Genomic DNA, 57,671 nt, shown 5'->3' with positions numbered 1-57,671 from the left:
GAACATTCAGACTGAGAATACTAAAACGGTCGGAGCGGATTTTGACGCAGTCGTCATTGGCGCGGGCTTCGGCGGGCTTTACGCTGTCCACAAACTTCGCAACGAGCAGGGACTGAACGTCCGGGGCTATGACAGCGCCAGTGACGTTGGCGGCACCTGGTGGTGGAACCGATATCCCGGTGCGCTGTCAGACACGGAAAGCTATGTCTATCGCTATTCTTTTGACAAAGAGTTGCTTCGAAAAGGCCGCTGGAAAACCCGGTATCTGACCCAGCCCGAGATCCTCGAATACATGAACGAGGTAGCGGATCATCTCGATCTTCGACGCAGCTACAAGTTCGACACCAAAGTGGATGGCGCGCACTATAATGAAAAAACCGGTCTCTGGAACGTGATCACTGATAGTGGTGAGACAGTTACCGCAAAATACCTTGTCACTGGCCTCGGTCTCTTGTCCGCAACGAATGTTCCAAAATTCAAGGGCATCGATGATTTCAAAGGCCGTATCTTACACACAGGTGCCTGGCCCGAGGGAGTGGACTTGAGCAACAAACGCGTGGGCATTATCGGCACCGGCTCGACGGGTGTTCAGGTTATCACTGCAACGGCACCAATTGCAAAACACCTGACTGTTTTTCAGCGCTCTGCACAATATGTCGTGCCGATTGGGAACACCCCGCAAGACGATGCTACCATCGCCGAGCAAAAGGCGAACTACGATAATATCTGGAATCAAGTGAAGAATTCTGTTGTGGCCTTCGGCTTCGAAGAAAGCGCCGAACCCGCCGAAACCGCCTCGCCCGAGGAACGGGAGCGGGTCTTCGAAGCCGCCTGGCAGCGCGGCGGTGGTTTCTATTTCATGTTTGGCACCTTTTGCGATATTGCGACCAGCCAAGTGGCCAATGATGCGGCCGCTGACTTCATCAAGGGCAAGATCAAGCAAATCGTGAAGGACCCCAAGGTCGCAGAGAAACTGACGCCGAAGGACCTTTACGCCAAGCGCCCGCTTTGCGGAAACAACTATTACGAGGTCTACAACCGAGACAACGTGACCCTCGCCGACGTGAAGGCCGATCCGATCGCAGAGTTCACTCCGAACGGCATTCGTCTCGAAAGCGGCGAGGAGCATGAGCTTGACATCGTAATCTTTGCCACTGGTTTCGATGCGGTCGACGGCAATTACGTCAAAATGGACCTCCGCGGACGCGGAGGCGTGACCATGCGCGACACTTGGAAGGAAGGCCCACTCGGTTACCTCGGCATGATGGAGGTAGACTTCCCTAACTTCTTCATGATCCTTGGCCCTAATGGCCCCTTCACTAACCTGCCCCCCAGCATTGAGACGCAAGTTGAATGGATCGCTGACACGATTTGCGCAATGGAAGAAGAGGGGGTTCAAAGTGTGGAGCCAACCGTGGAGGCGCGCGACGCTTGGGTTGGCACCTGCCGTGAAATCGCCGACATGACACTCTTCCCCAAAGCTGAAAGCTGGATCTTCGGCGCAAATATCCCCGGAAAGAAGAATGCGGTGATGTTCTACATGGCCGGGATTGGCAATTATCGCAATGCCATTAGTGCGGTTAAGGAGGAAGGTTATACATCCCTGATCCGCGACCGCACTGCCGAGAAGGTGTAAAGAATTCCGTCGGGCATTAAGAAAACCCGGCGGAAACAATTAAATTTGTTCATGAACACTCAGGAGAGAACTATGGGACGGGTATCCGGAAAAGTCGCACTGGTAACAGGTGGCGCCATGGGCATGGGAAAAGCCCATTGTGAAACGCTGGCACGTGAAGGCGCGCATGTATTTGTAACCGACCGTGATACGGAAGCGGGTGAAAGCGTAGTAAAAGGTATCATTGGAGCCGGAGGGAAGGCGGAATTCATTCAGCATGACGTGACGCTTGAAGAAGATTGGAAGAATGTCATCTCCACGGTGCAATCAAGTGCTGGTCGACTTGATGTGCTAGTGAACAACGCTGGCATTCTCATTCTGAAGCCGCTCCACGAAACCTCGCCTGACGAATTTGACATGACGATCAACGTCAATGTACGCGGTGTTTATCTCGGTATCCGAGCCGCGGTTCCATTGATGAAAGAGACCGAAAAAGCATCAATTATCAATATTTCTTCAATCTATGGGATTGTTGGTGCCGCTTCGGCGGGAGCCTACATTGGATCCAAAGGCGCCGTACGGATGTTGACCAAATCCTGCGCAGTCGACCTGGCCGAAAGTGGCATACGTGTCAATTCGATCCATCCCGGTGTCATCGATACTCCCATGACAAAAGATCTGCTACACGCCGACGAAGAGACCCGGCAGGCAATTCTGGGGGCCACGCTGCTCAAGCGGCCAAGCAAACCTGAAGAGGTTTCGAATGCGGTCCTGTTCCTCGCATCGGATGAGTCATCGTTCGTTCACGGAGCAGAGATTGTAGTAGATGGCGGTTATACTGCGAATTGACAGAGACACATCCCAAGTAACGGCCTGGAACCCGGGCCGTTACTGCCATTGCAAATTTCCAAGACGATAAACGCCAATGAAAATAATTGCACCTATAAAACACCTAATTGATTACAACGTGAAGGTTCGCGTTAAGGCGGACGGTAGCGGAGTTGGTCTCGCGAATGTGAAGATGTCGATGAACCCGTTCGACGAGATTGCGGTTGAAGAGGCGATCCGTCTGAAGGAAGCGGGCAAGGCGGACGAGCTTGTCGTCGTGTCGATCGGCGTGAAACAGGCGCAGGAAACGCTGCGCACGGCGCTGGCGATGGGCGCGGACCGGGCGATCCTCGTCGTGGCCGCCGACGACGTGCACCAAGATATCGAGCCGCTGGCGGTGGCCAAGATCCTAAAGGCCGTGATCGACGCCGAGGCGCCGGGCCTGGTGATCGCGGGCAAACAGGCGATCGACAACGACATGAACGCGACCGGCCAGATGCTGGCGGCGCTGCTGGGCTGGGGTCAGGCGACCTATGCCTCTGAGGTTGCGATCGAGGGCGAGCATGCCGTCGTGACCCGCGAAGTGGACGGCGGTCTGCAGACCATCAAGGTGAAGCTGCCGGCGATCGTCACCGCCGACCTGCGCCTGAACGAGCCGCGCTACGCCTCGCTGCCCAACATCATGAAAGCCAAGAAGAAACCGCTGGACGAAAAGACCGCCGCCGATTTCGGCGTCGATGTCACGCCGCGCCTGACCGTCGTCAAGACGGCAGAGCCCGCCGCGCGTTCGGCCGGGGAAATGGTTGGCTCGGTCGACGAGCTGGTGTCGAAGCTGAAAGAAAAGGGGATCGTGTAATGGCTGTTCTTCTCCTTGCAGAAATCGCCGGTGGTGCACTGGCGCTGGACGCCACCGCCAAGGCGGTGACCGCTGCCAAATCGCTGGGCGATGTGACCGTTCTGGTTGCGGGCCCCGCTGCCGCAGGCGAGGCCGCGTCGAAGATCGACGGCGTGGCAAAGGTTCTGGTGGCGGATGACGCCGCCTATGCCAACGGCCTGGCCGAGCCGGTCGCCGATCTGGTGGTCAGCCTGGCAGGCAATTATGAACATATCGTTGCTCCGTCCACGGCGAGCGCGAAAAACATCCTGCCGCGCGTCGCGGCGCTGCTGGACGTGATGGTTTTGTCGGACGTCACCGCCATCGTGGACGGGTCCACGTTCGAACGCCCGATCTACGCGGGCAACGCGATTCAGACGGTAAAGTCCAACGATTCCAAGAAGGTACTGACCGTCCGCACCACCGCCTTCGACGCGGCTGGCCAGGGTGGTTCGGCCGCCGTCGAGGCCATCGCAGCGGCCGGCAACGCGGGCCTGAGCGCCTGGGTCGAGGACAAGGTCGCGGCGTCGGATCGTCCGGAACTGACCTCGGCCAAGATCGTGGTCTCGGGCGGTCGCGGCGTCGGTTCCGAGGAGAACTTCGCGATCATCGAGGGCCTGGCCGACAAGCTGGGCGCGGCGGTCGGCGCCTCGCGCGCGGCGGTGGATAGCGGGTTCGCACCGAACGACTGGCAGGTCGGCCAGACCGGCAAGGTCGTGGCGCCCGAGCTGTACATCGCGGTCGGGATTTCCGGGGCAATTCAACACCTTGCAGGCATGAAGGACAGCAAGGTCATCGTCGCCATCAACAAGGATGAAGAGGCCCAGATCTTCCAGGTCGCCGACTACGGCCTGGTCGCAGACCTGCTCGACGCCGTCCCGGATATGACAAAGGCACTCTAAGAATGACAAACGTCTACATCTGCGATTACATCCGCACACCAATTGGTCGCTATGGCGGCGCGCTTTCTTCTGTGCGAGCCGACGATCTTGGTGCAATCCCACTCAGGGCCCTGGCCAGCCGAAACCCGAAGCTAGATCTAGCGGCCATTGACGAAGTGATTTTCGGCTGCGCCAACCAGGCGGGCGAGGACAACCGCAACGTCGCACGCATGTCGCTGCTACTCGCGGGATTTCCGGATTGTGTCCCTGGCACGACGATGAACCGGTTGTGCGGATCGGGTATGGACGCCGTAATCACAGCCGCCCGCGCGATCAAAGCTGGAGAAGCCGATCTCATTGTTGCTGGCGGTGTGGAAAGCATGTCTCGTGCTCCGTTTGTGATGCCAAAAGCTACAACTGCATTCTCGCGCGAAAATTCTGCTGAAGACACCACCATCGGCTGGCGCTTCGTCAATAAACAGATGAAGAGTCAATACGGCGTCGACAGCATGCCTGAAACGGCCGAAAACGTAGCGGAAGACTTCAGCATCAACCGCGCCGACCAAGATGCCTTCGCCATGCGTTCGCAGCGAAAGGCGAGAGATGCCATGGCGAACGGTCGTTTGGCCCGTGAAATTGTCCCGGTAGAGATTCCTCAGCGAAAGGGGGAGCCAAAGATCGTCGTACAGGATGAACACCCTCGCGCGGGTACGACTTTGGAAGCGCTCGCCCAACTGAAAACTTTCGTAAAAGCGGACGGCACTGTAACCGCTGGGAATTCTTCGGGCGTGAACGATGGTGCCGCAGCATTGATCCTTGCCACCAGCGACGTCGCAAAAAAATTTGGCCTCACACCGATCGCAAGGGTCTTGGGCGGCGCAACCGCGGGCGTCGCACCGCGCATCATGGGTTTCGGGCCGGCACCGGCGTCGGAAAAGCTGATGGCGCGACTTGGACTGAAACAAGAAGACTTCTCGGTAATCGAACTTAACGAAGCCTTTGCTTCGCAGGGTCTGGCCACACTACGGCACCTGGGGATCGCGGATGATGACGCCCGCGTGAACCCGAACGGCGGCGCTATTGCTCTCGGCCATCCGCTTGGCATGTCAGGTGCCCGCATCACTGGTTCAGCGATGCTGGACCTCAAACCTGGAGAAAAGTCGTTATCGACCATGTGTATTGGCGTGGGACAGGGGATTGCAATCGCGCTCGAAGCTGTCTGAGGTGCCGCGACAACCACAAAACTAACATAAGTTCTCTTATGCGACTTTTGGCTGTACGCGCAAAGCGATAATGTCACCCATGAGCAATTCAGAAGTGTCACTCTCCTCGCATACGATAGCGAGGATGAGTGGACATGGGATGGGTTATGATGAGCGAGCGCGATTTGAACCGCGTTGAGGTTTTGGCGCAGGTCGATGATAGTCGGCTGACGGTAGACAATGCGGCAAACCTGCTGGATCTGACAAGGCGGCAAGTGTTCCGGCTTCTCAAGCGATACCGGCAGGATGGCGCCTCAGCGATCCGACATAAGGCGCGCGGCAAACCTCCAAACAATCGTATCCATCATGCAAAGCGCGATTATGCTCTGAGCCTGATCAAAGAGAATTACCCGGATTTCGGCCCAACACTGGCAGCTGAGAAGCTGGCTGAGCATCACGGGTTCACAGTGTCTCGCGAGACCGTGCGCAAATGGATGATCGAAGACGGCATCTGGCTCTCGCGGAAACAGCGCCGGACCTTCCATCAACCTCGCTTACGGCGCGAATGCTATGGTGAGCTGATCCAGATTGATGGTTCCGATCACCGTTGGTTTGAGGATCGGGGTGATCCCTGCACCCTGCTCGTTTTCATCGATGATGCCACCAGCACCTTGATGGAGCTGCGGTTTGTGAAGTCCGAGAGCACGTTCAGCTATTTCGAGGCGTTGGACAGTTATTTGGTTCAGCATGGCCGCCCAGTGGCCTTTTACAGCGACAAGCATTCGGTATTCCGAGTTGCCAAAGAAGACGCAAGGAATGGTGCAGGCATGACCCAGTTCGGGCGTGCGTTGAATGAGTTGAACATCGAGATCCTGTGCGCCAACAGCTCTCAAGCCAAGGGCCGCGTAGAACGGGCCAACCGCACGCTTCAGGACCGGCTTGTCAAAGAGCTGAGGCTGGCAGGCGTTTCGGACATGAAAGCCGGAAACGCTTTTCTTGAAGGCTTTAAGAGCCGCTTTAACGCCAAATTTGCCAAGGCCCCTGCCAAACCGGACAACCTGCACCGGGCGTTGAATGTGGAGCCGGATCGGTTGGCGGAAGTGTTGTGCTGGCGTGAGAACCGTTATGTCGGCAAGCAGCTCACGTTTTCCTATGACCGCAAGCGGATCATGCTCGAAGAGAACGAGCTGTCACGCGCTCTGGTCGGCAAATATGTGGACACCTATGTCTTTGTGGATGGGCGGTTCGAGGTACGCTGGAAAGGCCAAGCCCTGCCCTACAGGATCTTTGATATGGACCAGCGCGTCACCCATGCAGCCGTCACCGAGAACAAGCGGCTCGGTGCGGTTCTGGCCTATGTCAAAGAGATGCAGGATGCCGCACCGCCTAAGCCGAAGGTGCGGACAAACTCAGAGAAGATGGGCTACAAGCCGAACGGGCGTCGGCCAGGCAGACCGCCAGGATCACGGGCCAAGAAGAAGATTGCGCGCGCGGCAGAATAACTCAAGACTGCTGACATGGACGCCTATTACGAGCGCAAACACGCCGAGCAGGATGCGGCAGCTGTGGCATCAGACAAGGCGTAAAGCGGCCTGACCATCGGTTTCGAGTTTAAGGGCTGCGTGCCAGAGTGGCGTCTTGTAAAATGTGCCGTCGTCCCAAATCCTCAGCCCCTCCCGATCTTCCCAAAGCAGGCCGAGCCAACACAGTGGCTGCAAGACGCAGAATTTCAGCGCAAACCGCATGTCGCTGTGCTCCGGATCGTAGCGGTCCTTTTCTTCCCACCCGTAAAGCGTTTTGAGAAGATGTGCTAAGGTACACCCTACCCGCGCCTCGACGTTGATCACGTTCAGAAAGATGTCCCAGTTGCCCAAGGGGCCACCCCGGGCTTCGATCCGTTCATCATGGATGAACCGATAAAGATAAACCGGAGCGGTCAGATCAAAAAAGACGTCAGATGCTTCCGCCATCTCCCGTCCTTTCTTAGTCGCAACCAGCTTACCCTTGTAACGACGAAGAAGCTTCAGATGACGCAGCAACCCATGCACCGGGAACAAAGGTGGCATTTTGTATTCATCCAGCACCTTGTTCATTTCGAATAACTCGGTGGCGGTGAAATCGGGCCATTCAAAGTGTTCCGCCGCCCAATGCACAAACTTGCGGTTGAAGGCGCCTGATTGCGTCAGCCCGATCCCGCCGGTTTCGTTGGCATAACGCAACGCAAGCGTCATCCCACGAACCAGCGGCGAGTGTTTCAGGACATCAGCATCTGAGTGAAGTTTGACCGTCGGAAGCATGTCACCACGCTATCCTCGACACCAAAGACCCGCAATCCGCAAGGCTTTTCAGCCCTTCGATATTGGGGTCTGCGGGCTCAAAAGCCTTGCTCCCGTAGCGCCCTGTGGTGACCTTTCTGCTTTGCACAGCCGGTGACATTTCTGAATGGGATTTACATTGGCCGACCCCAAGGCACATTCTAAACTGCGTTGCGACACTTCCTCTATCTTGCTGAAAAAGCAAGGAGAACAGACATGGCGCATACAGAGCTGGATTTGCGTGAGAGACGCATCATTGAGGACATGCTCAAGGCAAAAATTTCGGTCAGCAAAATTGCCGCTGAGCTTGGGAGACACCGTTCCACGATCTACCGCGATATAAAACGGAACTTCTACACGGATGGCGAACTGCCGTATCTGAATGGCTATTACTGTGTGATGGCGCAGCGTCAGGCGGAAGCTCGCCGTGCGCGACGGCGCAAATTGATCCGTCTCCCCAAGCTTCGGATGGCCGTGATCACCCAGTTGAAAGAAGGCTGGTCACCCGAGCAGATTGCCGGTCGGCTTGCATTTGAAGGACATGCCATTCGTGTCAGTCATGAAACGATCTACGCCCATGTTTACAGCGCCGAGGGACAATCCGAAGAACTCGCCAGATACCTTCCAAGTCGCCGCAAAAAACGCCGGCCCCGATATGCCAGACGCCCCAGAGGACAGGTGTTTCCGCCGGATCGCTCCATTCATCAGCGCCCGGAGCATGTGAACACGCGCGAGACATTTGGCGACTGGGAAGGCGACCTGATGATTTTCGAGCGCGCCCAAGGCAACATGAATGTTGCCTCACTTGTCGAGCGCAAAACGAGGTTTGCCGTCTTGTTCCGCAACAACGATCGTAGCTCCAACCACTTCATGCGCAAGCTGATGGATGTGATGGAACCCCTGCCCCAACAGGCCCGCAAATCGATCACCTTCGACCGCGGTTTCGAGTTCAGGGAATGGAGAAAGCTCAAGACGGGCATCGGCACTGACAGCTGGTTTTGTGACCCCCAGGCACCTTGGCAAAAGGGTTCGGTCGAGAACCTGAACAAACGCGCACGGCGATACCTGCCCCGTGACACCCAGCTCGCGGCGCTCTCAAATCGCAATATGAGGGCGATTTGCGACCGCCTCAACGGAACCCCAAGAAAGTGCCTTGGTTGGCGAACACCAACGGAAGCATTCAGGGAAGAATTGATGAAACTGAGATAGCGGAAACTGTCGCAACGGCCCTTGAGTCATCACAAATTTCCCTGTAGAATTCGTCCTCTCGAACCTCCCTGTGGACGACCGACTGGCGGCACCGGAATTGCCGGTGCCGCCCTTTTCCGAAAGAACGATTGAACGGCCCAGAATGTTATCGAGACGGATCATCCCGTGACCTGCGTATCGGCAGGCATCCCATTCCGGCGATCTCGCGCCGTTCCAAGATTTCTTCTCCGCGCCTCCGAATGTAATATATATCGCGTGGCGATATTTCGCGCAGCGTGTCCGTTTCGCGGGCATGAACTTGCGGGACCGTGTAGCATTGAACATCCAAGACTTGAGACGCGCCCGCGGCCTCAGCCAGGGGGAGCTTGCTCATCGGGCCGACGTGAGCCGCGGCCATATGGGCAAGGTCGAGAACGCCAAGTTCGCGGCCTCCCTCGACCTTCTCGAACGCATCGCCAAGGCGCTCAATGTCGACCCCGAAGAACTCTTCGCGAAGCGCAAGTCCGTTTCCTGAGGCTTTGATCCCGCCACCCAACACGAAAGACAGAACGGCAAGAACAGTACGAGTGGCGCGGATACATGGCGAAGAGAAAGACAGGCTGGCCTTTCCAGGAAGGGTTTCTGAACGACGGGACGCAGAAGATTCACCTGTTCACCGATTACCGTTGGAATGATGGCTCGGTGAGCCGTCGTTGGCATGTCGATCCGGAACGCTTTGATGCCAGTCTTGCCATCGTGCGCCCGTTTTCCCTGACGCCCAGTGACAGCTCAGATCAGTAGGAAAACCACTCTGAGTGACCCATGTTGCCCTCGTAGTCACCGTATTCGACCATGATGCTGCGGGAATAGAAGTGCCATAGGCCACCGCTGGTCGGGTAAGCGATCTCCTGCCCGCTTTCCGAGATGAATGTCGCGGGCCAGGGCGCGTGGGATCCGTAGACCCGCTGGATGTAGCGGCAGGTCCGGTTCTCGCGATCACAGGAGCGGATCGACCAGTCCCATTGACGCGGCTCGTCACGCGGCTCATAGGAGCGCCCGGTGAACCAGATCACATGGGTCCGGTTCAGCCATTCGTATTCCGGCAGGTTGGTGTCGAGTTCACCCTCGCCGCCCGGACCACCGAGCTCGACCGGCACATGGGCGAAGGTGCAGACCCCGAAGGGCGGTAGACTCGGCCAGGGCGTGATGCGGCGGATCATGGTGCGATAGGCGCGGGCACAAACGGCACTCGGGGGGAACCCACCCGCCATGCAGAGCATGATGGCGCAGTCGATGTCATAGGCCTGCGCCTTCTCCGGGGCTCCGAACACTGCCATCACCCCCATCGCCGCCGCCATCACTTGTCGTCTCATGTCACTCTCCCGCAAAAGTTGCGCGGACTATCGCGCAATATGTATTTATCTGCAATATGTCGTATTGACTCTATATGACTTTATGGCCTTAGTGTCGTGAAGTAGAAGGGCTCTCATGGGGAGAGTCCGAACATGCCGATAGCGCGCAACCAGATCCTGATCACCATCGATGGTGTGAAAGACCTTCAAGAAGAAGGCATCGCGTTCCGCTGCCGGTATGAACTCGTGGGGTTCACCGACGATGGCAAGCCGCGCTACCAGTGCATCTACCTGCGCGAGGGTGAGCCGGAAGCCATTCTGGTCTCGACCCGGATCACCCCACACGGTCCCGAGCCGCGGTATTTCAACATATGGCCGGGGCTCTTCAAACATCATTTCGAGTTCGGTGACGGGCGCGATCTGCGCTTTGGTCCTGATTACAGCATCACCCTCGAGGAGCGCGGCTGACGTCATCGCCTTCGGCCGTGACGGCACGGCCCGGACATCCGGCTGGATCTTTCATGGCGAACCACCTGCCTGGGCGAGGCTGGGTGATAGTGCTGAGGCGGAAGTCGTTCTGGCCTCGTTGGACGCCACGCCGCCTTCCGGTCGCGACGGCATCCTCTCCCTGATCGACGCCACGGCAGATCGCCACAAGGGAAACCGCGCCCTGCGGCAGGTCGACCTCGATGCGGACGACTGGCAGATCCTCTTCCGCGCCCTGGTCGAGGCCGAAAGCAGCTACAATCCGACCGCCGTCAGCCCCAAGGGCGCCTATGGTTTGGGCCAGCTGATGCCCGACACGGCGCGCGCACTCGGGGTCGACCCGCGCGATCCCTCCCAGAACCTCGATGGCGCGGCGCGCTACCTGCTCGCCCAGCTCGCCACGTTCAAGGACATCGACCTGGCGCTGGCAGCCTACAATGCCGGGCCACACCGTGTGGTCGAGTATTCCGGCATCCCCCCCTTCACCGAGACCCGCGACTACATCGCGCGCATCCACCGGATCCGGTCCCGGCTGGCAGGCCCTCCCGCTTCCGCGCCGGACATCCGTGTCGCAAACCAGGTTCCGGCCCGCGCGCCCGTCCTTATCGAACTTCAGTAAAACAAGGGAACTTCGCATGCTCAGACATTGCCTCAGCCGCCTCTTGCCCATCGCCACAACCTTGGCGGCTCTCGCAACGCCCGCTCTCGCGCAGGACTTGTCACCGATCCAGACCATGCTGGAAACCGTCGAGGCCGCGCTGACCGGTCCCATCGGGATCGCGGTTGCCACGCTCGCGGTCATCGGCACCGGATTCATGTGCATGATGGGGCGGCTCAACTGGGGCTGGTTCGCCTCGGTCATCATCGGGATCGTGCTGATCTTCTCGGCCGGTACCATCGTCGACGGCTTCTCCTGAGATCCGAGTAGAGCAGTGGCAGAACGATCCCCCCTTTTTCTGGGCCTCGCCCGTCCGCCCAAGTATCTGGGTCTCCCTGTCGGATACCTCGTGGTGCTGACGACCGGGGTCGTTCTGCCGTTCATCTGGACGAAGTCGATGGTCTTCTTCCTGATTGGTCTCGTCGCCTATCCGATCCTCTGGTTTGTCGCCGACCGCGAGCCGCATTTCTTCGAGGTCCTGCGCGTCTCCTATGGATCAGTGCGTCCGACGAAGAACAGGGCCCTGCATGGAGGCGACAGCTTTGGCGCTTGATGCGGGCACACTTTCCACTTTTGGGGCCGCCCTGCATCAAGCAGGCGGGGGGGAGTTCACGCGGGAGAGTTATCTCGCCGAGCACCTGCCGTATTTCGCGCTCGCGGCTGACGACGTCATGGTACTGCGCGAGGGCGACCTTATGGCGACCCTCCGCCTCGACGGGCTCAACCCGATGACCACGGAAGATGCCCGGCTCGACGCGCTCAAGCGTGCAGTCGCTGCCATCGTCGCCCAGACCGGCAACGCCTTCGGCTTCTACATTCACCGCATCTCCGTGCCGCAGGATCTCGGAATGCGCCCCCTCGAGGGGGACAGCTTCGCCGCCGCGATCGATGCGCGCTGGCAGGCCCATGTCAAAGACCTGCGCCCGGCCAAGCGCCAACTCTATCTCAGCGTCATCCGGCGGCCCGATATCTCGGCCCGCATTCCCCTCCTGCGTGCGCTGGCCCGCAAGGCCTGGGTCAAGGACCGCGCGACACGCCTGCAGGAGTTGAACGAGGTCATGGGCTTCTTCGAGGTAGCGCTTGCCTCGGCCAACCCCGTCAGGCTCACGAAGTCGGGCGGTGAATGGCTGGGCTACCTCAATACGCTGAACGCCGGCAGCTTCTCCCCCATCGCCTTCGGCCAAAGCGCCCTACCCCTCTCGCACACCCTGAGCAACTGTCGCGCGACCTTCGACGGCGATGTCGTCACCCTGACCGACGCCGTGACCGGCCAGGTCAAATACGGCGCACTCTTTTCGATGAAAACCTATCCGGCGCTCACGGACGTCACGCTGCTCGACGCGCTCGACCTGCCTCTCGACATCGTGCTGACCAACTCCTTCAGCCCGATCCCGAACAACATCATGGCCGAGCGCATCCAGCGCATCATCCGCCAGATGCACGCCTCCGACGATGCCGCCGTCTCTCTGCGCGAACAACTGGGCCAGGCCGCCGACGATCAGGAGGCGGGACGGATCGCCTTTGGCGATCATCACCTGTCGATCGCCGTCTATGCGCCCGACCGCGATACGCTTGAGCGCGCTGCAGCCCAGATCAAGCGCGTGGGCCAGGAAATCATGTCGGTGATCGTGCGCGAGAACATGGCGCTGAAAGCCACCTACTTCGCACAATCCCCCGGCAACTTTGGCTATCGCGCTCGCAAAACTCCGATCTCCTCGATCAACTTCGCGGATTTCGCCGCCCTGCATGGCAGCGTCGAGGGGCGCGGCCCCAACCAATCGCCCTGGGGCCAGACCATCTCGGTCCTGCCAACCGTCGGCACCTCGGGCTATCGGTTCAATTTTCACGAGGCGGGCAACCCGGGCAAGGAACCGACCGTCGGCCATACGCTCGTGCTGGGGCGCACCGGCACCGGCAAGACGCTCACCACCGCCTTCCTCGCAGCCCAAGCGCAGCGGGTCGGCGCGCGGCTTTTCTTCTTCGACAAGGATCGCGGCCTCGAGATGGCGGTCCGCGCGCTTGGCGGGCGCTACAACGAGATCCGCGCTGGCGTGCCGACGGGCCTGAACCCGCTGATGACCGAGATCGACGAACGGGGCCGCGCCTGGCTCTCGGACTGGCTGGCGACCCTTCTTTCCCGGGGCGGAACCCTCACGGGCGAACAATCCCGCCATATCCAGAGCGCGGTCGCGCAAAATGCCTATGCCGAGGGCTCGCTCCGGCGCTTCGCGAGTTTCGAGACGCTGTTTCAATCGCTCGACGACGATGGCGAGCTACAGTCCCGCGTCGCCGAATGGGCCCCGGGCGGCCGCTATGGCTGGGTCTTCGACGAGCCGGAACATGGTGCCGGGCTCGAACTGGCCTCCGACATCATCGGCTTCGACATGACCGAGATTCTCGACATGACCACCGAGCGGATGGCGGTGCTCTCCTACATCTTCCGCCAGATCGAACGTGTGGTCGAGGATCGCCGCCCCACCATCATCGTCCTCGACGAGGCCTGGAAGCTGCTTGACGATCCCTACTTCGGCGCGCGGCTGGAAAACTGGCTGGTGACGCTGCGCAAGATGAACTGCGTCGTGATCATGATGACGCAGTATCCGAGCCAGCTGCGCGATAGCCGCGTCGGCAAGACCATCGTCGAGACGGTCCCGACCCAGATCCTCTTCCCGAACGACCGTGCCACGATCTCCGATTACGACTTTCTGCGCGTGAACGCCAAGGAGGCTGCCCTCCTCGTGCAGCCCACAATCGGCCAGCGCATCGCGCTCGTGCGCTCGGCGGGCGACAGCGTCTTTGTCGATGCCGATCTCTCCGCCCTCGGCACCCTCCTCCCCATCCTTGGCGGCGGCGCCACCGGCGAGGCCCGTGTGCCCGCCGATTGGCGCGCCAATCCTGATTTCTGGAGACATGTTATATGAATTCGAAACCTCTCCTCGCGCTTTGCGCCGCCGGAAGCCTTCTTTCGGCTTGCGAGAAATACACCGAGAAATCCTCGCCCTGCTTCGGACGCAATGGCGAGCCGCAGGTGACAAGGTCCGCCCTGTCCTTCTCGACCATGGGCGCGCCGGCTCACGCAATGGCCAAGCCCGACTGCACCTTCGAGCCCCTGCCCCGTCCGGAATGAGCCGCGTCGCGATCATATCCGCCGGTTTCTGCCTCGGCCTCAGCACCCTGCCCGCGATCGCCCAGGGCGTGCCGACGCAGGACAATTCCGCGATCGGGCGCGCCATCGCCCGGGTGGCCGCACTGGCCGAGGATCTGGGCGTCCAGCAGGACAAGGATCGCACCGAGACGACCCTGGCCGATGTCCAGGCTGACCAGTTGCGTGTGCTCGAAGAGATGACCACAGCGATCACCGGTCCCGGCGTCGATATCCGCGCGCTCGAGGGCAATGCGGATTTCGGAGTAGCGGCGGTCTACCCGAACACCGACCCGAGCCCGATGAACAGCCGCCTCTTCGGCGACGGTCGCGAGACGGTCGAGATGATGATCGTCGAGGTGGCGGGCGAATTCGCAGGCGCGCCAGGTGTGGCCCGAGCAGGTCTCTCGGCCACCCAGTGGCGCTGTCTCTTCCAGGCCCTGATCAAGCAGGAAAGCCGCTTCAACGTCGCCGCCGAAAGTCCGGTCGGGGCTTATGGGTTGACCCAGCTCATGCCCGGCACCGCCTCCGATCTTGGCGTCGACCGCTATAATGTCAAAGACAACCTGCGCGGCGGCGCGCGCTACATCACCACCCAGCTCAATCGCTTCGGCAACATCCCCCATGCGCTCGCGGCCTATAACGCGGGTCCGGGACGCGTGATCGAATATGGTGGCGTGCCGCCCTTTGCCGAGACCCAAGGCTATGTGCGCAACATCTCCAAGTTTTACAACGAATACCTTGCCGTGGTCGGCGGCGCCGATGCGCTCGGCACGCTCTCGCCCTCGGACTTTGCGCTGGCCGAGTATGCCAGCATCTCCGAGGCCGGCGTCTATTACGCCGCCGACAGTTCCGCCACCACAGAGCAGGTCATCAATCGCCTGCGCGCGATCATCCTGCAGATCGACGCGCAACCCAATGCCAAGGCGGCCTGGGAGCTCAACACCTACGCCAAGGCCGAGATCGGTCGCATCCTCAACCTCCGCGTCCGGCTGATGGCGGCAAACCAGCAGCGCGAGGCGGCCTATGCGCAGCACCTCGTCGCTGACCGGCTGGCCGAGCGCGACTTCATGCAAATGGGAGTTCCCGAATGAGACAGCTTCTCCTGACCGTGGCTGCGGTCACCACGCTTGGGTTTTCCTCGCCCGCAGCGGCCCAAGGTGTGCCAACCTTCGATGGTTCGCAGCTTGGACAACTGGTCGCGCAACTCGAGCACATGGCCGAAGATCTGAACGTCCAGATGCAGCAGCTCGCCACCATGCGGCTGGAACTGGAAACCCAACTGTCGCAGCTCACAAACCTCGAGGCGCAACTGACCTCGCTGATCGAGGGCAGCGGGTTGGGTGAGCTCTTCGCCACGGTCGAAGAATTCCGCGCACTGCGCGGCAAGTTGGTCGCCCCGCTCAACACCGCGCAATCTCTGGCGAGCGGCGATTTCCTGAGCGGCTTCAATCCGGGCGCGGAACTCTCGGCCTCGGTCGAGCGGGTGCTGACGGGCAGCGGCTTTACGTCGGAACGACTGGGAACACTCTCGGGCTCCGACCAGCCCGCCGACAATCGCATCGCCGCCTCTGCCGGGGCCAGTGCCATGCTCTCGGTTGCCGCGCAGGAAAGCCACGAAGAGGCCGGGCAAAGCCTCGAGCGGCTCGAGACCATGGTCGGGTTGATCGATGATCAGGACGGGCTGAAGGCCGCCGTCGATCTCAACACGCGCGTCACCGCCGAGCTCGGGATCATCCTGACCCAGATCTGGCGGCTCGAAGCCGCCCAGGGCGTCAGTGCGGGCCAGCTCGGCGTCGTCGATGCCGCAACCCTCGCGGATGAACGCAAGTTCCGCTCGATGGCGGTGGATCCATGAAAATGTCCATGATCCACAGCTTGGCTTCAGTTCGGGCACTTGGTCTCGCAGCACTTGTAGTGAGTGCCCTGCCCTGTGCCGCGCTGGCCCAGACCCCGAGCACGAACCCTTCCGGCGACACGCCCTTCAACGCGATGGCTATCGCGCGGGACGAGGCCGACGCCTGCCGTGCCCCGAAGGCCTCTGCCGATCTGGCCGAGACTGCCTATCTGCGCAATGGCTACCGCGCGATCCTGCGCATCCTGATTGCCGAGGAGGCGCTTGCCTCGGAAACCTGTACCTGCCTGCTGGATCAGTTCACCTGGGATCAGGCGCTTGACGCCCTGCCCCGGTTCCAGACCTCGGACAACCCGCGCCTGCCCTTCAAGGTGCTCGATCTCTACGCGCAGGCCGACGCGCTCGAGGCGCAAGTTGTGGAGGCCTGTGCGGAATAGATGGGCGTCATTCGGGACATCCTGAGCCAGATCGATGCGGCGGTGGATACCGTGGCGCAGGACGGGTTCGTCTCCTCGGCGGGCGCGGTCGGCGACGTGATCTCCGCCGGGGCCGCGCTCCTCGTCGTGCTCCTCGGGATCAACGTGGTGATGCAACTCCGCCCCCTGCCCTTCGGCACCGGCTTTGCCTTCGGGATGAAAGTCGCGCTCGTGGGCATATTCGCACAGAGCTGGGACAATTTCAGCGTCATCTATAACATCGTCACGCAGGTCCCCGACTCAGTTGGCGCCTCGATCCTGGCGCTCACCGGCTCGGGCGACGAGGCCGGGGTCTATGAGAGCCTAGACAACATGGTCGCCCGCATCACCGCCTATGGCGACACGATCGGAGACCGCGCGGGCTGGGTTTTCGGGGCGGTCCTGGGTGCCATTTTCTTTGTCCTTTCCGCCGTTTTTGCCGCCGTCACTGCCGGCATCATCGCCTTCGCCCGCATCGTCTTCGCGCTGATGATCGTGATCGCCCCCTTCATGATCGTGACCTCGCTTTTCAAACCAACCCAGTCCCTCTTCGAGGCCTGGACCCGCGCCACCATCGGCTATGCCCTCATGCCGGTCGCCGCAGCCGGGGCTGCGGGCATCATCGTCGCCATCGCCGAGGCCATCGGCGACGCCTCCGCCGATCCCGGCGATGTCGAGACCGTCAGCCTCATCCTGCCCTTCCTCGTGATCCTCATTCTCAGCGCCGGGATCATGGCTTCCGTTCCCTATATCGCGTCCAATCTCACCGGCGTGGTGGGCATTGCCTCGAATGCCGTGGGTCTGACCGGCCTCGCGCGTCAGGGTTTCGTGAACACGCGGGAGTATGGCACGGGCGCAACCTCGCGCCTCGTCACCGGCAAGTCCCCGCATGAGCTGAACCAGATGGCCAATGCGGGCGTGGTGAAGACCGGTGAGGTGATCCGGCAAAGCCCCGGCGCGCTCCTCTCCGCCGCCAAGGCCTTCCGCAAACCCTGATGTGAAAGACGACTGACGTGAAGACAACCACAACCCCTTCCGCGAGCCATGATCGCGACGCTTTCGAGGCGGATTTCATCTACGGGCCAAGGCGGCGCGAGCGCTTCGCCTGGTTCGTCGCGGCGGCCGGCGTGCTGGTTGGTGTTGCCGGCATGGTCGCGGGCGCAAGCCTCTTTCCGCTCAAGACGACCGAGACCTTCGTGGTCGTGGTCGACAAGGAGACCGGCGAGATGGACCGGGTCGCCGCTGTTCAGGCACTCACACTCTCGGAAAGTGACGCCATCATCCAGGCCAATCTCGTGGCCTATGTTGATGACCGTGAAACCTATGACCTGACCGATGGCGAGCAACGCATCAACTCGGTCCTCGACCGCTCGGACGGAGATGCCGCGCGCACGCTGCGCGATCTCTGGTCCTCCACCAACGAAGACTACCCGATCACTGTCTACGGGCGCGACGCCAAGATCGAGGTGGTGATCAAATCGGTGAACCAGATCGAGCGCGGTGTGGCCCAGGTCCGCTTCACCCGCACGCTCCGCCGCCCCCGCGACACCCGCACCGTCACCCGGTCCTATGTCGCCACCGTCGGCTACGACTTCCAACCCGAAACCCGCCAGCGCCTTCAGGACGTCTGGGCCAACCCTTTGGGCTTCGTGGTGACCTCCTACCGCGTCGACGCCGAGACCCTGGAGAACTGACCAAGATGAAATCCCTTCCCGCGCTCCTCCTAGCGCTTGCCATGCCTGTTGCCGCAAACGCCGAGGCCACGCCGCAAGGCGGCCCGCTCGATATCCGCATCCGCACCGCCGTCTATAACGAAAACCAGGTCTACCGTATCGAGACCGATCTCAAGCATTCAACCACGATTCATTTCGGGGCGGGGGAGCGCTTTGAAGCTGTGATTGTCGGTGACACCGAGAGCTTCCAGGTCGATCCGATCCCGGAGCTCGGCAATGTGCTGACCATCAAGCCGCATGTGGCGCAGGCCTCGACCAACATGACGGTCATCACCAACCGCCGCACCTATTCCTTTCACCTGCGCGAAGGATCTATCCCGAGCCGCACCGGCATGTTCTTCGAGGTCCGCTTCCGCTACCCCGGCGAGGAACGCCGCGCGGTGGGCGCCACCCAGCCCAAAGGGTTCGAGGCCCCGCGTAACTACGCATATCGCGTCTCGGGCGAGGGCGATTTCCGCCCCAGCCATATCTATGACGACGGGCGCTATACGTATTTCGTCTTCCCGGAAAACGCCCGCCAGCCTGCCTTCTTCAAGGCCGATGACCAGGGCCACGAGCATACGGTGAACTGGACCCAACAGGGCAATACCGTCCGAGTGCTCGGGGTGAACACCTACTGGACGCTGCGCATCGGCGACGAGGCGATCTGTGCCGCGCGCGACGAAAGCGCGATCAACGTGAGCAACTGACCATGGCCGATCAAACCCCTCCCGATCTCCAGGACCGCCTCGATCAATTCAGCCAGCGCGGCAAATCCAAGCGCCGCGGCAACAGCCTCGGAGTCGGCGCGCTCGCCGCCGCCCTCGCCCTTGGCGGGGCCGGGGTGGCGTATTTCCTGGCGACCGGCTTGCGGACAAGTGACAGCGCGCTCGAGACCTCCGATGTCGAAACCTTCCAGGACCGCCGCCCTGGCACCGGCGGGCGACTGGAGTTTCCGCCCGACGAGACCGAGCAGCGGGTCAATGACGCGCTGATCGCTGTCGAGGAAGCGCTCGACGTGCCCGCGGCCCCTGCCCCCGAGCCAAGTGCCGAGGTGCTGGCCGAAATCGCCAAGCTCCGCGAAGCCCTCGCCGCTAGCCAGGCCGCCCGCAACTCGGAAATCCAGTCCGCCGTCGCGGACCTGCGCGAAGCCTTCGACGAGCAGAAGGCCGCGCTCGAAGCCATGCTGGCCGCAAAGGAAACCGAACTTGCCAACCTGCAGCGCCAGACCGAGTCCCGTATCGCCGGGTTGCAAGCCATGCTCGATGCCGAACGGGCACAGCGCGAGGGGCTCGAGTCCGAGCTCGACCGCGAAGGGCTGATCGCCGATCAACGCCTTCTCGAAGAACGCCGCCGTCAGGAAGAGGAACAACGCCAGCGCGAAGCCGAACGGGTCGCCGAAGAGCTTCTGACCGCGCAGATCAAATCCCCCGCCGTGGTCTACGCCGATGGTCCACGTGGTGGCCAAAGTGGCGCGGCAGTTGCCGATCCTGCTGCCGCTGGCACCGGGGGACCCGTGCTTTCCGGTAATGAGCAATTCCTGCAGACCGCCCGCCCGCTCGAGGTGCAGGAAGCCGCCCGCCTCGCTTACCCTGAGCGCACCCTGACCCAAGGGTCCGTCATCCAGGCGGCGCTTCAGACCGCCATCAACAGCGATCTGCCCGGGTCTGTCGTGGCGGTCGTCTCCGAACCGGTCCCGGCGTTTTCCGGGGACCAGATCCTGATCCCTCGCGGCTCCCGCCTTTTTGGCCAATATCGCTCCGGCATCGACATGCACCAGAAACGCATCCTGATCGTCTGGACCCGCGTCCTGACCCCGGACGGCACCTCGATGGAAATTGCGGCCGTGGGCGGAGACCAACTCGGGCGCTCGGGCCTCACCGGGCTTGTCGATACGAAGTTCGCCGAGCGCTTCGGCGGGGCGGCACTGATTTCCGTGATCGGGGCCGCGCCGGCCGTGGTGGCCGAGAGCGCCAACAACGAAACCACCAGCATCGTCCTGGGCGGTGTCGGCAGCGATCTTCAGGATGCCGTCGGTTCGGTGATCGCCGACCAGGTGTCGATCGCGCCGACGATCTATGTCGATCAGGGGGCCTCGGTCACCGTGCTGGTGGACCGGGATGTGGTGATCTACGGGGGTTCTGGTTCACAATGAGAAAGAAGCATCTGGTTTCGCGTTCGAGCCGCAGGCGAGAGGCAGCGAAACCAGATTCAATATTACCGGAACTACCGAATTGATGGATCAGGCGTCACCAGCCTCATACCTCGAGCGCTATCTCGACCCGTTCCGCGACCTGCTGCGGCGCGATGACGTGGTCGAGATCGCGATCAATCCGGACGGCAAGGTCTGGCTCGAGGTGGCGGGCGACGCCACCATGCGCCATGAAGGCCAGACCGTGGATCGCACCACCGCCCTCAACATGGCCCAGACCATCGTCGGCGATGCCAAGGCCCGCGTCTCTGAAAAGAACCCGCTCGTCTCCGGCAAGGTGGAATATGCAGGCCGCCCCCTCCGGGTCCAGGTCGCCGTGCCGCCCGCCATTGATCGCGGCGCCTCGATCACCATCCGCCTCTTTGCCTCGGGCAGCGTCCGGGACTACGCACCGGCCTATCTCTTCGGCAAGGCTGTCTCGCTCGATGCCCTCCGCGCCGAGAAGATGAAGAACATTGCCAGTCTCGCCGAAGAAAATCTCGAGGCCGCGCTGCAAACCCTGGTCGAGGCGCGGCTCAACGTCCTGATCAGCGGCGGCACCTCGACCGGTAAGACCACTTTTGCCCGCCACCTTCTGACCCACGTCAGCGAGCACGAACGGCTGATCACCATTGAGGACGCTTTTGAGCTGTTCCCGGGCCAACCCAATACCGTCGCCCTTCTGGCCGACCGCGGTTCCGGCTCGCAACGCAGTGCCAACGCCCTCCTGCAGGCCTCCCTCCGCATGCGCCCCGATCGGATCATCGTCGGCGAGTTGCGAGGCGCCGAAGCCCTGACCTATCTCGAGGCGATCAACACCGGCCATGGCGGGTCGGTCTCCACCATCCACGCGGAAACCGCGGAACTCGCCATCGACCGGCTGGCGATCATGGTATTGCAGGCGGGGACACCGCTGACCTTCGCCGAGATGCGGGAATACATCCGGAAATCCATCGATGTGATCGTGCAGCTTGGACGGGCCGAGGGGAAGCGGGGGATTACCGAGTTTTATTTGCCAAATCAAACAGTATAAGTAGACTTCGTGACTTGAGACCCGTTTCCTCCTCCATTGTGAGGTAGAGTCCGTCCCAACGAAGGAGGCGGACAGAATGAAGAGATCACGGTTCAGCGAAGAGCAGATCATCTCGCTCCTGAAGCAGCAGGAGAGCGGCGTTGCGACGGCGGACGTGTGCCGCGAGCTCGGGATCAGCTCGGCGACGTTCTACAAGTGGAAGGCGAAGTTCGGCGGGCTCGAAGTTTCGGATGCCAGGAGGCTTAAGGCGCTGGAGGACGAGAACGCCAAGCAGAAGAAGCTGTTGGCCGAGCAGATGCTGGACAACGCGATGCTGCGAGACGTTGCATCAAAAAAATGGTGACGCCCGCGGCCAGGCGGGAGGCCGTGGCACATCTGTGCGAAGCGCATCAGGTGAGCCAGCGGCGGGCGTGTTCTGTTCTGGACGTTGACCGGTCGAGCGTGCGGTATCGCAGCGTGCGCCCGGACGATGCGGATTTGCGTCAGGCGATGAAGGTCGTAGCAGCGGAGCGTCGCCGGTTCGGCTATCGCCGCGTGCACGTTATGCTGGAGCGGCAGGGCTGGCGAGTGAACCAGAAGAAGCTGCAGGTAAGGAAACGCGGCGGCCGGAAGCGGGCCCTCGGGACACTCAGACCGATGTTTGTTCCAGAGAAGCCCAACGAACGCTGGAGCCTCGGATTTCGTCTCTGACGCCTTCACCGACGGGCGCAGGTTCCGTGTCTTGGCCATCGTCGACGACTTCAGCCGGGAGTGCCTCGCCCTGGTCGCCGACACCTCGCTCTCGGGGCTGCGTGTCACGCGGGAACTGACCACGATCATGACCCGACGCCAACGACCCAGAACATTTGTCAGCGACAACGAGACGGAACTGACCAGTATGGCGGTGCTCAGATGGTGCCAGGAGACGAGAATCGACTGGCATAGCATCGCGCCGGGCAAGCCGATGCAGAACGGTTTTGTTGAGAGCTTCAATGGCAGCTTCAGGGACGAACACTTGAAGAAAACCCTGTTCTCGTCACTGGCCGAGGCCCGCGAAAAGATCACAACATGGAGGGATGACTACAACGCAACCTGACGCCCGAGGAATTTGCAATGAAATCGAGACTGGAAACCCAGGCCGCATGAGGCCAGAAATCAATCGACGGATTCCCCCAAAGGCTGGAGGGAAGTCGGGTCTCAGGTTTGACTGAATTCAGTCGAACACATCCATTGCTTCAACTTGATCCCAATTGAGCATCATTACCGGCTGTTTTGAATTCATTTTCAATGTAAGGTGCTCAATGAATATTGGATGAATGGCAAAAATCAATGCCGCTAGCACATCCTCGCTTTCCAAATTCTGAGCATATCTTGGATTAAAAAAGTAGAAATCAAAATCATCTAAAGATACCCCCCCTAACTGAACGGCGTCAGCCCGGATACCCAAAAATCCGATCTCATAAAGAAACCTAACTTTCTGCCCAAGCTTACTTATCTCACTACGGCCATACATTTCGAACCGAAGACCTTGCAGCTTTTCACGAAGCTGTTCGCATGAAAGAATCTGTGGGGAAGCCTTAAACGTATCTAGAATTTCCCGCAAATTAGTAAACGTATCTGAAAACTCGCCAAGGAACTCTTCCTCAACAATTCGATGCGTCTGCTCCGAAATAATACGTGCAACATATGACGGAGATACTTTCTCATTTCTTTTGTATGCTAGCTCAGCGCGGGCAACTATCCGTGTATAGTGTAAAAGTACATCCCGCGGCCTAAAAAACGAATGTCGGAGTACGTTCAAGAATAGATCAATAGAAAAGGCCGCGCCATTGATCTTGACGTCAACACTATCTGGAAGTCTCCTTCCGCTTTCTTTCAGGACCTGTCGGAAGCGACCGAGAGCTCGATTTCCTAACTTGTCCAAGCGTGAATCTGGAACTCCCCAGACCACCTGCAATCTCTTCCTCAGCATTGTGAGTAGTTCGTAGGGTTGCCAGCTAATTTCTTCGTTGATCTCCCCAACGATCGCGTCTCTACGGCGCAGTTGCACCTCATAGAGTCTGTCTCTCGGAAGTGGCACGCAGAAATCCAAATGTGGCCCGAGCAACTTATAGAAGTCTTGGTTCGGGGATGAGTTATCTGGGCTACGTAAATGATCGATGAGCTCGACAAGTCCCTGGATCCAGAATATCTCTCGTTGCTCCCACCTACGCCTTTGATCTTCCGGGAGATTTCTATCCTTAATATCTTTTCGATACTTCTGAATTTCGGTGTCGAACCTGTCCAAGCAAAATAGAAATCTTCGATTATTTGGATCTCGTTGAACTGTTTCAATCAGCCCTTGGTACGCGGTACCTAGAAGGTATTCAGTGCAAGACTGTACGTTTATCAATCGTAAAAGGTCAGACTTGAACCGAGACTCATTCACTGTAGATGCTTTCGCTATACAGTCTTCTATGAACTCCCTCACAACCCCGACAGACATATTGAAGAGCGCCTCATATCGACCCGAGTCGCATTCAAATCGTTCCACATGTGCTTTTTTCGGGAGAAGTTTGCCTAAGGAAGTGTCGCCCACGCACGAGATAACACTCTTGACCATGCAAAGAGAAAGAAAGACCGGCCAAATATAGTCGAAGACTTTCGACTCTTCTGCTGTGTAAGTTAAGTCGCCCTCGGCGGATTTGAACGTTAAGTCTTGCAATAGATAGTGAAGATTCCAGTCGTTCACTTCCACGTCGATGGGATCGAAATAGAGTTCCGAGTTCTGAAACTTGTACACTTTCAGGAGCGTCGTTTTTCCAGAGCCCTTTCGACCTGTAAATGCAATTTTGTGATACTTGCCAATAGCTCTAAATGCACTCGTCTTCACAAAAAATTCGTTGGAAAATTCATCTATGGTAAAGCTTGTTCGTTCTGCTTTTCGGAAAAAGGCGTCACTCACCTCAATGCCACCATCCATTCCCTTCTCACAAGATATTGAATCAACTTCGGAAATAGCAACCGGGTCCAACAATATACTATCGACTTCCGTTTGGATTCTATCGAGTTCCGGATCGTTTTCGCGCCAACAGTCGAGAAGATCTCGACAAATGGCGTCAATATCTGGCTTTGTTTTTGAGGCAGTTCTATCTGGTAAATAGGCGGGACCTGTTGTTTGTATCGGCTTGAATTGACTCAAGTCGCGGGTTAGCTCTCTACCATTAAAATAGTTTGGCAACGCTTGATCGGAGTTCGCTTTCCAGACTACTGGTATGAACAAGGGGGGTTTGCCATCCTGTCTCCCTTCCAGCCTATCAACGATAAACATATATTCGGTTAGTACCCCCGACTTAATATGTTGGTCACTCTTTACTTTATAGTCTGGGGAGAAAAGTGCCAGAACTGCGTCTGCAGAAAGTAGATCCTCCTTCATGAACTTCCCTAGGTCGGATCCGCTCCGATTATTGAAGTATGCTTTGAAGTCTACTTTTTCTTCACAGATGTTTGACAAATGCGCCAAGAGAAATTTGATGGCATCTTCATCGCCATCTGCAGTTGAGAACGACACAAAACAACTAATTTTTCTCGGCATGCGTCTTCCCATTTCTAGAGCCAACTACCGTTCAAATTCAACTGTTTGAACTGATCCTGTCAACGGGAAATCCGAATGCTTGCAGATGCACTCGCTATCGTGTCCTGTCGCAACTCCTAATACTGTCAATGCCCCATCAACTCCTCGATGAAATCCTCCCGCGCATCCAACACTGCCTCCCATTCCTTCGGCACCGCCGCGTCCCGATCGAGCGTCTCCGGCTCTGGTTGCCCGCGCCCGGCCTCCATCGTCCTGACGCTCATCGCCCGCGCTTTGCGCCGCTGCGAGCGATCCCGGACAAGCGCGCGTTCGGTCGGTTTCGCCGGCTCGTCTGCGCCGGCCTCATCATCGCCGTTGCTACCCCAAGGCCCCACGCCCTGCACACTCGGCGGATAGGGGAACGGCTTGCCCTCCTGGCGGGCCAGCATCTGCTTGAAGAACGGATCGTCGTAATACTTGACCCGGCTCGCCTTAATCGGGTGCTGGGGCGAGGCGAGGATGATGACCTCGTCGGGATCCATCAGGCGCGCTTCAGTCTCTGAAAGCAGCGGCCGCTCTTCCAGCCGCGCTGATGTCGAGGTCGCGCCAAGGAAACCCTTGTTGCGGCCGTACATGCGGGTCACCGCCTCGCGCGTGGTGCTGCCGACGGCGGCGGAGACCTCCTTCACCGTGCGCTGATCACGGGGGGTGATGTAGAGCTTGAGCCCTGCCCCGTTCTCGAGGCTCTCCCGGCCTTCGGGGCCATAGATCCGGTCGAGCGAGGCCAGCGACTGCGCGATCATCGCGACGCGACCGCCATAGCTTGCCAGCGAATGGATCGCGCGTTCGAGATAGGGCATCGCCCCCATCTGCTGGAATTCGTCGATCATCATCATGACCGGCCAGGGCTCATCCGGGCCCGGCTCGTTCAGGCGGATCGAGGCGATGAGGTCGGCGAACATCAGGCGCAGGAGCGGAGCCAGCGTTGCGATGTGATCCTCGGAGACCGCGATATAGAGCGACTGTGGGGTCTTCCTGAACGTCGAGAAATCAAAGTCACTGTCTTGCGTGGCCGAGCGCACCGCCGGGTTGTCCCATTGCTTTAGGCCGGCGGTCATCAGCGCCTGGATGTTCGAAGTCAGCAGCCGCGATGAGGCCGAGGCCGCATTGGTCCAGAGCTCGCGCAGGATGTCTTCCTCGGCCTCGTCGGCATAGGTCTTGTACTGGGCGTTCTTGTATTCGCCCCCGGCAACGATCTTGTTTACCTCGCCAAGGTTCGGCGTGCCGCGCTGGATCGCCAGTAGACAGGCCGCGACAAAGATCGACTTGCCAGCCTCGGAGAAGGTGTCGAGGGTCTTGTTGTCCTTGTCGAGGAAGAGGTCGGCGAGGATCGAGACCTCGGTGAAACGCTGCGCGAACGTCGGGGCCTTGGCGATCCGCGCGAGTGGGTTGTAGCGATGCGTGGCGTTGGCCCAGTCAAAGGGGCTGAAGCGATAGACCTCGTCGCCGTTCAGCGCCCGGAGCCGCGCGGTTTTCTCGAAGTTCTCGCCCTTCACGTCGAGCACCACGACTGAGCCTGCAAAGCTCAGAAGGTTCGGGATTACGAAACCCACACCCTTACCGGCACGGGTTGGCGCCACCATCATCACATGCGGGATGGTCGTCGAGGAGATGAACTCCGCCTTCGAGGTCGGAGCGCCGAGCTTGCCACAGACGAAGCCCTTGCCCGGCGCCTCCAACATGTCGTTCTTCCTCAGCTCCGCCCTGGTCTGCCAATGTGCCGATCCGTAGTCGTCGCGCTCTTTCTTCCAGGTCCAAGCGAGCGCCAGCGCGCCCAGGCCGATCGCCCCGAAGCCGACGGCACCGAAACCCACCTTGAAGGCTTCAGGATGCGCTGCACGTGTGGTCGCGCTCGCCTTCCAGAGCGCCAGCATGTCGTAACTCTGAAACCCGGTTTTCAGGGCCAGGGTTAGGTAGAAGGCAGCGACGATGGTGCCGATGACGGCACCGCAGATCACACCGAAGAGGAGTGCTGCCCAGAGGGGAAGTGTCTTGGTCATGGTGGTCATCTCCCCCTCAGAATTCCATCTCGTCATCGAGACCGCGGTCGCGACCCAGCTCCTGCGCCTCCTGCTGGCCGCGCAGCCGCGCCACTTCGGTCGCCTTGTCCTGCTGCAACCCGGCGGCGCGATCGGTGAAGACCTGATCACCCGTTTCCTCGAAGGTCATCTCCAGGAACTCCTGCGTGACGGTGATTTGATCGAGCTTGCTCGGCAGGGCCGCATCCAGCACCTCGTAGTTGCCGCGGCGAAGTTCGGCCAAGCCTTCTTCGCCCAGTTCTTTGAAGAGCTCGGATTGCAGAGTCCGCTCGATGGTCTCTTCCTGTGCCTCGGTGAGCTTGCCGTCCCGCAACATGTCGGCGAGGTCCTGCAGGTAGGGATTGGGCGTCCGGTCGTCCTCGTCGATAAGTGGCAGGATCTCCTGTTCTTCGTCCGCGAGAGTCCGGCCGATCTCGACGCCCAGTTCCTTGGCGCGTTCCATCAACGCGTCCATCACACCGTCGACCTTTTCGAGCGCGGCATCGAGCTGATCGTCGTTGGCTGCCTCCACGCTGAGACCGTCTTTCGCCAGCACTGCGTTCATGTCCCGCTCGACCCAATCCTGCGCCATGCCGTAGTTCCGCGTGCCACCCGCCGCGATCCGCGCCACCAGTTCCTCGCTGTCCATGCCCACCTCCTCAGCACGCTCGAGCACGTCGCGCAGCCCCTCGTCCTTGCCGGATTGCAGTGCCGCGATCAGCACCTCGCTGCCCGCCCCGGGCGGATAGGGTTCTTCGAGCTGCTTGCCAAAGCGCGCGCGCAGTTCCGGGTCCGGCACCATTTGCGAGAGGTCCGCGATAATCGGAGCGGCCTTGGCTTCAAAAGCGGCCCGCTCGGCTGGATCCAGTTCCTCGGCCTTAAGCCTCAGCGCCTCAATCGTGCGCTCGGAATAGTCGATTGCATCACCGACGGTCTTGATGTCCTTCATGTCTATCTCTCCTTCGGTGAAGTTCCACGGCGTGCCCGAGCCAAGCCCGTCCGCCATGCCGCGCAGGGCGCGCGCCATGTGGCGCTGGTCCATCCGGTCCAGCAGGTCGGCGAGGTTCTTGTAGTCCTTGGCGAAGCCCACCACCTGCGCCTGGGCGATGGCGGTTTCCTGGGTCGTCATGACGATCTCGCGCGGCAGGCGGGCCTCTTCCTTGGCGCGGTAGATCTCCTCGATCCCAGCGGGCTTTTCAAAAATGCCGCGCTCGAGCCGGGTGGTCGCGTCAAGCATCACGCCATAGCGTTCGGCGATTTCGGCCTGCTTCTCGCGCATGAGCTGCGGCGACATCACGCCTTCGGCCCAGCAAGAGAACCAGGTGCCGTTTTCGACGCCGCGATTGTTCAGGATGATGTGTGCGTGCTTGTGCGCGCGGTCGTCATGGACCGCGAGAACATAGTCCCATTGGTCGCCATATTCGCCACTCTCGAAGAAATGCTCCGTCCAGTCCATGGCGATGTCGCGGACCTGGTCAACGGTTACGTCGGTCGGGAAGGACAGCAACATGTGGGAGGTGAAGCCTAGCTTGGTCGAGCCACGCCAGGTCCCGGCCCAATCCTCGATGATGTCCTCTTTCTGCTCTTCAGAAAGCACCGCCGCATCGGTCAGGGCGTTGGTCATCGTGGAGTAGGTGTAGACGGCCTTGTCGTTGATATAGGAGAGCTGTGCCCCGAGGCTACACCTCGTCTTGCAGCCCCCTGCCCGGATCCGTTTGAAGACCGCCGCGCGGCTTTGCCCCGACGCCGCCTTCAGCGCGTTGCGCGCCGACAGGGATCCGACGCGCGCGAAACTGCGACCCTGCCGACGCCCCGCCAGCCGCGCGTCGATCCGCGCCGCGGCCTGCCCCCGGATGCGCTCATCCTCCCAGAGCCGGCCCATGACCGAGGCGTAGAGGGCGAGCGGATCAGCCATTCCTGACGAGCCTCAATCCGCTCCCGATCGTGCGCGGGCCATCCTCCAGAACCGCGCCCTCCTCCCCCTGCCCTTCTTCCTTTTTAGGCCACTCCTGAGCACGCAGCGCCAGCGCCGCATCCTTCATCCGGCCCATTTGACGGCTCATCGACTGCGCCAGATTCAAGAGTTCGATCAGCACCGCGCGATCCGCCTCCGAGACCTCCAACCGACAGCGATGGACCGCCTTGGCGAGAGCCAATCCGGCGTCGCTCACATCCTTCGCCTGACGCCATGCCGCGCAGAACTCCGCGACCAGATCACGGGGTACATCGAGGAATCCGCACCGTCCTCGCAGAACCGCATTCAGCGCCTGGGACCGGTTGGCAAAACCCCGCGCGCGCCACTCGGCGTCGAAGGCATCGAGCTCGGATATGCTTGCCCGGAATGCCACCGTCTCGCTCGGGTCGCGCACCATTATGCCCTCGCCCGCCTCCTCCCTCGCGAGCCGGTTCACGTGGCGTGGAGAGATGCCGTACGCCGCCGCCAGGTCCTTCGCGCTTTCGCCCGCCGCAAAGCGCCGCGCGACTTCGATGCGCTCTTCAAGCTTCAGGTTTTTCGCTGGCCTCGGCACGGGTCAGACCCCTCGGACAAAATGTGCAAACATTGGCCATATCCTGCCAACGTCTTCCTTCTCTCCTTCGCGTATACTTCAATAAATCACATTGCGCAATATTACGTTTTGCATGATGTGTTTTTTTGCGGGCATTGGACACCATCAAGACCCCGCGTTGCGGCGCGACATGGAACGGGTCCCGCCCTCATCGATGCAGGACAACCAGGTCGAGTAGGCTTCCGAAACTTGCGCTCAAGCAGCACGCAACGACGAGCAGTCCGAGCGCCCGAGCCGGTCACGGATCGGCCACCAGGAACACGAATACGGCCCGCGCGGGATGGCGCGGGTCGCACCCTCTGAAGGCGTCACGAAGCTTCTGAGAGACGACGTCAAACCCCTGCGGACCCGAAGACCCGCAGGGGTGTCTGGGTCAGTGACCCAGTCCCTGAGAGCGCAGGTCGTCGTAGCGGCTGCGTGCGATCAGCGCTTCGGTCTCGAGGCTGTCGAGGGTCTCGGGATGGGCGTCTTCTTCGAAGGCGGCGAGGTAGGCTTCGAAGGCCATGTCGGCTTGCAGTTCGGCGAGGTCGATGGATTGTTCGAGTGTCACGGTGTGATCCTTTCCGTTGATCGTCGTTGGACGGATCGTGGAAAAGACCGGGGGCATGAGAGCGGGCTGCACCCGGCACGGGGCGGAATGAAATGGAGCACGCCGAGGGCAGGTTTGTTGTGAGCGATGCCCCGCAGCGCGTAAAGCGCGTCAGCCGTCCAGAAACCTGTCCCTGGCGTTGCCGACCGCTCGACCCCGGGCTAGCGATCTGAGAGGCCAACAGGTCGATGGAAAGGCGCGCGGCGGTGACACGGATTGGAGACGATGCCCTCCAGACGCATGACGTTCATCTGCGGCTTGCACCCTCGCTCCACAAGGTGAGTTCGCCGCCCCTAGGAGCTTCGCCAACACGACCCAGGCGCGTGTTGCTCGAAAGAGAGAAGGGGTGCGCTTGCCTCGCTCAGCGAGCTGCCAGCTCTCCCTGCGGACATTCGGTTCCGCATCGGGTTCCCACGATGCGCCCTCTCACAGAGCAGAAAGATCGAAGCCGCAACTGCGACATATCCCGTCTGACTACCCGCCACTACGTCCGAGTCCGAAATATGCGGCATTCTTCGGACACTGATCTTGCGCCCGCCCAGGACCAGTTCCTCGGAACGAGAAAAAGCCAGACCGCCGGAGCGGTCTGGCCGTTGGCTTAGGCGGCCTCTTTGGGTCCCCAGGGGATGACGGCCTGCAGAGACAGATCGTCCTGGTTGGCAGCCTTGCCGAGGTTGGCGTTGAAGCCGTGATCGCGGATGGTCAGCGTGTAGTAGTCGGCGCCGGTCTCCTTGTTCTGCTTCTTCCAGATGCCGCCGCACTCGATCAGCTTGCCGCGCGGGGAGCGGCCGAGGACGCGGTGCGTGGGGGCCATCGGGTTCGTGCTCGCGACGGGTTCGACCGTGATGTCGAGGTCGAAGGTCAGGGTCGAGATGGAACCTGTGCCCTTGGCGGTTTCGATGTCGGCGCTGGTGAATTTGATGCAGTTCGTGGTCATTGCTCTTCTCCATGTTTGCGTTGCAGCACGAAGTGCGGTCATGCAGCTTGCCAAGGCCCGGCCACACCGAAGGCGAAGCGCAGCGGAGAGGGGCAGGCGCCGGTCTTTTTGATCCGCGCGGAATGACCCGCAGGGTCAGGGGAAAAAGATCGGCGACAACCTTTGTGGACGGGACGACAGCTGCGACCAGCATGTCATGCAACTCAGACAAAGGGAGAAGTGTGGTGGCCGTGACTGAGAAATGGGGGAACAGCTGAGGGAGACGTTGCCAGTCGAAACCAGCGTTCCGAACCGCTCTTCCGCAAAAAAGTTCACTGAGCTAAATATCGAGAAACGGACCCTTGTTGTTGAGCGGCCACGCGATTCCAAAGACGCAAATATGGGTCAGAGGAACCATTTCGGTTAAAGCTATGCCATCCTGTCAACGAAGCCGTTGAGGCGCATCGGAGCGATGCGCGACTTCCAGTTGACCGGCTGCCCAGCTATAGTCGACGATAAGTGACCAACATCAAGTAGGTGGCTAAATGGGGCTTCCACGCACTTTCGTCGGATTCAGCAGCACCGACATTCATTACTATCGCTTGATGCTCGCATGGAAGCAGCACGAGCGTATCGACTTCAACTTCGCGAACTGCCAGCTTGCTCAAGAGATCAATTCGGAGAACGAAGCGTATATCAAACGAAAGTGCCGCGAGAGGATTGATTTGGCCGGTACGTTTGCCGTTCTTATTGGTCAGGACACCCGATCCAAGCATAAGTACGTCCGCTGGGAAATGGAGGTCGCGAGAGAGAGGGGGTGCCGCATCATTGGCATCAATCTCAATGGATCGCGTTACATGGAAGAGGCTACGTGCCCTCCTATTATCAAGGGTATTGGGGCCATATTTGTTCCGTTTTCTCCAAGAATTGTGGCACATGCTCTCACCAACTGGACAATGGAAACCAAGGATGATTGGCACTATCAGGAGCCAGTTTATCAGCGGCTCGGCTACAAGTGACAGGATTACGCACGCCAATTCATATAGCTGGAGGGCTTTATCGGGAGATTTGCCTTCACCCGGCGTGGAACACCTTGCTTGGCTCCGGTGGACGCGCGGCACAGGCGCTTGCCGCTCTTGGTGACAAAACAATCCTTCACAGCTATTTTGAAGATGATCAGTCGATTGCTTTAGAGCCGTATCGGGACAGCGGCATCACCTTGGAGCTGATGAGGCGCCAATCGCCGATAGCGTTTGCTTACTTTCATCCACTATCCACCCCCCACCTTGAACCGAGCGATATTGCGCAAGAAAGAGCGTTCCATGTGGATGCGGAGACAGTGTTAAGGTTTGGCCTAGTCGAGGGGGACGCCGTGGTGCGCGCACGGCGTGCTATCTTTGACCCCCAAGGCACGTGGGGGTCTCTCCACTTTAGGCGGAATGGCTCGGAAGCAGACGAGATAACGCTCGTCCTAAATGCCCGGGAGCTCATTAGTGGGACCGGAATCTCTGACCTCGAAGATTCAGCGCGTAGTCTTGTCAACACGGGCGCCGCCTCGGTTGTCATAGTAAAGCAAGGCGTGTGCGGAGCTCTTGTCATCGAAAGCAGGAAGAGGACAATGTTCGTACCAGCCTTTCGCTCTTCTAACGTCTTCAAAATTGGCACCGGTGACGTTTTCTCTGCGACCTTCGCACATTACTGGGGACTTGAGGGTGAGGATGCAACGGCAGCGGCAGAACAGGCGTCGCTCGCCGTAGCATACTATGTGCAAAATCGCGACTTTCCGATAGAGCGGCAGCATCCAATGTTAGAACCGGTTGGAGGTATGCTGCGAGGCCCTGTTGCTGTCTTGGCTGCATCGAACACGTTGGGTAACAAATACGTGCTTGAAGAGACGCTTCACCGCTTGGGGGAGCTGGGCGTCCGTGCCGAACATGTTCATACGCCCCCGACTGAAGAACAACACGCAGCTTTGTTGGTGCTTGCCGATGGCCTTTCCCGCGACTGCATCGCTGATGCTGTAGCGCTTTCTCTTGCCGGTCAGTCAGTAATAATACTCGATGAAGCGCAATCCGTGGTGCTTGAGAACCCACGCCTGAAGGTCATTCTGGCCAGAGATTTCACGAGTGCTCTCTACCAAGCGGCTTGGGCGACCTCGACACCCAGAACAATCTAAGGTTTAGCTTGTATCTATCCTCTTTCTAACATTCTACTGAAAGCGGTTAGGTTAGGAGATTTGTTTGGCGGATATTTATGTCATTTACGGACGTCAAGACGAAGGCCGCACCGAGAAGCTGGTCGAGCTATTGTCTCGACGCTGGACTGTGTGGTGGGATAGGCTCGTCAAGCAACGATTTATAGATGAGATGAACGCGGAGCTCGCAGCTGCAAGAAGTGCCCTCGTACTCTGGTCAGCAGCATCAAATACAAAAGACACCGTGATTGACGAGGTTCGACTCGCTCAACAACACAACGTAAAAATCATCTGCGCAAGTCTTGATGGGAGCGGCCCGGCATACGGGTTTGGTGGGTATGCTACGGTCGATCTCTCTTCATGGAACGAACGGGAGGATCACGAAGCTTTTTCGCGTCTGTTTAACCGTTTGACTGCAAACCTTCCGCCTACCAAACGGTCGAGGCGCCCCCCTGATATTGCAAATGGGCGCCTTCCGTTGCCTAGCGTCTTTCTCTCAGTCTCTTCCTTTGAAACACAGCTCGTTCCTCATGGTGCCGTCAAGGCGCTTGCGTTAGCACGAGCGCCAACGTTGCTTGTCTCGGCTTGGGACTTAGTCAAACGGCGCAAACCGGATGCGCTGATCGATGCACTCAATGAATATAAGGACACTGGAGGCTTCATCCTGCTGGATTCAGGAAATTATGAGGCTAGCAGGCTTGCAGCCAAGCGCTGGACAACAAGTGATTTCGAAGAGGTCCTTGGTACGGTCCCGTTCGACTGGGCGTTTTGCTTCGACAAACCTAAAACGAGACTGCCCAGTAAGGCATCGCGCTTGGCCGATGGCATCATTGAGAACACAAAACGTGATCAAGCGATGACGGGTGCACCGGTGTTGCCGGTGATCCATGTGCCACGCTTGAAATCTGGAGGATACAAGGCTGAGCTGATACCAACGGTTACACGGCTAGTAGCCGAAACGCTCCATCCGCCTATGATCGGAATTCCAGAGCGTGAACTTGGCGCTGGTATCCGCCAGCGTGTCGCAACAATGCAAGCTGTACGCCGTGAACTTGACAGGCTGTCCTTTTACCAGCCAATTCACTTGCTCGGTACTGGCAATCCATGGACGGTAGGAATATTGGCCTCTGCCGGTGCTGACTGCTTTGATGGTCTTGAGTGGTGTCGGACCGTTGTTGACCACGAAACTGATAGGTTAAATCACTTCCAGCATTTTGATCTGTTCACCGACCAGACGCGTTTCGCCGACTTGGCGATTGCCAGCCAAGCGCTCGACGATCCTGGCGTCGAATTCGCTGGGAAAGTTGCATTCCACAACATCGACTATTTCAAACGCTTCAATGTGAAGCTACGAGAAATGGCAAAAGAAGATAGATTGGAGAGCTTCGTCACCAGTCGGCTTGGGAAGGCAGCAACAGAGATGCTTCTCCGGCTTAACCCGGAGGTATTTAAGACATGAGCTTTGAAGGCCGACAGTTGCAGTCTGCGGTGGCAAGTATCTGTCCCGACATCGAAAGCCGAGTCTCCCAACGCAGAGATGTAGCAGACGAACGTGCGTTGTGGTGGGAGTTGTCTGCCTGTGTGTTAAGTAGTCAAGTTCCCTTTTCTTTGGCCACCGCCGCAGCCGACGCGATCGACGAAGCAGGAGTTCTGTACTGCAATAATCACTGCGGCAGCGTTGGAAATTCGATCCACGGCATACTGCATATGCCGTTGAAGGTTGGTGGTCGCGAGCGGCTCTACCGCTTTCCTTCAGTCAGAGCTGTCCAACTTGAACGCATTCATTCCAGTGTTTTGGACAACGCGGACAGTCTGTCGACCCTAATTGCAGGTTTCGCTACAGCGAGCCACGCACGCACTTGGCTCGTGGAAAACGCACATGGCATTGGCCCGAAGCAAGCAAGCATGTTTCTGCGGAATGTCGCGCTCACATATGACTTGGCGATAATCGATCGACACGTTCTCGATTATATGTCTCTGACTGGCCTTCATTCGAAGGGAAGTAGCGCAGTCAGTTCACTCAAGCACTATTTGCCGCTTGAGGATGTACTACGCGTTCACGCGGAAGAACTTAAATGTCCCGTGGGCATACTCGATTGGGCAATTTGGATCGTAATGCGCATCGCCAAGCAACATAGGAGGTACGCGCAATGAGCATCGTCACACTAGTATCAGGCGGCCTAGATTCTACGTTGGTTGCCGTACTTGCTCGCGAGGAAGGACTAGAACAATATCCATTATTCGTCGATTTTGGGCAGCGATCAAAGGACAAGGAGCTCGCCGCTTGTCGAGCCGTTCTCGCCCGGTTGGGATTGCCAGAACCAAAGGTAGCCAAGCTTGAAGGTTTTGGGGACTTAATCCGCTCAGGCTTGACAGATCCATCTCTGCGGGTGTTGGAAGATGCCTTTACCCCTGGACGCAACCTGCTATTTCTCTTGGTGGCATCGTCTTACGCCGTTCAGCGTGGAGCTGATGCCGTTTCCATTGGTCTGTTGCACGAAGATTCCAGCCTCTTCCCCGACCAGACCAACAATTTCCTAGCCCAAGCAGAGGCCTTGCTTTCATTGAGCATGGGAAAATCGATGCGAGTAATTGCTCCGCTGGCAGAATTTCATAAAATCGATGTCGTTGCGCTGGCACAGCAAAAAGGTATCGTTGGAACCTATTCCTGTCACTTAGGCAATGATGAGGCATGCGGCGCATGTATCGCATGCAATGAATTCAAGTTTGAGGAGGAATGACATGGGCGGCGGTGGCGGCGGTGGCTGGAGCCAATTAGGCAACATAAGCGCACTTGAGCAGAAGGCACGCGATGCCCTTACTAGCGGAAAGCGGAATGTTTTCATAAGTTTTGCAACGGAAGACATCAACGAGGTCAATCTATTACGCGCTCAGGCTAAGAACGAGAATAGTGATATTGAGTTCAATGACCACTCGGTTCGTGCTCCTTATGACAGCGAACGCGCAGAATATATTCGCCAGAAGATTACCGAGCGGATCAACCGTTCCTCTGTGACGGTTGTTTATGTTTCCGATAAAACAGCAGAAAGCCGATGGGTTAGTTGGGAGGTTCAAAAGAGCCTTGAGTTGGGGAAAAAGGTGGTCGCCGTGCACGCTGGCGACCGGTTTACCGGACGCCAGCCGAGTTGGTTGAAAAACGGAATTAAGATGGTCCCTTGGTCCAAACTGGCACCGGAGATCAAATGACTATTTCAGCGATTGCATGTCTCGCCGGTCGCCGGATCGACCCTAATGACCGCGAAACGCCGCGTTTTCCGCTGCAATGTGCTCCTGCAGTAGGAGAGGCAATCGCGGCTGTGCTTAAGGAACAAAAAATTGCCCGACTGGTTTGCGCAGCTGCTTGTGGTGCCGATATTTTGGGGCTTGAGGCCTGCCAAGCGCTAGACATACCCGCCACCATTATTCTTCCGTATGCAGCGGCCGAGTTTCGCGAAGTGTCTGTCACCGACCGTCCTGGTGATTGGGGGCCGCGCTTCGATAGAGTAGTAGCACGGGCTCGAACGCAATCGGATCTTATTGAATTAGGCTATGAAAGGTCAGACAAGAACGCGTTCTCAGAGGTTAATCAAAAAATAGTGTCACGCGTATCAGGGGCAAATGCCCGTGAGAAATTCGCTATTGTAGTTTGGGAAGGGCTCGCACACGGAGAAGACGACTTCACGGCTGATCTCGCTGAACACGCCGGGGCCAAGGGTCTCAAAATCATCGAGATTCTTACTATGGGCCGCACTTGATGGCAATGTTGCGGCGACTGATAGGTTGGTTCTCAACTAGGGGCAGTCCAGTACCCGATCCGCATATTCTTGAGCTGCGCAAGAAAGGTCGCCGAGCCGCCGTAATCTTCTTACATGGCTTTTCGGGTACAGCGGACGGAACTTGGACAGACTTTTCCAGATTGTTCGTCGACGACCCTGAGTTCTCTGATTGGGATGCGTTCAGCATTGGATATCCGTCGCGGCTCTCGCTCGATTTTCCGTTGTGGGAAGCAGATCCCGGTATCCGACTATGCGCGCGCAGTCTTGCCACCAAACTAACCTCGCGCACGTTAGCAGGATATGATTGCATCGCACTCGTTGCCCACAGTATGGGCGGCCTTGTCGCGCAACGCGCAGTGCTAGACTCATCATGTTTTGACGGTCGTCTATCGCACCTAGTCCTCTTTGGGACGCCGAGCGCAGGCCTGGCAAAGGCTGGCCTCGCACGACTACTCAAATTTCAGCTTCGCGACATGGATAGCGGGGGAGCGTTTATCTCCCAACTACGTACAGACTGGGCGCACCAATTCGGAGCAAAAAGTCCGTTCGCATTTATCTCGGTTGCTGGCGAGGTAGATGCCTTCGTTCCGTCGACGTCGTCGCTCGACCCGTTCCCAGTTAGTCAACAAGCCGCGATCCCGGGGAACCATCTCGATATTGTCCGCCCCGCCACGCGGGACGACTTGGCTTACGACATTGTAAGGCGGTTGCTGCGTGGCAACGCCCCCTTACACTCAGTAGCGGATACAGCACGGCTCGCAGTCGAGCGCCGGGAGTTCCAAAGCGCCATCGACATACTTGAGCCAATAGTTTCTGAACTCGACGACAACGCCATTGTAACCTTGTCGCTCGCCCTAGAGAGCCTTGGTCGATCACAAGCAGCTCTCAATGTTATCGAAACTTGGGCAGATGGTCGGGATCACCTGGATCCGCGCGGAGTTCTGGCCGGTCGGTTAAAGCGGCGGTGGTTGCTGGAGCGTCGCCAAACGGATTTTGATCGAGCGTTGTCACTTTACAATGAAAGTCGAGCTGCGGCCATTTCGGCAGGGAATTTTGCCCAAGCATATTATCAGGGAATTAACGTCGCCTTTTTGCATCTAGCGTCAAGCGCCGATCATGATCCAATCCCGCAAGCCGCAGTTGAGGCAGCACGCCTTGCGCTTGAACATGTAGAGTTGGCTCCTCCCAGTCCTTGGGGACTAGCGACACGCGGTGAGGCCCTGCTTGTACTGGGCTGTTTAGAAGATGCTGTCGCGGCATATCGTGACGCAATTGCAGCGGCCACGTCGGTACGTGCTAAGAATTCGATGTATGTCCAAGCGACAGCTGTGACTGTGCGCATTTATGGAGCTGATGCGCGCGATCAAATCGATCACGCTTTTGGCATAGTGCGGTCATAACGGCAGGCGGTAACAAACGACACAGGCCCAATGAGATGAAGATGTCCGACGACCGTAAAGTTTGTTTTGTTGTCATGGGGTTCGGGAAGAAGACCGACTATGAAAGTGGTCGGACCCTCGACCTGGATGCGACGTATGAGGCAATCATCCGCCCCGCAGTAGAAGACGCTGGCCTTCGCTGCATACGAGCCGACGAAGTTACCCATTCGGGCGTAATTGACCTCGAAATGTATGAAATGCTGCTGCGATCAGACCTCGTCGTTGCAGACATCTCAACCGGAAATCCCAATGCCATCTACGAACTCGGCGTCCGCCACGCGCTTTGCCCAAATTCAACTATTGTTATGAAAGAGGATGCTGGTCGGCTCTATTTTGACCTAGACCACATAAGTACTTTCCAGTACCGGCACCTCGGAGAAGATATCGGTGCACGAGAAGCTGGCCGAGCCTCACGCGAGCTCCGGCTTCTTATTGAAGCCGCACTAGCTTCTGGTAAACCCGACAGTCCCGTATACACGTTTCTTCCGCGATTGCGGCGCCCTATGTTGACCGAAGAAGAATTTGATGAGTTGGTCGATGAGATGGAAGCTGATCAAAAACGACTAGCAGACCTGATCCGCCAAGCCGAGACGCTGGCCGAGGAAAGCGATCATGCCGGAGCAGCGGCAGCCTTCCATGCAGCAAATACGCTCAAACCGAACGACCCCTTTATCGTGCAGCAATTGGCGTTATCTACTTATAAGGCCGCGCAGCCAGATCACATCTCCGCACTAATCGAGGGCATAAAAATCATTTCTGCGCTAGATCCAGACCAATCGAATGATCCAGAAACACGCGGAATTACGGGGGCAATGTATAAGCGACTGTGGCTTGCCACCAACCAGCCTGGACAGTTGGATATGGCGATCCGTCATTACCGTCGAGGGTTTGAAGTGCGAGGCGATTATTACAACGGTGAGAACCTAGCTACCTGCTACGATATGCGGGGAGCACAGCAATCAAATCCAGACGAAGCGCTATTCGACAGGATGAGTGCACGAAAAACACGCGAAAGCATCGTTGCCAATCTTGAGCGCCTACTAAGGGATCCTAACTCAGCTGAGCGAAGTGACATGAAATGGATCCACGCCACGATGGCCAATTGTCTTTATGCCCTTGGCGATAGCGATGCTGCCGCCGATCATGAAAAGCGTTTTCGTGATTCTGATCCGGCAGTCTGGGAGATCGCCACCTTTGAGGAGGGACGAACCCATGCGTTAGCCACTGGCGCAGCGTACAAAGGTAGACAGAGCAACCAATAACCCTGAGAGAGATGACCACAGCCAACGAGGATTACCGCACACGTTATGCCGGGAAGATTCTACCGACCATCGCGGTAAGAGTATCGGGCTCAAGCCTCGAAGATAATGCATCCAACTCCAAGAGGGGCAGCGACAGGTACGGATGAAACTTCTCCGACATGAGGTTCCCTGCTCCCGAGAACAGATCGACAGGTTCGCCGGATCGAATATGCACTAGTACCGTTTGAAGATCGGGGGTTTCGTCTCCGGCCTCCAGCAGCAGGAACCCGTCATGTTGTTCGACCGAAAACCCTTCGCTTCTGAGTGCGAGCGCGAGGGTTGATGTCTTCACCGTCCCGACCCGCGTCGCAATGACTAATGTATGCTCGCCGATGCTGTGTATGTTATTGGCCCTAAACCCCAGCTGTTCATAGTGAGCACGCGCTTCCTCGAGCATCATCAGAGAGACTGTATCCATGTAAGCTGGACTGGCATTCCCCTCGAGCACCGCGAACATTCGGTCGATCACTTTGTCATGAATGTCCCCTGCATCGCCGCCGAAGACGGGAGGCACACCAGCCTTCGCGGGTTTGACGACGATGACCTTTTCACGATCATGGATTTCTTGAACCATCCAACGCCTACCAGAAAAAATCAGCAGCATCCCGGGAGCAAGAACATTGTCGATTGGCAGGGTTCCAAGATCTCGCCCCTCCGCAACCAAGCGGAATTCTTCAGGTGTCTGGAACACCGCATAGAAACTGTAATGCTCAACCAGCTTTTCGCCAGTCTGTCCCAAAAGTAACAGCCCGCTGCCGGCCTGTTCGATCAAGCCGGTTTCTGGGTTGCCAATCGCACGCAACACGTCTGCAAAGATTTCGGTTGTAACCTTCCGAAAGGGGCCTTCGCGGCAGAGCACGTTGTAGACCACGCTTGCAGTCGCACCGCCGCGCTGCGCTATGACTGACAGTATCTGATGGACGAGCGTCGAGAGATGAAGCGCCTGCGGTTTTGGCGGTTCGCACCAGCCTTCCAACAGCAGATCTATCATCGCGATAGACCTGATCAGGCCGAGGCGAAGACGATCCACGAAACTGCTCTCCGGCGCCAACTTGGCTTCGACAGCATACTGCCTCAGAATGGCCGGTTGTCCTTCACGCCGGCCTGACCGGCCAAGCCGTTGTCGCAACGCCGCGACGCTGAATGGCGCACCGATTTGGGCCACGCAAGTCACGTCACCGATGTCGATTCCAAGCTCGAGCGTCGACGTGCAAACGGCGGTCGTCGGCTTCGCAGGATCCTTCAAGCGCCGCTCAACGAAGTCACGGTGTTCTCGGGAGAGGCTCGCGTGGTGGGGATAGAATTCCTGTGGCAGGTGCTCCCGTTCGCAAAGCTCCCGCAACCGATCTGCGTAGATCTCGACCCGTTGGCGCGCTCCGGCGAAGACCAGATTGTCGCTGCCTCGAAGGTGTTTGAAAAGATGGGCTGCTATCGCGTCCGTTGCGGATGGGCTGTTTTCATCCTCATCGCCTGAGAGGTAGCCGCGAAGCTGAAGCTTCAATTCTGCCTCGCCGCCATCTGCTTCGATCAGCTGGACAGAGCTTGCTGCGTCAGGGCGAAGATAGGCCTTGGCGAGGTCCATGTCGCCTAGCGTAGCTGACAGACCTATCCGACGGATTGGGCGCTTTATCGCGAGCTCGAGCCTTGTGAGCAGTGAACGAAGCTGGACACCGCGTTCGCTATCCAGAACCGTATGCAGTTCGTCGATCACGACCGCCCGCGTGGCCCCAAATAGGCGGGCAATTTCCAAACCGCGACGAATGAAAAGCGCTTCAAGGGACTCTGGGGTTATCAGCAGGATCCCTTTTGGAGATTTCAACGCGCGCGTCTTGATCGATTGCGAGACATCCCCGTGCCAGGGAACAACCGGTAGCTCTGCTTCCTGGCACATGCCCTCCAGCCGCATGGCCTGGTCCGTGATCAAGGCTTTCAGCGGACCGATGTAGAGCAGGTCGAAACCGGTGCCGCCCGACGGCGCGTCAAGCACCTGTGAAATCAACGGCAGGAACGCCGCCTCCGTCTTTCCGCCCGCCGTAGAAGCTGCAACGATTAAATCGGCATTGGTTTCGTAGATCGTCCGGATGGATCGCGCCTGGATGTCGCGAAGTTCGCGCCAACCTTTCTGGCGTATCCATTTCTGCACAGGCCTCGCCAGTTTGTCGAACGCACTGCTCATCGGCGTCAGAGCTTGAAGCTGATCAGGTCATCGTCACCGGGGTCTTGGGCGCCAGTCGACTCGTCTACCTCTGTCATGTCTTCGCCGAGGTCTTCGGACACCTCGATCTTTTCGATCAGATCACTCCACTCGACGCCGGGGTTTTGCTCGAGCACGGAAAGCAGGTTCACAAATGCGGTCACCGTGTTCCGCGGGGTGCGGAAGTAAGCTTCACCGATCCGGTCAGAACAATGCGCCATGAAGGCCTCGAGCGCGTCGTCCTGTAAAGCTCCAGCATCTTCCTGCATGATCCGCCGGACATTGGTCAAAAGAACGAAAAGGTCTTCCGGGGTGAGGCTGGCCAGCCGGACAACCGGTCCAGAAAGGTCGATCAATCCGTCTCGCGCGAAGGTGTTCTCGGCCAAACGCGACTGAAGGGCTTCATAGCTATAGAGCCCACGACGGGTGTTCATCAGAAACTCCGGAGTCCCGCCCATGAGAAATCCGAGGTTCTCGGCACTGCCCTGCAGCACATCATTCAGGATCCGGAGGATCTGTTCGTAGTTTGCATTGCGGGCCTGCGACGATGTGAGCTTGTAGAGGTTCACCATCTCGTCGAGGCCAACCAGCAATCCTTTATATCCGGCCTCGCACACGAATGCCGACATCAGCTTCAGATGGTCATAGACACTGGCGTCGTCGATGATCGTTCGTACGCCAAGTGCTTTGCGCGCGTCGGTGCGTGTCGCGAATTCACCGCGCAGCCACCTCAGGGCTGCGGATTTCAGCTCGTCGTCGCCTGTTTCATGGCCTTCCCAATATCGACGGATGACTTCCGCGAACTCAAACCCCCCGGTGAGTTCTTCGAAGTGGCCAAGGCGTTCACGGATGACAGACCCTGTTGGCAAATCCCGTTCTTCAGCGTCTCGGTGGGCCTGGCTGACAAAACGCTCCACGACGCTGGCCAACGCCCCACCATCGGGCTTTGTCCGCGTCGAGAGGTTTCGGGCCATCTCGGCATACAGCCCTCGGGCTTGTCCGCCGGTCGCGTGAATGCGCCGATCTGGCGCTAGATCCGCGAACATCACGACTAGGCCTTTCTCCAGAGCCACGAGGCGGATCAGGTTCATGAAGAACGTCTTGCCCGATCCGTATTCCCCGATGATGAACCGGATCGCCGATCCGCCATCGGATATCCGGTCCATGTCCTTGACGAGCTCTTCAATCTCTCGGACGCGGCCAACCTGAATATGGCGCAAACCGAGTTTGGGCACGACCCCGGCCCGAAGCGCCTGTACAATTGCATCGCGCTCACGTGGTTTCAACTTAGACATCCCTGCCCTCCGCACTCATCTTTTCTTTTACCGCCTCCGCAATCTCCAGAGACACGTCATATCCATCATACTCGTCGAGCAGCGCTTCGTCGTAGGTCTCAAAAGCCCATTCATTCACGACTTCCAAAGCCCCGGACGCCATCAAGCCATGCGAGGCGCAGATCGTCTCGAACTCGGTCTCAGACCAATGCTCCCGAGTCAGAAGTTCGAGGACGAGGGCGCCGTGTTTCTGGTCAAGCCCTGCCAGCTGGCTTTGGCTGGCAGGCCCAGGGGCACCGTTTTCTTCCTCTTCGACGTCGAAAATCTGCCCCAGGACGGACGACACGCGCTCGGTGTCCGAACGGATTGCTGCGATCCGCGAAGCGTCGAGTTTCGGTCCGCTGGCTTTTTCAAGCGCGGGTATCGCTTCGCCCGGGCGACCCGGTTGCGACGCGCGAACAGTGCGTGGACCATCCGCAACTTCGCCAGCATGCAGGTCGGCGTAGGCAAGCGCAGGATCAAGGCCCAAAGCCTTATAGATATTCTCGATGCTTGCGACTTCGTCGGAGTGAATAATGCCATCGGCATGTGCTGCACCGACCAGCGCTGCTCGCATAGCGGCTTGGCTGTCTTGGCCCACCTCCTTCAGTTTGCGCCGCAGAAGCGTCATGTCCGGCGGCACGGCCAGGAACCATTCAAGGTTTGCACGTAGCCTGCGGCGTTCCTGATCGCTGAGTGCCGCGGCTGCAACTTGCTCTTCCAACGCCCTGCGTTCAGGCTCCGCGATGCGACCATCCGCATGGGCGACGAACGACCCAAGTGCCAATTCGATCAAGGCGCTTCGATAGCTGTCGGAAACGTCCTCCAGTCTTTCGATGGGTTCGCCCAGACGAAACAGCACAACAGGCTCCTCCGCCTTGGGCGACCGGAGCGCAAACCGAGGGTCGGGCGCCAGACCGAAACCGAGGCGCGCGAGCGCGTCGGCCGCTCCTGTCATCTGCCGTTTCCCGATCTTCTCGCTCGTTTCTCCCTCCAGACGTCCGATCACCTCCTCAAGCGGCACCAATCCCCCCCGATCGACGATAGTGCTTGCCCAAGATTTCAAGCGGTCCATTTCCTCTGATGGGAAGGCATCCCACAGTTCAGAGGGTAGCAAGGCATGCGCTTCCACGCTTCCGCGGCCATCAGGGTTTCGGCCCAGGAAGCGACTGAGCTTGTCGAGGTCGTTCATCACCTCGTCAGCCAACTCCTGGGCAATCTCGACCGGTTTGCGCAGACCGGAAATATCCGGGACCGGCTTGCCATCAACGGTTGGGTTGGCAGACCCCTCAAACTCGCTCGAGGCGGCCCTATAAGAAGCCGTGAGTGATTTCCGGGGTTTGGTCACTTTCAGTCCATCAGGAAAACGCCGATCAAACCGCAAACGGAAAAGAGCAACGAACTCGTCACGGCACCGCGTCGCGGGAGTTCTCAGATTTGTTTCCGGATGGCAGATGAACCAACTCAGCAACCAGTCAGCTGTCAGGTTCTCGCCTTTGTCGATCCGAGCTCCGATTGCGTATTTGAGTGAGAACGGAAGTTCCCAGCCCTGCTTCTCAAAAATCGGATCGATCGCGTCGAGGTCGGTTTCGGCAAGCATCGCTATGTCGAGGAACTCACCCAAATAGCGCCTGACGGAGTGGTTGTCAGGGTAAAGTGACTGCAGCCGCCGAACTTCCTGGACGATATCCTTTGCGTCTTCATTGGACTGATCAACGAAGAAGCGACGCTCCAGCCCGTAGAAGTACAGGAACATGTAGCCGGGGTTGTAGGAGGCATCGTTTCGCCCGCTGGCCAACCAGTCGAGGTAGGTCGCCCGGCACTGAGGTGAGATATCCGAGTACCCCGGCCAGTAGGGCATACCTTCTCCAGCTTTGTCGGCTCCAGAGCGCGCGACCGACAGGGACGGATCGATATAGGCTCGGCATTTGTCACGATACCCGTAGGTGTTCAGCAAGGGGGGCGTGCCGACATAGACCATCCCGCCGATGTTGCGGCCGGCCACGCTAGCTGTTTCGCTAGACGGGACCCACCCGCTTTTCGTTGGTCGGGACGATACGCTCGATGCCATTCGCGAGGGCTGATTTCGTTCAGCGGCCGCGGCAAGTGCCGGCGCCGCAGACTTTCCAGCCCGAACGATTTCAGCGTAGTCCTGCTTTGGTGGAGAGTAGGCCTGCACGGCAGCCGGTGCTTGAGACGCATTGGCTTCGCGAGTTCGTTCGCGCTCACGCTCGATACGCTTGTCGTTGGCACTTGGGCGCGGCACCGGCTCAGGTCGGGGGGGGTGGGTTTCGGAACTCCCCTCAGCTTGCGCCTTTGCAGCGACTTTCCGCGATCTCCGTTTTTCTTGCCACCAGACCAGAATGACGGGAACACCAAATGCAAACAGCATCTGGCCACCAACCGGCCAACCCTGAAGCATTATGGTCACCACGACCATGCATAAGAAAAAATACAGGGCGAGAAAGAATGTAATTCGGAAAAACTTGAGTATTGAAGACATTATCGGAACTCTCTCCGAACCACACTATTTTGGATGCCCATCATTGCAAAGACTATCGCAATGATTGAATGCGCTTTTGATGCGTAGACGTTCTTCGGTCCGGTTCGATCAACGATCTAGCGCAGGTTCACTCCTTTCAGGTCGTCTGGTTTCAGCCGATAGCGGATTACGTTGCCTTCATGGAGCCCAGCGATCTGCTCACGAACGTAAGCGACAACATCCGCTCGATCAGCATCGGGCACGCCAGCAGCCAAAGCCATCTCATCAACCGCATCGTTTCGGAACTCCTTGAATTCGAGAACGCAACGCCGGACCGCAGCGCGAACGAATTCCCGATAGGCAAGCGCAGCCTTTTCCGGGCTCTCCACCTCAGCGCGAAGAATTCGGTATTTCTCCGCAGACGCCAAGTACGCGTCCATGTAGACCTCACGCAGCAGCGCGACATTGTTCAATTCATAAACCCCGATGAGCCCATCGATATAGTCGCTGTCGTCCATCGTCGTGAACGACATCGGCGCAAGATCCGACTTTAGAAGTGGGATGTTCGAGGCCACGCGCGAGGTTCGCTTGTTGACGTCGGCAAAGGCCTGGAGGTACGGGATGTGCACCAAGAGGAAAAAGGACTGCTCGAACGGATCGGTGATCTGCGCAGCCTTGTGGAGCAGGATGTCGAACTCCTCTGCGATCGTGACCGCATCGTCGAGCGGTCGATAGCTCGAGTGCGAGATGCCGACCGGCATCGCTCGCAATCGGCCCGACATCGCCGGGTCCGCCAGAAGACCATCCGAGAGCAGCGCATGAATCGCGAACAGATCAGGACGCCGAAGCCCGATCTCATCGAGATTGTCGACCACATACTGGATAGCTTCCTTATGGTTTAGGATCATCAGGGCTTCTTTCCGATCCTTTCCCGCAGCTTCCTCACCAAACCTGATCAATCGCTCGGTCTGCAAAATATCGTAGGTGTTCCCCTCCATCCTGGACGACGCCCAACTGAGATCCACCAGAAGCTGTTCAAGGATCCGGCGCGCGTATGTTCCGGCCGGAATTGCGCCGCCCTGCGGACGGCCAGCCTCCAACAGGCTTTCGCGGTTAGGTGCAGACAGATACCAGGTCTTTCCCGGAACGTATGCATCGAGAAACTCCGGTCGATAGGACACCGGTGCTCGCCTGTTGTACGGCGTCGACAAATGCGCCCGAACGACCGCACCCCCGGCGATCCTGTATCCCGTGGCCCTACCCTTGCCAGATACCTCGAGGCGACCTTCTTCCACCATGCGCTTCAAGAGGCGCCATACAGTGGTTTCGCTCACATCCCTTGCAACGCCCTTCCGGATGGCATCGCGTCCGGCACCCGGGTTCTCGCCGACAAAGTCGAGAATGTCTTGATCCGACAAGGCCATGAAACGATATCCCGCAAGTGTGAAACGATTATGATATTGATACACCTACATTTTTCCTTGGCGCAAGTTTTTGTTTCACGGGTTTTGCAACGATTCAGGCGTTAGGAGGCAAAAGCCAACGTCGTCAAAAGGACGAAACGATTATCGCCTTGAAATAGTGAATATTTCTGAGGCTCCACATGAATCGTTGCACGACGAATGAAACGATAAGCGGAACAGCAGAGTCTAAATCAGGTATCAGCAACGGAAACCGGCAAGACTCGAAACCATCGGGGAGAAAACAGTGCTTTCACAGAGTCTTAGCACCCAACAAAATCGGCAACAGCTTAGCCAAAATCGACTTGTGGTACTTCGTCCACAACCCCCGCGTCCTCCAACTGCTCGCGATCGGGAAGATCGCGAAGGCTTTCCAACCCGAAGGCCAAAAGGAACTGTTCGGTGGTGACGAAGGTATAGGGCGCCCCTCGTCGCGGCGACCTTGGCCCTGTCCCGATCAGGTTGCGTGCATGGAGCCGCCCGATCAGATCGCGACTGATCTCCTTGCCGAAGATGTCCTTGAGTCCGTCGCGGGTGATCGGTTGATGGTAGGCGATGGCGGCCAAGACCGCGACGTCGAATTCGCTTAGGTCCAGCAGTTGGTCCCCGACATCTGCCGCCGCGCGGATTGCGGGCGCGTAGGTGGCGCGCGTGCGAAACATCCAGCCGCCAGCGACCTGCGCAACTTCAAAAGCCCGCCCCTCCAGATCGGCAGCGAGGTCCTCCACCAGCAAATCGACCGAGGCCCCCTGCCCCACCACCCGCGCCAGATCCTCGCGGGCGACCGGCGTGGCCGAGGCAAACAGCACCGCCTCAATCCGGCGCATCCATTCCCGCCAGCGCAGCTCGGGCGGCAGGTCCGTCAACGCGCGATCAAGCTCCGGTTCCAAGCGATCCTTCGCCATCGCTACACCCCGTAGAGCCGGAAAGTGTCGCGCCCGGTCAGCTCGCGCACCGCGCCGAGATCGACCAACCGGTCGCAGAGCCGCCGCGCCGCGCGATCCGGAAGCGGCAGCGCCGAGGGCGCCACGGCATCGCGGGTCAGGAACATTTCGACCGCATCATTTGCCCCCTTTGCCCGAAGTTTGGGCGCAATGGCCTTCAGATGCGCCACCCGACGCGCAAGGTCGGCGGCGAGACGCACGGCCTCTACTGCCGACGAGATGAGTGCGCGATGACAGGCCAGGCGCAGGTCATCGCCTTGCTTGCGCAGGTCGGCGCGTCTCAGGCCTGTGGCGAGCAGCGGCACAAGATGCTCCCAGCCAAGCGCTTGGGCGAGGGCCGCGTCGGCAAGGATAAACGCCGGCACGTCAGCGCGCGGCGCTTCCGTCAGGACCGTCTCCAGCACCATCGCGGCACGGGCTACCGGTGCGCCCTGCCCCGCATCGAGCCATGCTGCGATCGCGGCCTGCTCGAGGGTCGGCTCGGCTCGGCACAGCGCCTTGAGCGACACCGGTCGCTCCACCGCACGCCGCCAGGCCAGGAAGATTTCCCCCGCCGGTCCAGGCAGATCGCCCGGACGCAACAGATGCGCCGCGTCGCGCAACTCCCCTGCCCGCTCCGGCCGACCCGAAAACCCAACGCAAACCTCCGCCGCGCGCAGCGCCATCCGCTCCCGCAACAAGGCTTGGGGCACCTCTGCGCGTCCTAACACAACATGCAGGTGGTTGAGTGCCGCACCCGACAAAAACGTAACATCTTCAAGGGTTTCAGCACGCGCGGAGGTGACCCACGAGGGCATCCGGGGTAGTGTTTCAAGGTCGCTGATGGGGTCCGGTCGGGCGAATGTCATGCGTGAAGCCTATATCACCACGGCGCTTTCTACCACAGAATTAGAAAAAAACCGCCCCGCCTTGCGCGATCTACTTATGTCCAATAAGTTTGCATTATCGGACATCAAAAGATATGCTCCACGCCATGTCAGTGTCGCTTTAGTTTCATGGCCGGACTCGCCCAAAATCAGCCCTCTCGTCCTCGAAGTTTCCATTCCATCGGGGGACTGGGCTCTTGCTCAATCGCTGGACTCGTCTTGTGACGATGTCGATCGGGTCCTCTCCCTTGCTGATTGCTGCCCTGCGCCCGTAGGGTGCCCGCGGGATCGGCGCGGCACGTCTGAACAACCGCGCGGCCGCCTCAGGCATTGTCGCCATTGGAACCATCCGTTCTCCAAAGAGATCGCCAAGGATAACCAGCGTCAAGACACGCCATCGTACGGAAAGATGCTGGAGCGGGGCCGGCGCGCCTACGGCGGCTCGGGCCTCGAAAGGACAGTTCCATCCCTCTTGATCGAACCAAAGCGCCAAGACAGGACGCGCAGCACCCGCCCGATCAAGCGGTGCCCATAGCGCGCGTATTGTCCGCTCCAAGAGAGCCAGGTGACCCTTATCACCATTGATGATCCGCTCGACCTGCCGCTGAAACGTTAGAGTGCCCTCTGTAAATGCCGTGTCTGCACGATCCGCCCGCGCCCCTCCCCTGCCTGTGAGAAGACACTCGCATTTGGCGCAGAACACCCGAAGCAGACCCGTGCGCAACCTGAACGAAGTCCGCAGGTGGGCACCGCATTCAAGGCAGCGGTCCCGCAGCATCTCTTTGTGAACCGGGCAAACAACCCGTTCAACCAACCTCCAATCAGCCCGAATATAGGCGTCCCGCCCCACCGCGACATCCGCATCAAAGCAGGCAAAACATACGGATACACCTCCCCCTCTCGCACTCGAAATCCAATCGCGCGGCCGGTTGTGGTGCCTAAATTTCAATGAAAGGCGTTCGAGGCGCGCAGGATCGATCCTGCAGCCCCGCGCCCAAATCTTTAGTAGTTCCGGGTCAGGCGCTGTGTCATCAATCTGGCGTAGCAACGGTAGGGTATCCCTCTGCCCTGCCATATACGCCGTCATGTCAGGCACCTCCAAACCATAGCGAGAGGCGACCCGGACCATCCAAGAGGAGAGCAATTCATCCCGAAACGGGCGCGGCGCAACGGGAAGCCGGATCGCTGCTGTCATGCCGAAGCCTGGGGTTGCGGGGTTTGGCGCGGCCGACGGCGATTGCTCTGCGTCATCGACACCAGCGGCAGTACTAGATCATCTCCGAAACTCTTGGCGTCGAGTCTCTCCCGGCCAGAGTGAACGGCTGCTTCCGCCGCGGTCTCGATCAAACGGAATATGCGCGCCGTTACACCAGAGGTCAGCGCATGGACCCGTGCCCTGGTCGCGGTGCCCGTCAGATCGGACGGCTCGCGCAGCGGCAGGATGTGCCCGAGGCTTTTCAGAAGTCCGGCAAAGACGGCATCGTTCTTCCAGGGCTTGAGGTGAAACGCTTCGAACCGCTCCGCCAATTGCGCATCCGTCAGCAATGCCTGGCGGGCGAGGTCGGTCCCTGCGCAGACCAGGGGAATCCGCAGATCGTTGGCGAGGAATCTTATGGCATTGAGGAAAATCCGCTGCTGCCTATATGTCCCGGCCAGCATGCCGTTCACCTCGTCGAGAATGATCATCTTCGCCCCGACCGTTCGCAGCAGCGAGCGGCAGACATCTTTCTCGCGGGCCAATGTGCCCCCGGCCATTGCCGGCGCGCCCATACTGGACAGCAATTCGCGGTAAAGATCCCGCTCGATCGGCTCGGAGGGTACTTGTGCAACCACCACTGGGCGATGATCGACGCCGGTTACCTGACAGAACTTTGGCGGGTGATCACGTTCAAACTTGCGCACGATCTTGGTCTTACCCATGCCTGTGTCGCCATAGATCAGCAGACAGGGCATCCGGTCGCGCGGCGGATAGGTAAGCAAGTTTTCAAGGCGTCCAAGCGCCAATCCCGCCTGATCGAAGCCGATCCAGCGGTCAGCCCTGATCCAGGCAATACGCTCTTCGTCCGAAAGGGCAGCGAACCGTCGATAGTTCGGATCGAGATGTGCGAACTCCCCTGCCCCGCTCACGACCATTCCTCCACTTCGAAACTGGGCACATTGAGGATGTCACCAGATTCTGCATGTTCAAGGTCGTTTTCTTCGATCGCGGCAGGCTCGACGTTAGCCAGTGCCCGATCTCGCCGTTCCGCAAATCGTCTGGCTTCCCGCGTTTTGCCTGATGCGGCATCAACCAAGGCCCGCTGCTCTTCGATCACTGCGAAAATCAGCTCTTCGTCCTCTAGCGATCGACCCCGCTGGCGCAGAACTGTCTGCGCGCGGCGATGCTCTGCCAAAGTGATCGGAGGGTGCCGCAGATCGGCAAACCGCACAGGGTATCGCTGACCATCCGGGCCCCGCACGAACACGGTGGACAGGTCCCGTGGATCGTAGGACACACGCAACTGTCGCCCCTGCCTGCCAGCCCAAATACTCAGAACATCGTCCCAGTATCTTAGGCCGAACAGGTGGATACCATCGCGGCGCACCATACGTTCGACAGCAGGCAGAAAGTCGATCCGAAACCCTTCTGGATCATAGGGGTGTCGCAAGGCCGCATCGCGTCTCTGAACGGCCTCCTGCCAAGCCGCAATCGGTGGAATACCCAAGGATCGGTGCCGTTCAGCATGATAACGGGTGATTTCAAGAGCAAACCACCGCTCCAGCTCATCCAGCGTCATCGACGAATTTGCTACAGAGTCATAGTCACCACGGTCTTTGATGTTGCTAAATGTCGACCCGGGCAGCAAATGTGCCGCCCCCATCATCGTTCCGATCAGCCGCTCGATATGACCGCCGTAATGTGGCGATCCGATCGGTCGGTACTGCAGCGAAATCCCATGTTCTTCAGCACCACGCCGCATTGCCTTTGAGCGGAACTCCTTGGCGTTATCGACATGAATGGTCTCAGGTAACCCCGACGTCGGCCAGTTTGCATCAATGCCCAAACCGTCCAGCCAATCCAGTTTGGGCTGCACAAGATGTTGGACCGCCAAAGAAACCGACAAGGCTGATGGCGGTTCCAGTGTCAGATAAAACCCAGCAACCATACGGCTGGCAATGTCGATGGCCAGCGTCACCCAAGGCCTTTGCAGGGGCTTGCGGTGGGAACGGTCTACAACGATGACATCCACCAAAGTGTGATCGATCTGGACAACCTCGAAAGCCCGCTCAATCCGATAGGTTCCGGCGACAGGATGATAACGACTACGGGCTGCCTGGGCCCCCTCGCGGGCCGCCACCAATTCGGCAGGGTCTATCGCGGCTACACGGTCGCGGACAGAGTTCCAGCACGGAGCGCGCAGGCCCTGTTGACCGCAACGCCTGCGCACTTCCTTGTACAACGCATTGATGCTCGGCTTCTGACGGGACTTGAAGAAGTCCTCAATTGCCGCTGCAATCACGGCCTCGATCGCTGCCGGCAACCGCCTGCTGCCCGTTTGGGTCCCCGGCGCGCCTGTCAGGAGAGAACTGGTGATCGGCCGCGCCTTATAAGCTCTGATTAGATCGTAAAGACGGGATCGTTTGAGACCAAGTTCCCGGCAGGCCGAGAGGAATTCGCGGCGATTAGGTTTGGCCATGCTCGCCAGCCTTCGTATCACTCCTTCACGCGCAACCGCCTGTTCCCATGCCGCATCATCTACGGCGTTGATGTCTGAGCGATCCACCATGGCCAAAACCCACAAAAAGGTATCTTATGTCCGATAATGAAACTATAATCCGGGAATGAAACAGAAACATGAATATAATAATATCAATGGGTTAGATTCCAATGATGAAACAAGAACGACAGTCAGAAAACAACGAGAAATCGATCTCAAAGCCGCCAAATGGGCCTTCGGTCAGCGAGAACAACGAGAGAGATCATCCCAGCAGCGAGGCTTTGAGCCTTCCTTCCTTTGTGGCTGGTTCAGGCACGCTCGATCGGCTGGTGGATACCGCGCGCGACTATGCGCGCGCCGCGGCCTCGGACAATACGCTGAAGGCCTATGCGAAAGACTGGGCGCATTTCGCGCGCTGGTGCCGGATGAAGGGCGCGGAGACTCTGCCCCCGTCGCCCGAAATGATCGGGCTCTACCTTGCGGACCTGGCGTCCGGAGCGGGCCCCTCCCCTGCCCTATCGGTCAGCACCATCGACCGCCGCCTGTCGGGCCTTGCCTGGAACTATGCGCAGCGCGGCTTTGCCCTCGATCGCAAGAACCGCCATATCGCCACCGTGCTGGCCGGGATCAAACGCAAACACGCCCGTCCGCCGGTGCAAAAGGAAGCGATCCTGGCCGATGACATCCTTGCGATGGTGGCCACCCTGCCTTTTGACCTGCGCGGCCTCAGGGATCGCGCGATCCTGCTGCTGGGCTACGCCGGCGGCCTTCGTCGCTCGGAAATCGTCAGCCTCGATGTCCACAAGGACGACACGCCGGACTCGGGCGGCTGGGTTGAAGTGTTCGACAAGGGCACCCTGCTCACCCTCAATGCCAAGACCGGCTGGCGCGAGGTCGAGATCGGCCGCGGCTCCAAGGATCAGACCTGCCCTGTCCATGCGCTCGAACAATGGCTGCACTTCGCCAAGATCGACTTTGGCCCAATCTTTGTCGGCACCTCGCGGGACGGCAAGAAGGCGCTGGAGACACGCCTCAACGACAAACACGTCGCGCGCCTGATCAAGCGCACCGTGCTCGACGCCGGCATCCGGTCGGACCTGCCTGAGAAAGACCGCCTGGCGCTGTTCTCCGGCCATTCGTTGCGCGCCGGTCTCGCCAGCTCCGCCGAAGTCGACGAGCGCTACGTCCAGAAACACCTCGGCCACGCTTCCGCCGAGATGACCCGCCGCTATCAGCGCCGCCGGGACCGGTTCCGGGTGAACCTGACCAAAGCCGCCGGTCTCTGAGCCCCTGCCCTATCACGCCGCCTGCCCACTGAGCCTACCATAGAAGCTGCGCTCGAGATGCAGCTCCCCTGCCCCGGCCTTCTCGACCATGCCCCGCAGATAGCCGCCCGGCGAGGCAACCTCGCCCGCACTGTGCTTCTCGAAGACGAGGGCAAACGCGGCCGTGGCCACCTGGGTGCCCATTCGGTCCTGCGCCACGTTCCAGGCATGCTCAGAGATCCCGATCATCGGCCTGAGTTGACCGGCAACCCGGTGCAGATCGCCCCAATCTTTCAGGAATCCACCCAAATTCCGCGCCCAGGATGCGAATTCCGGACAGGCCTGCATGATTGTCGGCAGATCGAGCGCTGTCCGCTTCTTGCGTACCTCGGCAACCCAGTCTTCCAGCTCCCTATCAACCTGATCTTCGGGCTGAGCATTGGGCACCACGACTGCGACTTCCTCATTTTCTGAGGAATTACGAGTTACAGGATTAAGTTGGTTTGTAATTAGTATATGAGGTTCAGAAATGACCTCCCTGGGGTTCATTTCTTGAGTCTTCTTCGTGACTTGGGCGTGTTTATCATCGGTGTTTTCCACAGGTTTTGTCGCAACAGTCGCCTTAAGATAAGCCGCCTCGACCCGTTCTTGGAGTTCCTTGAACCATGCCAATAGCCGCTCCAACTGCTCTGAAGCTTCATGACGGCGCGGAAGTCGTTCCAGAAGCTCCTCAAAAAGCCCCGTGAATTGCCTCCAGGGCCCACGCAGAGCGCTGCTGAGAGCTGCCTCGATCCGGGCTCGGATCATCCGGCGCGCCACAGTGATCTGGCGCTTCAGGCGTAGGCAGAGCTCGCGTTCAGCCTGCAACTCAGCATGAAGCTCCTCGAACTCCTCGACACGGGCTGAGAGCGGCGACAGATCGAAGCCATAGGCCTCGACGATGCGGCCATCGACGTCTCTGCGGCCCCACCGCTTGCCATTGGGGCTATCCTGGAAGGAGATCACGCCGATCTCAGCAAGGCGCCGCGCGTGGCGCTTGAGGGCAGACAGCGAAAAACCCGTTTGCTCCATCAGATAGGCGTTCGACGCCCAGACGATCGGACGCTGCCCCTCCTCCCAGTCCTGGGCCTGGGTAAAGGCCCCGAGCGTGTCGAGGAGCAACATGTCTCCGGCCTTCAAGCCGATATGTGCCCCCACGCGCTTAAGTGCCACGAATGCCCGTGTTTTGGGTACTGCTACCCGTTCACCGGCTTGGGCAAGTTGCTCAGCAACCCCAAGACCCGGTGTCGGCTTGCGCCAACCTGTATGTTTCATGCCTGTATCTCACCTCCGTTTATGTGGAGGCAAAAGAAAGCCGTTCGCTCAGGAGCGTTCGTCGTTGACAGTGAATCCTGCGAGACTTATCTTGAAGGTGACCAAACCATTAAGATCAGCTCTCAGGCCACACCGCTTGGGGGCTTTTCTTTTGCCTTTATTTCGATTGTCGTTCCTTTTTGCTCCTTGCCTCGTCGTTCTGGAGGATATGTCGCTGACATTGTCGTCAGTCGGTTTCCTTCCCCGAACCTTCGGCGCTCAAGTAGTCGGCGACTAAATCTCCGAGCTTCTCGAGACGCTCTTGGTCTATCGGCACACCTGCAACCTTGATGGATAGGTTTCCATCGACTGAAGTCGCCGAAAGATTTCGGTTGCCCACCTTGCGTTTGACCGTGAGCTTTCTGGGCTTTGCCTTCGGTTTGAGCTTGGGTTTGTTCACCCTCTCCAAGCTCGCTAAGGCTCCCTGCAAATCACGAAAGCTCATGTCGTAGACATTCTTGAACGCGTTCAAGATCTGATCCTGCGCAGCGAAAACAGACCTCGCTCGTGAGACTAGGCTCTCATGCACGCCAATTTTCTTTGCGAAGGCCACAGCTGTCAGCTTGTCTGCCCCAGAAGCCAACGTTTCATACATTTCACCAATCGAAACCAAACGCTCAAATGGGCTAAGATTCTCGCGCTCCTCATTCTCGCGGAACCGCAGAAACAACATCTCAAACTTGCTGTTCTCGGCGTTTCGCGCTTCCGGCGAAGCGAGGATTGCACGAAGAGGTAAACCCAACTCCGACGCGGCCGCCAGTCGGCGGCGTCCTGTAAGCATGACAAATGGAACACCAGTGACGTTCGACGGCTCCAACGGATCCGGCTCCCAATCCGGATCCTCGGGCCACACCAGAATGGGTGTGTCCTGCCCGTTCGAGGCAATGCTGTTTACCAGAGACCTGAATGCTTCCTGGGACATCCAGTCTTGACGGCGGTCTGTCCCCATCGGATCTGATATCTGGTCTGGCGACAGGCTTATTTCGTGGCGGCCGTTTAAGATATCCGAACAAAGCTCAGCTCTGCTTCGCTCCACAGCGGCTTGCGATTGCGCAAGCGCCCCTGATTTCCAAGCACTGCCGGCCCCCTTGAAAGGAGTAGAAACAGCGTCGCCCGTTTCTGCCCGGCCTTCGGGACCGGGCGTGCGCTCCTTGGATGTGTCGGGACTAGTAGCCTTGCTGACCAGCGACCTTGGAATACTGCGTTTCATGCTTCACCCTCGCCGTCATCTTCATAGAACTCGTCCATCCATGTATTGGCATAACCGCGTTCGAAGCCCGGCCAGAGTCGCGATACTATGGCGTCGTTAACCGCATCGGCATTCGTGATGAACCGGTTGATCCCCTTGCGTTTTCCCGGCGTGTCCGGCTCATATTCGTATACGGATTGATAGACGTCCGACGCATTCGAGATTGCGTCGGAACGCAGATAAAACACCGGCAGAATTTCCGTGGGGCAGTGTTCCAGCAGGTTTCCGATGTGGTTTAGATCCTGCGCATTGGATCGTTGGACGATCGTCGGCAACAGCATGTTGGCACCAGTTCCTATTTCGATCCGTTCATGGGCCAGAATATGCTGAAGCATCCCCAGCAGGCCGGTCACAAAGGTCGACAGCGTTGCGATGTCAAACCCCTTCATGGTTTGCGGGATGACCAGCGAAGTCGACGCAATCACGTTATTCAGCTGGAAAAGTGTCAACGCAGGCTGATAGTCGATGATGATGACATCGAGGGTCTCGGTCAGCGCAGCGTTCAGTCGCTGCTGATCGACCTTGCCCTCGACTACCAATTCGTTGGGGCAGCGTTTTTGGCGGGTGGCCCGCTTTCCAGCGATCAAGGGCATCGCGCACGTAGCGATAGAAGCTCTTTCCGGCGGGGGCCTCTCGCACAAGGCGCGCAATCTGGATCTCTCCCTCAG

General features: G+C 58.8%; 52 protein-coding genes and 2 pseudogenes (1 of these 54 running past the window's edge). 34 read left to right on the top strand and 20 right to left on the bottom strand.

Annotated elements, in window-relative coordinates:
- The 6 genes from OB2597_RS03905 to OB2597_RS03885 form a co-directional block, all read left to right on the top strand.
- On the top strand, positions 1 to 1,636 hold the 3' portion of the coding sequence (locus OB2597_RS03905) for a flavin-containing monooxygenase (RefSeq protein WP_009804217.1). Its footprint begins 2 nt before the window's first position; only the last 1,636 of its 1,638 coding nucleotides appear in the window; its start codon straddles the left edge of the window (only 1 of its three bases is visible, at position 1); it ends in the stop codon at positions 1,634 to 1,636.
- A 72-nt stretch (positions 1,637 to 1,708) separates the two neighbouring features.
- The gene (locus OB2597_RS21235) at positions 1,709 to 2,464 is read left to right on the top strand and encodes an SDR family NAD(P)-dependent oxidoreductase (protein WP_009804216.1); all 756 of its coding nucleotides are present in this window, start codon (positions 1,709 to 1,711) and stop codon (positions 2,462 to 2,464) included.
- 76 nt (positions 2,465 to 2,540) lie between these two features.
- On the top strand, positions 2,541 to 3,299 hold the full coding sequence (locus OB2597_RS03900; RefSeq protein ID WP_009804215.1) for an electron transfer flavoprotein subunit beta/FixA family protein: 759 nt from the start codon (positions 2,541 to 2,543) through the stop codon (positions 3,297 to 3,299).
- Positions 3,299 to 4,219 (top strand): electron transfer flavoprotein subunit alpha/FixB family protein, encoded by a 921-nt coding sequence (locus tag OB2597_RS03895; RefSeq protein WP_009804214.1) that lies wholly within the window; start codon positions 3,299 to 3,301, stop codon positions 4,217 to 4,219. Before OB2597_RS03900 ends, OB2597_RS03895 begins: the two co-directional genes overlap by 1 nt.
- Before the next feature lie 2 nt (positions 4,220 to 4,221).
- On the top strand, positions 4,222 to 5,421 hold the full coding sequence (gene pcaF / locus OB2597_RS03890; RefSeq protein WP_009804213.1) for a 3-oxoadipyl-CoA thiolase: 1,200 nt from the start codon (positions 4,222 to 4,224) through the stop codon (positions 5,419 to 5,421).
- A 134-nt stretch (positions 5,422 to 5,555) separates the two neighbouring features.
- Positions 5,556 to 6,902, top strand: coding sequence for an ISNCY family transposase (locus OB2597_RS03885; protein WP_009804212.1), 1,347 nt, complete (start codon positions 5,556 to 5,558; stop codon positions 6,900 to 6,902).
- A gap of 69 nt (positions 6,903 to 6,971) precedes the next feature.
- Here the strand turns inward: OB2597_RS03885 and OB2597_RS03880 are convergent, their stop codons facing one another.
- Positions 6,972 to 7,697, bottom strand: a complete 726-nt coding sequence (locus OB2597_RS03880; protein ID WP_040609070.1) for a hypothetical protein — start codon at positions 7,695 to 7,697, stop codon at positions 6,972 to 6,974.
- 234 nt (positions 7,698 to 7,931) lie between these two features.
- On the opposite strand from OB2597_RS03880, the gene OB2597_RS03875 reads away from it, so the two are divergent.
- The 3 genes from OB2597_RS03875 to OB2597_RS03865 all read left to right on the top strand — a co-directional run bounded on the left by OB2597_RS03875 (position 7,932) and on the right by OB2597_RS03865 (position 9,704).
- Positions 7,932 to 8,924, top strand: a complete 993-nt coding sequence (locus OB2597_RS03875; protein ID WP_009804210.1) for an IS30 family transposase — start codon at positions 7,932 to 7,934, stop codon at positions 8,922 to 8,924.
- A 292-nt stretch (positions 8,925 to 9,216) separates the two neighbouring features.
- A complete protein-coding gene (locus tag OB2597_RS03870) occupies positions 9,217 to 9,438 on the top strand; it encodes a helix-turn-helix transcriptional regulator (protein ID WP_040609068.1) in 222 nt (73 codons plus the stop codon).
- A gap of 65 nt (positions 9,439 to 9,503) precedes the next feature.
- Entirely contained in the window at positions 9,504 to 9,704 is a 201-nt protein-coding gene (locus OB2597_RS03865; RefSeq protein WP_009804208.1) for a hypothetical protein, read from the top strand.
- Here OB2597_RS03865 and OB2597_RS03860 read toward each other — a convergent pair.
- On the bottom strand, positions 9,698 to 10,276 hold the full coding sequence (locus OB2597_RS03860; RefSeq protein ID WP_040609067.1) for a hypothetical protein: 579 nt from the start codon (positions 10,274 to 10,276) through the stop codon (positions 9,698 to 9,700). The genes OB2597_RS03865 and OB2597_RS03860 overlap by 7 nt on opposite strands.
- 132 nt (positions 10,277 to 10,408) lie before the next feature.
- Between OB2597_RS03860 and OB2597_RS03855 the strand changes: the two genes are divergently transcribed.
- From OB2597_RS03855 to OB2597_RS22450, 15 genes and pseudogenes are all read left to right on the top strand, one after another.
- The gene (locus tag OB2597_RS03855) at positions 10,409 to 10,723 is read left to right on the top strand and encodes a hypothetical protein (protein ID WP_009804206.1); all 315 of its coding nucleotides are present in this window, start codon (positions 10,409 to 10,411) and stop codon (positions 10,721 to 10,723) included.
- 118 nt (positions 10,724 to 10,841) lie between these two features.
- On the top strand, positions 10,842 to 11,360 hold the full coding sequence (locus tag OB2597_RS03850; RefSeq protein ID WP_009804205.1) for a lytic transglycosylase domain-containing protein: 519 nt from the start codon (positions 10,842 to 10,844) through the stop codon (positions 11,358 to 11,360).
- Positions 11,361 to 11,376: 16 nt separating this feature from the next.
- Positions 11,377 to 11,658, top strand: coding sequence for a TrbC/VirB2 family protein (locus OB2597_RS03845; RefSeq protein ID WP_040609066.1), 282 nt, complete (start codon positions 11,377 to 11,379; stop codon positions 11,656 to 11,658).
- 15 nt (positions 11,659 to 11,673) lie between these two features.
- Positions 11,674 to 11,952, top strand: a complete 279-nt coding sequence (locus OB2597_RS03840) for a type IV secretion system protein VirB3 (protein ID WP_040609064.1) — start codon at positions 11,674 to 11,676, stop codon at positions 11,950 to 11,952.
- Positions 11,927 to 14,320, top strand: a complete 2,394-nt coding sequence (locus OB2597_RS03835) for a VirB4 family type IV secretion/conjugal transfer ATPase (RefSeq protein ID WP_172839585.1) — start codon at positions 11,927 to 11,929, stop codon at positions 14,318 to 14,320. The genes OB2597_RS03840 and OB2597_RS03835 overlap by 26 nt, the downstream gene beginning before the upstream one ends.
- Positions 14,317 to 14,526 carry a hypothetical protein gene (locus OB2597_RS03830; protein ID WP_009804202.1) on the top strand — a complete coding sequence of 70 codons (210 nt, stop codon included), beginning with the start codon at positions 14,317 to 14,319 and terminating at the stop codon, positions 14,524 to 14,526. Before OB2597_RS03835 ends, OB2597_RS03830 begins: the two co-directional genes overlap by 4 nt.
- On the top strand, positions 14,523 to 15,635 hold the full coding sequence (locus tag OB2597_RS03825; RefSeq protein WP_009804201.1) for a lytic transglycosylase domain-containing protein: 1,113 nt from the start codon (positions 14,523 to 14,525) through the stop codon (positions 15,633 to 15,635). The genes OB2597_RS03830 and OB2597_RS03825 overlap by 4 nt, the downstream gene beginning before the upstream one ends.
- On the top strand, positions 15,632 to 16,399 hold the full coding sequence (locus tag OB2597_RS03820; protein ID WP_009804200.1) for a type IV secretion system protein: 768 nt from the start codon (positions 15,632 to 15,634) through the stop codon (positions 16,397 to 16,399). The genes OB2597_RS03825 and OB2597_RS03820 overlap by 4 nt, the downstream gene beginning before the upstream one ends.
- A gap of 8 nt (positions 16,400 to 16,407) precedes the next feature.
- Complete coding sequence (locus tag OB2597_RS03815; protein WP_082851064.1) at positions 16,408 to 16,833, top strand: hypothetical protein; 426 nt, start codon at positions 16,408 to 16,410, stop codon at positions 16,831 to 16,833.
- Positions 16,834 to 17,847, top strand: coding sequence for a type IV secretion system protein (locus OB2597_RS03810; protein ID WP_009804198.1), 1,014 nt, complete (start codon positions 16,834 to 16,836; stop codon positions 17,845 to 17,847).
- Between the two features lie 17 nt (positions 17,848 to 17,864).
- Positions 17,865 to 18,545 (top strand): virB8 family protein, encoded by a 681-nt coding sequence (locus OB2597_RS03805; RefSeq protein ID WP_009804197.1) that lies wholly within the window; start codon positions 17,865 to 17,867, stop codon positions 18,543 to 18,545.
- Between the two features lie 5 nt (positions 18,546 to 18,550).
- A complete protein-coding gene (locus OB2597_RS03800) occupies positions 18,551 to 19,273 on the top strand; it encodes a TrbG/VirB9 family P-type conjugative transfer protein (protein ID WP_009804196.1) in 723 nt (240 codons plus the stop codon).
- A 2-nt stretch (positions 19,274 to 19,275) separates the two neighbouring features.
- Positions 19,276 to 20,718, top strand: a complete 1,443-nt coding sequence (locus OB2597_RS03795) for a TrbI/VirB10 family protein (protein WP_009804195.1) — start codon at positions 19,276 to 19,278, stop codon at positions 20,716 to 20,718.
- 82 nt (positions 20,719 to 20,800) lie between these two features.
- Positions 20,801 to 21,787 carry an ATPase, T2SS/T4P/T4SS family gene (locus OB2597_RS03790; protein WP_009804194.1) on the top strand — a complete coding sequence of 329 codons (987 nt, stop codon included), beginning with the start codon at positions 20,801 to 20,803 and terminating at the stop codon, positions 21,785 to 21,787.
- Positions 21,788 to 21,863: 76 nt separating this feature from the next.
- Positions 21,864 to 22,853: pseudogene (locus tag OB2597_RS22450) on the top strand (IS3 family transposase); the annotation flags it as partial.
- Between the two features lie 126 nt (positions 22,854 to 22,979).
- Here the strand turns inward: OB2597_RS22450 and OB2597_RS21740 are convergent.
- From OB2597_RS21740 to OB2597_RS03750, 6 genes are all read right to left on the bottom strand, one after another.
- A complete protein-coding gene (locus OB2597_RS21740) occupies positions 22,980 to 25,340 on the bottom strand; it encodes a P-loop ATPase, Sll1717 family (protein ID WP_067267174.1) in 2,361 nt (786 codons plus the stop codon).
- Positions 25,341 to 25,465: 125 nt separating this feature from the next.
- Positions 25,466 to 27,379: a type IV secretory system conjugative DNA transfer family protein gene (locus OB2597_RS03770; protein WP_040609083.1), complete on the bottom strand. Its 1,914-nt coding sequence runs from the start codon at positions 27,377 to 27,379 to the stop codon at positions 25,466 to 25,468.
- Between the two features lie 16 nt (positions 27,380 to 27,395).
- Entirely contained in the window at positions 27,396 to 29,312 is a 1,917-nt protein-coding gene (locus tag OB2597_RS03765; RefSeq protein WP_009804189.1) for a relaxase/mobilization nuclease domain-containing protein, read from the bottom strand.
- Entirely contained in the window at positions 29,305 to 29,925 is a 621-nt protein-coding gene (locus OB2597_RS03760) for a helix-turn-helix domain-containing protein (protein ID WP_009804188.1), read from the bottom strand. Before OB2597_RS03760 ends, OB2597_RS03765 begins: the two co-directional genes overlap by 8 nt.
- Positions 29,926 to 30,337: 412 nt before the next feature.
- On the bottom strand, positions 30,338 to 30,514 hold the full coding sequence (locus OB2597_RS22230) for a hypothetical protein (protein WP_009804187.1): 177 nt from the start codon (positions 30,512 to 30,514) through the stop codon (positions 30,338 to 30,340).
- Positions 30,515 to 31,151: 637 nt separating this feature from the next.
- Entirely contained in the window at positions 31,152 to 31,490 is a 339-nt protein-coding gene (locus tag OB2597_RS03750) for a DUF736 domain-containing protein (protein ID WP_009804186.1), read from the bottom strand.
- A 524-nt stretch (positions 31,491 to 32,014) separates the two neighbouring features.
- Between OB2597_RS03750 and OB2597_RS03745 the strand changes: the two genes are divergently transcribed.
- The 9 genes from OB2597_RS03745 to OB2597_RS03725 all read left to right on the top strand — a co-directional run bounded on the left by OB2597_RS03745 (position 32,015) and on the right by OB2597_RS03725 (position 40,140).
- Positions 32,015 to 32,488: a TIR domain-containing protein gene (locus OB2597_RS03745; protein WP_009804185.1), complete on the top strand. Its 474-nt coding sequence runs from the start codon at positions 32,015 to 32,017 to the stop codon at positions 32,486 to 32,488.
- A 209-nt stretch (positions 32,489 to 32,697) separates the two neighbouring features.
- Complete coding sequence (locus tag OB2597_RS03740) at positions 32,698 to 33,645, top strand: PfkB family carbohydrate kinase (protein ID WP_238529702.1); 948 nt, start codon at positions 32,698 to 32,700, stop codon at positions 33,643 to 33,645.
- Positions 33,646 to 33,709: 64 nt separating this feature from the next.
- Positions 33,710 to 35,122, top strand: coding sequence for a toll/interleukin-1 receptor domain-containing protein (locus OB2597_RS21225; protein WP_040609059.1), 1,413 nt, complete (start codon positions 33,710 to 33,712; stop codon positions 35,120 to 35,122).
- Positions 35,119 to 35,817: an 8-oxoguanine DNA glycosylase gene (locus OB2597_RS20830; RefSeq protein WP_050759202.1), complete on the top strand. Its 699-nt coding sequence runs from the start codon at positions 35,119 to 35,121 to the stop codon at positions 35,815 to 35,817. Before OB2597_RS21225 ends, OB2597_RS20830 begins: the two co-directional genes overlap by 4 nt.
- Entirely contained in the window at positions 35,814 to 36,404 is a 591-nt protein-coding gene (locus tag OB2597_RS20825) for a 7-cyano-7-deazaguanine synthase (protein WP_050759201.1), read from the top strand. Before OB2597_RS20830 ends, OB2597_RS20825 begins: the two co-directional genes overlap by 4 nt.
- A gap of 1 nt (position 36,405) precedes the next feature.
- Positions 36,406 to 36,870 (top strand): TIR domain-containing protein, encoded by a 465-nt coding sequence (locus OB2597_RS20820; RefSeq protein WP_050759200.1) that lies wholly within the window; start codon positions 36,406 to 36,408, stop codon positions 36,868 to 36,870.
- Entirely contained in the window at positions 36,867 to 37,418 is a 552-nt protein-coding gene (locus OB2597_RS21735; RefSeq protein ID WP_148234672.1) for a hypothetical protein, read from the top strand. The genes OB2597_RS20820 and OB2597_RS21735 overlap by 4 nt, the downstream gene beginning before the upstream one ends.
- Positions 37,418 to 38,839, top strand: coding sequence for a tetratricopeptide repeat-containing protein (locus OB2597_RS21730; protein WP_161601028.1), 1,422 nt, complete (start codon positions 37,418 to 37,420; stop codon positions 38,837 to 38,839). Before OB2597_RS21735 ends, OB2597_RS21730 begins: the two co-directional genes overlap by 1 nt.
- Before the next feature lie 41 nt (positions 38,840 to 38,880).
- Positions 38,881 to 40,140 (top strand): tetratricopeptide repeat-containing protein, encoded by a 1,260-nt coding sequence (locus OB2597_RS03725; protein ID WP_050759206.1) that lies wholly within the window; start codon positions 38,881 to 38,883, stop codon positions 40,138 to 40,140.
- 43 nt (positions 40,141 to 40,183) lie between these two features.
- Here OB2597_RS03725 and OB2597_RS03720 read toward each other — a convergent pair whose 3' ends face one another.
- From OB2597_RS03720 to OB2597_RS03685, 9 genes are all read right to left on the bottom strand, one after another.
- Entirely contained in the window at positions 40,184 to 42,355 is a 2,172-nt protein-coding gene (locus OB2597_RS03720) for a DEAD/DEAH box helicase (protein WP_009804182.1), read from the bottom strand.
- A 5-nt stretch (positions 42,356 to 42,360) separates the two neighbouring features.
- Positions 42,361 to 43,668 carry an ATP-binding protein gene (locus OB2597_RS03715; RefSeq protein ID WP_040609055.1) on the bottom strand — a complete coding sequence of 436 codons (1,308 nt, stop codon included), beginning with the start codon at positions 43,666 to 43,668 and terminating at the stop codon, positions 42,361 to 42,363.
- Complete coding sequence (locus OB2597_RS03710) at positions 43,661 to 46,189, bottom strand: tellurite resistance TerB family protein (protein WP_086000828.1); 2,529 nt, start codon at positions 46,187 to 46,189, stop codon at positions 43,661 to 43,663. Before OB2597_RS03710 ends, OB2597_RS03715 begins: the two co-directional genes overlap by 8 nt.
- A 116-nt stretch (positions 46,190 to 46,305) precedes the next feature.
- Entirely contained in the window at positions 46,306 to 47,637 is a 1,332-nt protein-coding gene (locus OB2597_RS03705) for a Fic family protein (RefSeq protein ID WP_082852024.1), read from the bottom strand.
- Between the two features lie 281 nt (positions 47,638 to 47,918).
- Entirely contained in the window at positions 47,919 to 48,533 is a 615-nt protein-coding gene (scpB, locus tag OB2597_RS03700) for an SMC-Scp complex subunit ScpB (protein ID WP_040609054.1), read from the bottom strand.
- Positions 48,534 to 48,535: 2 nt separating this feature from the next.
- The gene (locus OB2597_RS03695) at positions 48,536 to 49,420 is read right to left on the bottom strand and encodes a DUF1403 family protein (RefSeq protein WP_040609052.1); all 885 of its coding nucleotides are present in this window, start codon (positions 49,418 to 49,420) and stop codon (positions 48,536 to 48,538) included.
- Between the two features lie 145 nt (positions 49,421 to 49,565).
- Positions 49,566 to 50,567, bottom strand: coding sequence for a TniQ family protein (locus OB2597_RS21220; RefSeq protein WP_231886317.1), 1,002 nt, complete (start codon positions 50,565 to 50,567; stop codon positions 49,566 to 49,568).
- A 62-nt stretch (positions 50,568 to 50,629) separates the two neighbouring features.
- Positions 50,630 to 51,571, bottom strand: a complete 942-nt coding sequence (locus OB2597_RS03690; protein ID WP_009804176.1) for a TniB family NTP-binding protein — start codon at positions 51,569 to 51,571, stop codon at positions 50,630 to 50,632.
- Positions 51,562 to 53,205: a Mu transposase C-terminal domain-containing protein gene (locus tag OB2597_RS03685; protein WP_040609051.1), complete on the bottom strand. Its 1,644-nt coding sequence runs from the start codon at positions 53,203 to 53,205 to the stop codon at positions 51,562 to 51,564. Before OB2597_RS03685 ends, OB2597_RS03690 begins: the two co-directional genes overlap by 10 nt.
- Before the next feature lie 101 nt (positions 53,206 to 53,306).
- On the opposite strand from OB2597_RS03685, the gene OB2597_RS03680 reads away from it, so the two are divergent.
- Positions 53,307 to 54,422 carry a tyrosine-type recombinase/integrase gene (locus OB2597_RS03680; RefSeq protein ID WP_009804174.1) on the top strand — a complete coding sequence of 372 codons (1,116 nt, stop codon included), beginning with the start codon at positions 53,307 to 53,309 and terminating at the stop codon, positions 54,420 to 54,422.
- Positions 54,423 to 54,434: 12 nt separating this feature from the next.
- Here OB2597_RS03680 and repC read toward each other — a convergent pair whose 3' ends face one another.
- From repC to OB2597_RS03665, 3 genes and pseudogenes are all read right to left on the bottom strand, one after another.
- Positions 54,435 to 55,715: a plasmid replication protein RepC gene (gene repC / locus OB2597_RS03675; RefSeq protein WP_084658586.1), complete on the bottom strand. Its 1,281-nt coding sequence runs from the start codon at positions 55,713 to 55,715 to the stop codon at positions 54,435 to 54,437.
- Positions 55,716 to 55,941: 226 nt separating this feature from the next.
- A complete protein-coding gene (locus tag OB2597_RS03670) occupies positions 55,942 to 56,964 on the bottom strand; it encodes a ParB N-terminal domain-containing protein (protein ID WP_037207731.1) in 1,023 nt (340 codons plus the stop codon).
- A pseudogene (locus OB2597_RS03665) lies at positions 56,961 to 57,671 on the bottom strand (ParA family protein); the annotation flags it as partial. The gene OB2597_RS03670 and the pseudogene OB2597_RS03665, both read right to left, overlap by 4 nt.

The sequence above is a fragment of the Pseudooceanicola batsensis HTCC2597 genome (assembly GCF_000152725.1).
GTDB classification, from domain to species: domain Bacteria; phylum Pseudomonadota; class Alphaproteobacteria; order Rhodobacterales; family Rhodobacteraceae; genus Pseudooceanicola; species Pseudooceanicola batsensis.
Note: the sequence above shows the minus strand (reverse complement) of the source record. Positions and strands in the feature narration are given on the sequence as shown.

Coding starts and splice junctions, on each gene's coding strand:
- OB2597_RS21235 (WP_009804216.1), top strand. CDS start 1,709: ATGGGACGGGTATCCGGAAAAGTCGCACTGGTAACAGGTGGCGCCATG.
- OB2597_RS03900 (WP_009804215.1), top strand. CDS start 2,541: ATGAAAATAATTGCACCTATAAAACACCTAATTGATTACAACGTGAAG.
- OB2597_RS03895 (WP_009804214.1), top strand. CDS start 3,299: ATGGCTGTTCTTCTCCTTGCAGAAATCGCCGGTGGTGCACTGGCGCTG.
- pcaF (WP_009804213.1), top strand. CDS start 4,222: ATGACAAACGTCTACATCTGCGATTACATCCGCACACCAATTGGTCGC.
- OB2597_RS03885 (WP_009804212.1), top strand. CDS start 5,556: ATGGGATGGGTTATGATGAGCGAGCGCGATTTGAACCGCGTTGAGGTT.
- OB2597_RS03880 (WP_040609070.1), bottom strand. CDS start 7,697: ATGCTTCCGACGGTCAAACTTCACTCAGATGCTGATGTCCTGAAACAC.
- OB2597_RS03875 (WP_009804210.1), top strand. CDS start 7,932: ATGGCGCATACAGAGCTGGATTTGCGTGAGAGACGCATCATTGAGGAC.
- OB2597_RS03870 (WP_040609068.1), top strand. CDS start 9,217: ATGAACTTGCGGGACCGTGTAGCATTGAACATCCAAGACTTGAGACGC.
- OB2597_RS03865 (WP_009804208.1), top strand. CDS start 9,504: ATGGCGAAGAGAAAGACAGGCTGGCCTTTCCAGGAAGGGTTTCTGAAC.
- OB2597_RS03860 (WP_040609067.1), bottom strand. CDS start 10,276: ATGAGACGACAAGTGATGGCGGCGGCGATGGGGGTGATGGCAGTGTTC.
- OB2597_RS03855 (WP_009804206.1), top strand. CDS start 10,409: ATGCCGATAGCGCGCAACCAGATCCTGATCACCATCGATGGTGTGAAA.
- OB2597_RS03845 (WP_040609066.1), top strand. CDS start 11,377: ATGCTCAGACATTGCCTCAGCCGCCTCTTGCCCATCGCCACAACCTTG.
- OB2597_RS03835 (WP_172839585.1), top strand. CDS start 11,927: ATGGAGGCGACAGCTTTGGCGCTTGATGCGGGCACACTTTCCACTTTT.
- OB2597_RS03830 (WP_009804202.1), top strand. CDS start 14,317: ATGAATTCGAAACCTCTCCTCGCGCTTTGCGCCGCCGGAAGCCTTCTT.
- OB2597_RS03825 (WP_009804201.1), top strand. CDS start 14,523: ATGAGCCGCGTCGCGATCATATCCGCCGGTTTCTGCCTCGGCCTCAGC.
- OB2597_RS03820 (WP_009804200.1), top strand. CDS start 15,632: ATGAGACAGCTTCTCCTGACCGTGGCTGCGGTCACCACGCTTGGGTTT.
- OB2597_RS03815 (WP_082851064.1), top strand. CDS start 16,408: ATGATCCACAGCTTGGCTTCAGTTCGGGCACTTGGTCTCGCAGCACTT.
- OB2597_RS03810 (WP_009804198.1), top strand. CDS start 16,834: ATGGGCGTCATTCGGGACATCCTGAGCCAGATCGATGCGGCGGTGGAT.
- OB2597_RS03800 (WP_009804196.1), top strand. CDS start 18,551: ATGAAATCCCTTCCCGCGCTCCTCCTAGCGCTTGCCATGCCTGTTGCC.
- OB2597_RS03795 (WP_009804195.1), top strand. CDS start 19,276: ATGGCCGATCAAACCCCTCCCGATCTCCAGGACCGCCTCGATCAATTC.
- OB2597_RS03790 (WP_009804194.1), top strand. CDS start 20,801: ATGGATCAGGCGTCACCAGCCTCATACCTCGAGCGCTATCTCGACCCG.
- OB2597_RS21740 (WP_067267174.1), bottom strand. CDS start 25,340: ATGCCGAGAAAAATTAGTTGTTTTGTGTCGTTCTCAACTGCAGATGGC.
- OB2597_RS03770 (WP_040609083.1), bottom strand. CDS start 27,379: ATGACCAAGACACTTCCCCTCTGGGCAGCACTCCTCTTCGGTGTGATC.
- OB2597_RS03765 (WP_009804189.1), bottom strand. CDS start 29,312: ATGGCTGATCCGCTCGCCCTCTACGCCTCGGTCATGGGCCGGCTCTGG.
- OB2597_RS03750 (WP_009804186.1), bottom strand. CDS start 31,490: ATGACCACGAACTGCATCAAATTCACCAGCGCCGACATCGAAACCGCC.
- OB2597_RS03745 (WP_009804185.1), top strand. CDS start 32,015: ATGGGGCTTCCACGCACTTTCGTCGGATTCAGCAGCACCGACATTCAT.
- OB2597_RS03740 (WP_238529702.1), top strand. CDS start 32,698: ATGAGGCGCCAATCGCCGATAGCGTTTGCTTACTTTCATCCACTATCC.
- OB2597_RS20830 (WP_050759202.1), top strand. CDS start 35,119: ATGAGCTTTGAAGGCCGACAGTTGCAGTCTGCGGTGGCAAGTATCTGT.
- OB2597_RS20825 (WP_050759201.1), top strand. CDS start 35,814: ATGAGCATCGTCACACTAGTATCAGGCGGCCTAGATTCTACGTTGGTT.
- OB2597_RS20820 (WP_050759200.1), top strand. CDS start 36,406: ATGGGCGGCGGTGGCGGCGGTGGCTGGAGCCAATTAGGCAACATAAGC.
- OB2597_RS21735 (WP_148234672.1), top strand. CDS start 36,867: ATGACTATTTCAGCGATTGCATGTCTCGCCGGTCGCCGGATCGACCCT.
- OB2597_RS21730 (WP_161601028.1), top strand. CDS start 37,418: ATGGCAATGTTGCGGCGACTGATAGGTTGGTTCTCAACTAGGGGCAGT.
- OB2597_RS03725 (WP_050759206.1), top strand. CDS start 38,881: ATGTCCGACGACCGTAAAGTTTGTTTTGTTGTCATGGGGTTCGGGAAG.
- OB2597_RS03720 (WP_009804182.1), bottom strand. CDS start 42,355: ATGAGCAGTGCGTTCGACAAACTGGCGAGGCCTGTGCAGAAATGGATA.
- OB2597_RS03715 (WP_040609055.1), bottom strand. CDS start 43,668: ATGTCTAAGTTGAAACCACGTGAGCGCGATGCAATTGTACAGGCGCTT.
- OB2597_RS03710 (WP_086000828.1), bottom strand. CDS start 46,189: ATGTCTTCAATACTCAAGTTTTTCCGAATTACATTCTTTCTCGCCCTG.
- scpB (WP_040609054.1), bottom strand. CDS start 48,533: ATGGCGAAGGATCGCTTGGAACCGGAGCTTGATCGCGCGTTGACGGAC.
- OB2597_RS03695 (WP_040609052.1), bottom strand. CDS start 49,420: ATGACATTCGCCCGACCGGACCCCATCAGCGACCTTGAAACACTACCC.
- OB2597_RS21220 (WP_231886317.1), bottom strand. CDS start 50,567: ATGGTCCGGGTCGCCTCTCGCTATGGTTTGGAGGTGCCTGACATGACG.
- OB2597_RS03690 (WP_009804176.1), bottom strand. CDS start 51,571: ATGGTCGTGAGCGGGGCAGGGGAGTTCGCACATCTCGATCCGAACTAT.
- OB2597_RS03685 (WP_040609051.1), bottom strand. CDS start 53,205: ATGGTGGATCGCTCAGACATCAACGCCGTAGATGATGCGGCATGGGAA.
- OB2597_RS03680 (WP_009804174.1), top strand. CDS start 53,307: ATGATGAAACAAGAACGACAGTCAGAAAACAACGAGAAATCGATCTCA.
- repC (WP_084658586.1), bottom strand. CDS start 55,715: ATGAAACATACAGGTTGGCGCAAGCCGACACCGGGTCTTGGGGTTGCT.
- OB2597_RS03670 (WP_037207731.1), bottom strand. CDS start 56,964: ATGAAACGCAGTATTCCAAGGTCGCTGGTCAGCAAGGCTACTAGTCCC.